This window comes from Streptomyces sp. SPB074 (genome assembly GCF_000154905.1).
Classification (GTDB): domain Bacteria; phylum Actinomycetota; class Actinomycetes; order Streptomycetales; family Streptomycetaceae; genus Streptomyces.
Genome location: NZ_GG770539.1, coordinates 6,766,162 through 6,808,467, shown reverse-complemented (window position 1 = coordinate 6,808,467; position 42,306 = coordinate 6,766,162). Strand labels below are relative to the sequence as shown.

The window sequence follows — 42,306 nt, the reverse complement described above, 5'->3', positions numbered from 1 at the left end:
GCGGCGGAGGTCCTGCTCGGCTTCACCGTGCACGGCATGGACGTGGGGAAGTGGCTGTCCCGACAGAGGCGGCCCGAGGTGTGGGCGGCCCTGGCCGACGGGCAGCGCGAGCGACTGGAGGCCGTCGGCGTCACCCCTCTCACCGCTCCGGCCCCGGTGGAGCAGGCCGCGCCGACGGAGCCGTCCACGGCGCCCGTGAGCGCCTTCCAGCGGGGCGTCGCGGCCCTGGCGCAGTACAAGGCCCGCACAGGCTCTGTGACGGTACCCAGGGCACACGTAGAGGCGCTGCCGGACGGTACGGAGGTCAAGCTCGGGGTGTTCCTGTCCAACCACAAGAGCCGCCGGGCCAAGCTGACCGCCGACAAGCTCGCCGCGCTCGCCGGCCTCGGGCTGGAGTGGGCGGCCACGGAAGGAGCGGCGTGATGAGCGCGGCGGGCAAGCACGGCCGCTGGGGTCGGATCTGTGCCCTGCCCGAGGGGCACAAGACCTCGGTGGAGCAGCCGCACTGCGGCCACAACGGCGAGGGGCGGCCGATCGCGGGGCGGGGGGGGCAGCGCGCCTGACGACTGGTAAGCCGCGGCCAGAGCGGTGCAGAGTCCCGGGGCGAGGGGTGGCCCCGGGACTCTGCACGGTCCGGAGCCAGTGGCGCGGTCCTCGGGCCCTGCACCATCCGGGGTGCGATGCCCGGGGTTGAGCTGCGGTATCGCACAGGTGTGCGTGTAGGGCCTGAGGTTCGTGCCCGGTCCTCGGTCGCGATCGGGGCGAGCGTGGAGGGCGCGGGCGGGCGAGCTGGTCGGAGGACGCAGTCGGCAGCTGCGGCCTCTATCCGCCGAAGACCGTGCTGTACGCCTGCTGGCCTTGCTGGATGGTCGTGGTCAGGGCGGCCGATGCGGCGCCGATCTGGGTCAGTCGGCCCATGACGGTGTCGTACGCGGACCGGAGGCGTCCGGGCTGGACGGTCTCGCTGTCGGATTCCTCACCGAGAATTTCGGCGTCGTGGATGAGGTCGGCCTGCTGTGCGGGTTCGAGTCCGTAGGTCGGGGCGAGCTGCTGAACCAGGGCCGCGAACTCGCGCATGGCGCTGGGGTCGAAGGCGTTGTTGTGGTTGTGCTGCTCGACCTTGGCCTGGGAACCGGCGACCACGTTGGTGCCGGTGATGCTGTAGTAGTCACCAGGGCGGGTGCGGTTGAGGTAGTCGCTCACTGTTGCTCCAGAAAGTACGCAGTCGATGCCGTCGAGGGTGATGGCCACGGTCTTGGGCTGGGTGTCGGCGTCAGTGACGAGTCCGGAGTTGGTCAGGCGTGCCAGCGCGTAGTCGAGTTCGGTTTCCGACAGGGTGCTGCCGGCGAAGCACGCCGCGGTGGTGTCCAGGAAGACGGCCGGGTCGGTGGGGCGCTGGTCGTGCGCGGTGGCGTAGAGCCAGCGCAGGAAGCCGTCGGTGGCATAGCGGTGCCGGGCGGCGGGTGCGCTGCGCAGTTGGGAGAGCCGGCGCAGTTCTACGCGTCCGTCGTCGGTGATCCGGTGGGAGTCGGGTGAGCCGAAGGCTCCCATGGCGTCGATGAGGCCGTCCCGCTCCAGTTCGGCGGCGAGGACCGCAACGTCGTTCAGAGGTGTGTCGGAGTGCTCGGCGTAGTCGGCTTGTCTTCCGAACCGGCGTTCAGGCAGCTGGCCGAGCCAGATCAGGTAGCGGACCAGCTGTGGGTCCTGTTCGATGCCCACACCCAGGCCGGTGGCTCCGGCGGAGGCGGTGAAACTCCTGCCGCCCAGGGGCACGGTGATCGGGTACTTCTTGAAGGCCCGCTCGTAGGCCTTGTTGATCTCCTTCACGTGCTTCTCGATCGCGCGCTGATCAATCTTGGTGCCAGCCATTTCGTCCCCTTCACGACGTACTGGCACAAGCGTAAGGAGGGGTACCGACACCGGGCGGCTCGATCTGAGCACTGGCCCGGCCGCGTGAGGCAGGGGAAGCCGCTGCCGAATCCCCGCACGAGGGCGTAATTGGGGCATCGGGGCGTTCGGTCCGGGGCGGCTTCGGGGTCAATAGGTCCCCCGGCGAACTACGGGACGGCCGTGACGGGGTCGGTGAGCCAGGTATCGAACCTTGACCGTTTGCCAATGAACCTTGACGGACGCGATTTTGTGCCACCGAAGCGCACTTACCCGCGGTGAGGCGGACGGCGAAGGCGCAGGAGGGCGCGGAGGGACGACGCGCCGCTGCCGCGGCCCGATGAGCCGGCACCAGTCAGCTGGGCGGCGTCGAGTGCGCCAGCGAGCTGGCTGGGATGAGTGCCACTCCACAGGCTCAAGGCCTTCGCGAGGTGGTCCCGGTCCTCATCGAGGACTCGTGCGGCCTGATCGCGCTTCCGCTTCCGCTCCTCGACCTTCTCGTAGCAGGCCTGCCGCTGGCTCTTGGGGATCAGGAGCAGCTCGACATACGCCCGGGGAAAGAGGTCGGGGAAGAGGTGCTCGATGTCCTCGAACTGGTTCTTGACCTTTTCAGGGCCGGGGTCTTCCCCCCTGTCCTGACAGGCGTAGTAGTCGGTCAGCGCGCGATGTGCTTCGCCAAACACCGTCTCCGAGTACCCCCAGTTCTCCCCGCGCTCCTCGGCCTTGCACTGCTCCCCCTCCTCATGGCGCACGTGACGGGCCAGGGCATCGAAAGCCTGGAAGTACGGCACGTTCCTGCTGACCTTGAGGGCGGTGGCGGCAGAGCGGAAGGCGTCGGCGCTGGTGATGACGGCATCGACCGGAGCCCCGATCGGGAAGCCGCGGGTGGCGAGGCGGGCGTTGGTGACGGCTTCGTCGAGGGCTTCTGAGTGCGAGCCGGGGCCGGTTGCTTCGTGGAGAGCGGCGAGAGCGGCGAACGTGCGGTTGGCGTGAGTGGCAAGCCAGGTCGTGCCCGAGGTGCGCAGGGCAGCCCAGGAGGCGACAGAGGCAGTGACCAAAGCGGTCACGAAGGCCGTACCGACCGAGGCGACGATGGAAATGTCCATATCCGCACCCTGGCCGCCCGCGCCGACCACGGCCACCGGTTCGCGAAAGCGTTGAGGAAAAGCTGAGCCTGCGTGCGCGCCTCGCTGCCATCGAGGCCTCCCGCGACGGCCGTCGCGGTCCATGGTCCTGTGCCGGAGCGCCCGGGGCGGCTCGGCACTTCCGGTCCGCGCCGATGCAAGAGGGCATGGAAGGTTCCGGGTCTCGCACGTCCAAGTTGGGCGCCCCCGTGCCGGTGGCTTCATGCTCCCGGGCGGGCTTGTTTGCGCCGCTGTTGGCGCGCCGCGCGTAGTGCAGCGCGCTGTTCGGGCTGAACGTAGACGACGAATACGGCTTCCTGGATCAGCGAAGCCACGTCGTCCACCTCCGCGTAGGAGAAGGCCAGCCCGTCATAGAGGCTCCAGTTCCCCAGGGTGCGGGCTTCATCGAGGTCACGGACGACGTCGGCCGGTACGCCCCTGTCGGTCAGGTCAGCGATCTTTTCCTTGAGGTTCCGGCCGGTGGCGCCGCGATCTTTGCAGAGCTCTTCCACAGCCGCCCGGTACATCCCTGCTGCGGCCCGCAGCGCACCAGCCTCCTGGCATTTGGTGCCTTCGCCGAAGAGGTCGCGAACCTCCTGCGGAGCAGCTTCGTCGAGGGTCTGTGCCGAGCGTCGAGGATGCACCAGGACCAGGAGCCGCGGTTTGGCTGCCTTGTTCTTGAGAGCTGTCGCGAGAGCCTCTTCATCGTCGCCTTGGGGCAGGTCCGGCCCCCAGTGCTGATGTACCACGGCGGTCTTCTTACAGCTCTGGCAGGACAGGATGTGCTCGACAACGCGGAAGACATCGTCCTTGGGCTGCTGGGCTGAGCTGGGGACGCCGCTGAAGTCGCCGCCCGAGCGGGGGGCAGCGAACGGCCTGTCCTTCAGGACCGGCCAGACATCACGGCGGCTGACGTGCGTAAATGCCACGTTCAGTTCGCAGTTGGGACATTCGCCAGTCGGCATCGGTGTGTCGATGGCTCCGATCGTGATGTGGCTGCGCGTACTCATGCGACCAGAGTTTCATCCGGCTGACCTCCCGCGCTGGTGATTTGAACGGTGTGCGGGGGGCGACCTGTTGGCGGTCCGGGCTACCAGCGGCGCAGGCCTTCGGTGAGTTCGCGGTGCCACTCGGTACGGCGTTGGACGTACGTGCCGGGCTTCGCCCCGAGCGCGACGACCTGATCGGTGATCTCGTAGGTGACCCGGTAGGCCAGGACCTGGGCGGCGAGTTCCATCCACTCCTGGGTCTTGCGCGCTGGCGGTACGGGGCCGAGCGCGGTCACGAACCACATGGGCAGCACGGCGCGGTCGCGGATCGCGTCGGCCAGGCGGCCGCGCAGCAGCCAGTTCAGCTTCCGCTCCGCCTTCTCGCCCTGCTCGATCAGTGAAGTCTTCGTCTTCCTCAGGGCGTCGTCCTGGTCGAGTGCGGCCTGGGCGCTCTCAGCGGTGTCGGCCAGCTTCCGTGCCCGCTGGTCGTGTTTCTCGGCGAGGGGGCGGGAGACGGCGAAGTCCGTGGCGGCCTGCTTGAACTCGCGGGAGGAGCGCGGCGTGCTGGCCAGGATCCCGGCGGCCTGCATCACCTTGTCGCGGTGCTCGTCGCGCTCGGCGAGCGCTGCTTCGTACTGGCGGGCCTTGAGGCGGTGGGCGTCGCGCTGGTACTCGGTGAGCAGGCCGGAGCGTGCGTTCCAGCCGCGGGCGGCGCTCTGGGCGAGCTGTTTCCACTGCGGGTCGACGGTGTCGAGGTCGGCGAGCGGGGCGCCGCCCGCGGCGAGCAGGTGTGCTTCGAGGGCCTGGACGCGGCCGGTCAGCCGCTTGAGGGCCTGCTCGGTGTCCCGGATGTCGCTGCGTACGTCGTCGTCCAGCTCGCTGAGTTCGCCACGGACGGTGCCGAGGTCGTCCTCGAAGGAGCGGAGGTCGTCTCGGACACGGTGCAGTTCGTGCTCGAGGTCTTCGGCCTCTTCCAGCTTCGAGCGCAGCGCGCGCAGTTCGCTCTCCATCCCGCCGGCCTGCGTCTCCAGGCGGCGGACCTGGTAGCCGTAGTCCTCGTTCACCGCCGCGCCCCCTTCGGATCGGCGCCCGTACTGTCCATTGAGAGTCCAGCGATGAGCAGCCAGCCCGCGGCGGCGGCGAGGATGCACCATCGGGTGATCACGCTGAGGCTGATGAGGGCTATCAGGAGCGCGACCATGTGCAGGGTGAGGGCTGCGAAGCGGCGGTCCCGGTGCTGTTCGGTGTCGACCTTCTGGTAGCAGCCGGCAGCCGTGAGAGCGAAGTGCGGGACCAGCAGAACGAGCCACCAGGCAGAGTGGTCGAGGACGAAGACCAGCGCGATCAGCACGGCGCCGACGACGGCCTCGCCCCGCCAGGACCACGTCACGATGCGCTCACTGCGCCGGCGCTCCGGCTCGGCAAGCCGCGCAGGGATCGTTTCCTCGAACTCCACCAGCTCGCTGGTGGCCTCCACCAGGCGGGCGTACTCCACCGTGAACTCATCGGCGTCGACGTCGTACTCCAAGGCCTCGGCCCGGCGCACGCCGATCTCCCGCTGAAGTTTCGCCAGATGCTCCGTGATCTGCTGCTCGGTGCTGTCCACCGAACCACCCCCACCCGCCATGCGACGACACGCCGACCGGACACTTCCCCGGCTGGCAAACACCGAACCGGCCGACCGTATCCACCGCCGTCCAGGCCTCGCCGCCGAATGGAACACGGTGGCCGAAACCTTGCCGATCAAGGCCGTACGTCGCGTTTCGGCGGTCGCGGTCACGCCAGTTGCTCGCCCGGTTCGCCGACCGCCTGAGCGCGAGCGGCGTCCAGGCGGTCGAGGTACTCGTGGAGCGCGCGGATCAGGCGCGCTCGGGCCTGGACGCATCGCGCTGTGTCCACGATCGGGGCGGCACCTCCGCCCAGCTGACCAAGGGCACCCCGGGCGCCGGGGCCGGCGGCTGGGGTCAGGGCGTGTCGCCGGAGTAGTAGAAGCGGCAGCTGACGCTGGGGCCGGAAGTGCGGGGCTCGCCAGGCTGCGGGTCGTACAGCGCCCGGCCGCCTGGCCACCGGGACAGCTCGGTCATCAGGGCGACGCCGTCCTCGATGTCTTCCGGCCGCCAGCCGGTGATGTCGAGCAGCAGACCGTCCAGGGGACCGCCGACCAGCGCGGCGTACGTCTGGTGCGGCAGCGGGCCCGGGTTGGGGTCGTCGTGGTCGTGGCCGTACACCCGGCCACGCAGCAGCTGCTCGTCACCATCGTTCATCCGACCAGCCTCCCAGCCGCCACCGACAGCGCGGGCCGTGATGGCCGACGGGTCCGGCCTGGGTGGAGGCCGGGCCCGCCGCTGGGTGCGGTGCGGCTATCGGGTCTGGAAGGCGCCGCGGTCGATGAGGCCCTGGATGTAGGGCGGCCAGTCCCGTTCCAGGCTGGTGGTGATGGCGGCGTGGACGTCGGCGCGTACCTGCGGGGTGACGTGTTCGACGTCGCCGCCCGGGTAGTACAGGCGCACCCCCTCGCGGCTGGCGTCGCACAGGATGGCGTGGGCCTTCTGCACGAGCGTCATGTAGAGCTGCGGGACCGGTGCTTTGACGAGTTCGTCGATGACGGCTTCGTAGTCGGCGCCGAAGTCCGCCCAGTCCTTGCCCTGCTTGTCGAGCCAGAGGGTGACGTCGGAGAAGAAGACGGCTTTGCCCGGCCCGTCATTCGGGTCGCGGGCCAGGCCGGTCGCGAGATCGAGCGCGATGCCGGCGCTCTTGCTGACGAGGTCGCGCGGGATCATCGTCGGGGCGATGGCCACCGCGCACTCGCCCCAGCCGTCGCGGGTCTGCTCCGGCCAGGGCAGTCCCAGCACGAGCCATCCGTCCGGCTCCAGCAGCTTGTTGCTCACCGTGTACTTCCCCCTCGGTCATGACGTCCGTGTCATGTCGATCCTTTCGCCCGGCGGTGACCGTGGGCAAGACGCTCTCCGGCCGCGTGGGCCTGCCTGCGGCTACCGGCGGCGACCGAACAGGCCGCGGTTCTTCTTCGCCTCCGCTTCGGTCGCCTCCCGCGCCGCGGCTTCCTCCGCCTCGCGCTGCGCGACGCGTTCGGCTTCGATCCGGCCGAAGTGCTCCGCCGCGCACGGGCCGCACAAGCCGTCCGTCTCGCTGTGCCAGGAGGACTGCCGGGTCGACTGCCAGCGCTCATCGGTGAACTTGGTGCCGCACTGCGTGCACACCGGGCGCTGCGCCTCCCGCTCGGCGGCTTTGCGTTCTGCCTGCCGCCGACGGTTCTGCTCTTCCTCCATCCGGTAGAGCCGCTCGCCGTCCGGGTTGTCCAGGGCCTCGCTCAGCGTCTGCCACTCCTCGCGCCCGAGCCGCCGCCACACCGGGCCCGCTGCCCCGGCCGGGTCGGCGGTGATCCGCTCCAGCTCGGTGACGACCACGGGCACCGCCTGGTGGTAGTCGACGGCCGTGAACCCGGCCCACGGGTACGGGGTGCCGGCGAAGTAGCGGCGGGCGGCCTGCTCCAGGCGCCGCATTCGGCTCTCGCGCTGCGCGGCGGTCTTGCCCGTGAACACGAACGCCACTGGCACGTAGCCCTCCCGGCCGGTCGCCGGGTAGATCCGCGACCACAGCCGGAAGTCGTGCACCGCCGCACCTTGTCGCCGGGCGGCCTTCTCCCTGTCCTTGTCGGCCTTCGGCGCCAGGAGTTCGAACCAGTCGTTGTAGCGGCGCAGCTTCGCCGTCAGGTCGTCGACGGGCTCGTTGACGCGGTCGACCTCCAGGAGCATCGCGGGCACCCCGGCGTCCGGGGCGCGCATCGTCAGGTCGGCGTACTGGGTGTACCCGTACGGCAGGCGGTGGGCGATCTCGGTCTGCCAGGACAGCGGGGTGCCGTACCCGGCCCCGGTGAGCACGGCAGCGGTCGAGGTGACGGCGGCGGCGTGTTCGTCGTAGCCGTCGCCGTCGACCGGCTCTCCGTCGTCGTCGTACTGGAGCTTGCGCAGCACGGACATCCGCACGTTCTTCGGGAGCAGCTGCTTGGCTTCCTTGTGTCCTCGCTCGGTGAGCACCCACAGCTGGTGGTTCGACTCCAGTCGTGTCTCCACCCGGACCTTCCCCTCTTCCTTGAGGGCGTTGAGGGTGTCCCTCGTGCACCGGTCGTGCCGGTCGCCGGGCCGGAGCATCCGCCACAGGTGGTCAGCGGTAGCCCTCTGGAAGATCCCCAGAGCCTTCAGCACTTCCTTCTTCCTGGTGTGGGTTGGCTTCCATGTCTGCTTCAAAGGCTTAGAAGGGTTGTCGAACGTGCCGAAGTCCCCCGGTTTCCTGGGCTGACCTGCACCGATGCGGCCGTCGGCCGAAGGCGTCATGGAGGGGGCGGTGGAGGGGCCCATGGAGGGGGCCGGCGGGACCTGGTCGACGCCGTCAGCAGGGCTGCGGTCGGCCGGCTCGTGCGGCTCGAAGGCGAGGTCGGGAGTGAGGTCGGCGGGCACAGTGTCCTCGGATTCTCCGGCCTGCGGGCCGGGTCGGTGAGCGTCCGGCCCGTACGCGGAGGTGCGCGCGGGCCGGAGCCACCGTCGGAAGGACCCCCTTGACCGTCGTCTGACGCTCCCCGCCGACTGGTGTCCGTTTCCTCCTTGACTAGGCCCCTGGCCGTGCGGATTTGTCCGTGACCAGCGCCACAGACAGCGGCACCATCAGCGGACCCGACGCGCATCAAGGAGGGTGGGGCAGAGCCGGACATCATCGTCATCGACGGGCCGCCGAGCCTAGGGCTGAACATGGACACCGACCGCCCTGTACTACGTGCGGCGTCGTGAGGGACAACCCTGAGAACGCGCAGCGGCCTCCGCGATCCGGATCGCGGAGGCCGCTGCGCGTTCTCAGGGTTGTCCTTGCCCGTAGTACGGGGTGTAGCTGTAGCGTGCCGCGCAGACCTGCTACGGCAGTTAGCCGACTGGCCGTCCGCAGGTGTCGAGATCTTCCATCACCGCGGTGGAGAACAGATCCGCGCCGAAAGCCGCGTCGTCGAGGGGTCCGTCCTCGGTGATGATGTGGTTGCGGCGCTTATAGATTTCGGCTCCCCATCGCCGCACTACTTCACCGCGCAGTGCGACAGTGGCTTCCGCCCATACGCCTTGCTCGTCCTCGCCGATCTCGAAGCCGCGCAGTGTTCCGTAGCCGTCCCGGCTCACCTGGTGGGCGATCTGGGTTTCGGCGCTCTCGCTGAACTGGGTGAGATAGTCGGCGTAGTGGTCTCTCAGGCTCATGCTTCCCGCCTTCTTCGCTTGCTACTTCAGACAGCCACAGTCATGAAGGTAGAACGCAGTGATGATGCCCTTCGGGCGCCCGTCCGGGGTACCGCTGTCGCTGTGGGTGTAGACGACCTTCATGTTGCCGAACTGGCTGACCCCGCTGGAAAGCTTCGAGACGCATTCCCACTTGGTGCCGTTCTTACTGCACTTGGTGCTGGGACTGTCCAGAACCTGGTCGATGTCGTCCTTGAAGTCGCTCCAGCTGATGACGCCGAGCCGGTGGTTCCTGTCGTCGATGTGGTAGGCGCCGAAACCTGTCGTATGGCCGGCAGTGTTGTCGTGGCGACCGTACCGCAGCGGAAGGTCGTAGCCCTTGGGGGAGAAGTGGGTCGAATACACCTTCCAGTTCTCCCCGGCAGCCTGCGCAGGCGAGGCCCCCACCGATATCAGTGCTAGGGCCTGTCTTCAATTGATCTTGAGTGGTGGATCATGGTCGGATGATACGTCGTCATGAATTGTCCGATGCGGAGTGGGAGTTCCTCCGTCCGCTGTTGCCCGGGGCTTCTCGTGGGCGGAAGCGCTTGGACGACCGGACCGTGCTCAACGGGATCGTGTGGAAGTTCCGGACGGGCACGGCCTGGCGAGATGTGCCCGAGCGGTACGGCTCCTGGCACACCTTGCACACCCGTTTCCGCCGGTGGGCCCTGGACGGCACCTTCGAACGGATGCTCCAGGCCGCACAGGCCCGCTCGGACGCGGCAGGAGAGGTCGGCTGGCTGGTGTCGGTCGACTCCACCGTCGTACGCGCCCACCAGCATGCGGCCGGGGCCCGAAAAGGGGGCACCGCGACCGGGCACTCGGACGCTCCCGAGGTGGGCTGACCAGCAAGATCCACCTGGTCTGCGACGCCTTCGGACGCCCGCTCGCCTTTGTCCTCACGAGTGGCAACACCAACGACTGCACCCAGTTCGCCGCCGTGATGGAAGCGATCAGGGTGCCGCGCGTCGGCCCGGGCCGCCCCCGGACGAGGCCCGCGCACGTGCTGGGCGACAAGGGCTACAGCTCCCGCGCGATACGCGCCTGGCTGCGACACCGAGGCATCAGCCACACCATCCCCGAGCGTGCCGACCAGATACGCAACCGGCTCCGGCGCGGCAGCCGGGGCGGCCGCCCGCCGATCTTCGACAAGCAGCTCTACAAGCAGCGCAACGTGGTCGAACGGTGCTTCAACCGCTTGAAGCAGTGGCGCGGCATCGCAACCCGCTACGACAAGACCGCCGAGTCCTATCACGCAGCCGTCACCCTCGCCTCGCTCCTGATGTGGGCGTGACATTTGAAGACACCGCCTAGTACTCCAGCAGCGGTTCGTGTCCTGAGCTGGTCTTTGTCGTTCTCCTGGTATGAGGGAGCTGGGTGAAGTAGCTGTATGGTCCGCGCGGAGTTGGAGGCTGCGTTCGCTCGGGTCGCGGGTCGGTTTGCTCGGGCGGATCTGCGGTGGCGGATGCGGGATTACGTTCGGGGTCTGCTGGCTCGTGTGGCGCGTAAGAACGGCTGGCAGCTCGCGGAGTGGGCGGGGCACCGTAGTCCTGACGGGTTCCAGCGGCTGCTGAACTCCAGCGTCTGGGATGCGGACGCGGTGCGGGACGATGTCCGCGAGTATGTGGCCGAGGTGCTCGGTGATGACGGGGTCCTGATCATCGATGACACCGGTTTCATCAAGAAGGGGATCACGTCGGCGGGTGTGGGCAGGCAGTACACCGGCACCTCGGGCAAGATCGACAATTGTCAGGTCGGGGTCTTCGCCGCCTACGCCACGTCTCGCGGACGTGCCCTGGTCGACCGGGAGCTGTATCTCCCGAAGGCGTGGACAGGGGATCGGGAACGCTGCCGGGCGGCGAAGGTTCCCGACGAGCGGGAGTTCGCGACCAAGGGTGAACTCGCGAGGGCGATGGTTACCCGGACGCTGGCCGCCGGTCTGCCGGCGCGGTGGGTGACGGCGGACGAGGCCTATGGGCAGGACTGGAAGTTCCGCCGCCTGCTGGAGGAACTCGATGTCGGTTACGTCGTCGCTGTTCCGAAGTCTCAGCAGGTCAAGAGCTTGACGGGGTTCTGGCGGATCGACGAGCTCATCGCCCAGGCGCCCCAGGATGCCTGGCAGCGGCTGTCCTGCGGCAACGGGGCCAAGGGCCCCAGGGTCTACGACTGGGCGAGCGCGAGACTGCCGTCGATCGCCCTCTTCGACGGCGACGAGTCAGCCCACCACCGATGGGTGCTGGCCCGGCGCAGCGTGGCACGGCCCGAGGAGACCGCCTACTACTTCGCCTACGCGCCCACGAGCACCACTGTCGCCGACCTGGTGCGGGCGGCCGGCACACGCTGGGCGATCGAGGAATGCTTCCAGGCGGCGAAGAACGAGTGCGGCCTGGACGAGTACGAGGTCCGCCGCTACGTCGGCTGGTACCGGCACATCACCCTGGCCATGCTCGCCCACGCCGTCCTGACCTCACTCGCAGCCCAAGCCGCCGACGAGCCCGAAAAAGGGGGCTTTGGAAACGAACCTCTCTCGCCCCGCTCACCGTGGCAGAAATCAGACGCCTCCTGGACACTCTCCTTCCCCGCCCCCGACCCCACCCCGACCCAGTCACCCACGCACTGAAGTGGTCAGCCTGGAGAAGACACCACCAAGCCACCGCCCGCCGCTGCCACTACCAAAAACGCAGCTCAGGACACGAACCGCTGCTGGAGTACTAAGCCACGGAAAAGCCCTCCACCATGCCCTCACCGGCAGTGACGCCGTCGTGCGCGCGAAGATAACGACCGCCCACCCCCGTAGCGACAGAATTCAGCAACACAGTCCCCAACGAAGCACCCACCGGCTGCACCGAACTCACCACCGCAGAAACCACCCCTACATCCTGTGGGTGTTGTCGAGAATCAGCATCAACTGGGCCAGCGCGATAGCGGTCAGCACCCACCAGCGCCTCACATACGCCACCGCGGCCACGGCCGCGACCTCACCTTCAAAGGGCGGCCGGGGCGTCAACCGCGTCCGGGCCAGGCACACCACCGTCCACGCGATGCCGAACACCGGTCACAGCCGCCGCTCCATCGGCTGCCTGCTCCACACGGCCCGTCGCACCGGCAAAGGCCTCGCTGGTGCCGCCAGGTGCGACGATTCCCAAACCGACCGTGAACGCGACGCCGCCATAGCCGCACCAGCTTCGCTTTCCTGCGGGAAAGGATTCTCCTGGGCAGCTGACCGCACCCAGCCGTAGGGTGACGGGGACGAGAGAAGATGCATCATGGATGCCCGCATATCCCGTCTGCGTCGCAAGCTGGCAGCGGTCCCGTTTCAACCACTGCGTAGCCACTCCTTCGGTGAGGAGCAGCACCAGTTCTGCCTTGGTCCGAAGCTGGCGGAAACACGCGTCGCCGCGTTTGAGGCCGAGCATGGAATCCTCCTGCCCGGCGCCTATCGGCAGTTCCTCACGCACGTCGGCGGCTCTGGCGCGGGGCCGTTCTACGGGCTCATGCCGCTGGAGCGATGTTCCCTGATGGTCATGCATTCGGGCGGAGGGCCAGGAACGCCCCGTGGCTTCGACGTCGCCGGAACCGGGGATCACCAACGCGGTCTCTTCCTCCATATTATTGAGATGGGCTGCACCGACGTATGCCTCATCGCAGTGACTGGTCCCCTCACCGGTCGCATTCTGATTGGCAACAGCGATGGTTTTTGGGGCCCCGACGTCTCCTCCGCTACCGACTTCCTCGACTGGTACGAACGCTGGCTCAACCACATGATCGCCGGACGCGACGACCGGGCCCTCGAACTCACTTCACCTCAGCTCCGTGCCCGTCAGGACCGTCATCGCATGGCCCCTGAATTGTGACCCTCCGTACCACTCCGCGAAAAATTGGGGTGGGGCGTGGTCAATCGGGTGTGGGGAGGTCCTTCGGTCGTGTGGTCCGGGATGGGGGTGGCGTGGGGGTGGTCGGGTAGGGCAGGGATCGGCTGTTCGTATTCGATCCACAGAACCGGGAACGTTCATGGGATTCGCGCGTCTGCGCGGGACCGCTGTCGCTCTGGCCTTCGGGGTGGCCGCCTCCGGGGTTTTCGCGGCGCTGCCCGCGGCCGCCGCTTCGGGGGCCGGGCCGCGGCCCTCCGCGTGCCGGCCCGCCAATCACCTCGCGAAGATCACCCCCGCGCCGCACAGCGCGGGGCATCACCACTACCGGGTGACGCTGACCGCGCCGCGCGGTTACGCCCCCTGCACGCTCGCCGGGTCACCCGTCGACGTGCGGTTCTCGCACGGCGGGAAGGACAGCGGGCTCCGGGCCGGACGGTACGGGTCGCAGGGCGCGAGGTGGTGCTCCGGTACGGGCACCCGGTCCACTTCGACATCCAGGTGCCGAGCCAGGGCCGGCAGGTCGCCGCCGACGAGGTCGCGTACACCCTGCGGGCGCCCGGGGGACAGATCCCGGGGACCTCCTTCGCCGACGGGAGCCTGAAAGTGGCGCGCGGGCCGGTCGTCGGGCCCCTGCGGGCGGGGTGAGGCGAAGGCCCCGGGGGTGCTCCCCCGGGGCCTTCGTGGGTGGTGGGTCAGGCGACGTCGAAGCGGTCCAGGTCCATCACCTTCGACCACGCGGCGGCGAAGTCCGCCGTGAACTTCGCGGTCGCGTCGTCGCTCGCGTAGACCTCCGCCAAGGCGCGCAGCTCGGAGTTGGAGCCGAAGACGAGGTCGGCGCGGGTGCCGGTCCAGGCGACCTCGCCGTCCGCGCCCACGGCCTCGTAGGTGCCGCTGTCGTCGGCCGCGGGGCGCCAGGAGGCGTCCAGGAGGTTGACGAAGAAGTCGTTCGTCAGGACGCCGGGGCGGTCGGTGAGGACGCCCGCCGCCGAGCCGCCCGTGCCTGGATGCGGCTGAGGCCCGATCTCGTTGAGATCATTTACCAACTCCGTCAGGAGCACATGGGCGCCATAGACGATGGCACCTTCCCTCATGTCCTGGCAGAGGTGCGTGCCACGGTCCCCGAGGCAGGCCTCCCCGCTGTTCTAGGGAGCGTATTCGGTTGTGATCAAGAGGCTGCTCGTGTGAGGTCCTTGATCCAGATCATCGAGGCGCGTAGGTAGAGTCCGGCGAGGTAGCTGTCGGGGGTCTTGTCGTAGCGCGTGGCGATGCCTCGCCATGCCTTGAGCTTGTTGATCAGACGCTCGACGGTGTTCCGCTCCTTGTAGAGGTCTGCGTTGTGGCTGACGGGCCGGCCGCCGTGGGAGCCCTTCTTGTTCCGGTTGGCGGCCTGGTCCTTCTTCTCCGGGATGACCGCTTTGATACGGCGTTTGCGCAGGTGGGCACGGTTGCCGCGGGACGAGTACGCCTTGTCTGCGGCGACCGCGTCCGGCCGGGTGCGGGGACGGCCGACGAGCCCGCGGACCCGTACCTTCCCCAGCACTGGGATGAACTGCGGACTGTCGGCGGCCTGCCCCTCGGTCAGGATGAACGCCAGCGGGCGGCACCTCCGGTCGCCGGCGACATGGATCTTGCTGGTCTGCCCGCCCCTGGAGCGTCCGAGCAGGGCGGCCTTCAGCCGGAGTTTGCGTCGGCGCCGGACGCGCCGTCGTTCTTCCCGCCCGGGATCGCTCCCGGCCTCCTGCCCGGTTTGTTCGTCGCAGCCGCCCCCTTTGACCTGGCCTTCTCCGCCTCGGCGGCAGCCTTCTCCAGAGCGGTGAGGACCTCCTCGTCCAGGTGCATGCCGGCCGCGTCGTGGTGGGCACGGGCGGTGGTGGAGTCGATGCTGACCAGGGACAGGTCCACCTCACCGCGCTTCGCGGCTTCCGCGATCAGGCCCTCCAGCAGGGCCTCGAAGACCCCGGCGTCACGCCACTGCCGGAAGCGGTTGTGGACGGTCGACCAGGCGCCGAACTCTGCCGGCATCTCCCGCCACTGCCCGCCCGTCTTGAACCGCCAGATCACGCCCTCGAACTGCTGCCGCAGCCGCTCGGGGTACGGGCCGTACTCGCCGATCGGCAGGTACGGCTCAATGAAATCCCACTCCGGGTCGGTCAGTTGCACTCGCGTCACGTACGACGGTCTACCGGACCAGACCGTGCCACGAAGGCACATCCCGCAGATTGATCACGACTCGATACGCTCCCTAGAGGCCACCTTCGGGCGGAATCCTGACGGCACCACCATGGACCATCCGCAAGCGCCCAGGCCGGCAGATAGTCAAGGAGACGGAGCCTAGGGCCGGGATGCTCTTGGCGGGCACGTCCAAAACCAGGCCACCGGTGCAGTACGCCAGCACCTGCTCGTCCTCGACATCGACTACCGCCAGCGGACAGCTATCGAACTGCGGAGCGGTGTCGCCCCCTCCAGGGTTCCGGCCGGAGCTGCCTTTCATGCGCCGGGACAGCGTGACGTTGGCGTGCTCTTGGTGGTGCTTGCCGGGCGCCGCGACGCCCCGGCGGGCCATACAGGGAACATCTGGTCAATGGCGTCCGGAAAGGCGGCAGTGTCCCTGCCGGAGCGAAAGTTGGCTTCGTAAGGCTTGCGCCCATTTCGTCGATCGCAGTGTCTGGGCACCGTCGGTATCTCACTGCCGGGCCTGGCGCGCTGGTGAACGTGGTGGGCACCGGCGCGGCGGGCTCTTGAGGCGTTGCGGGTGCGGCGCGATCCCACGCCTGCGGGCGCCCGACCCGAGGCCGGGGCCTCCGGCGCGGTCCCGGGGGGGCGCAGGCGCGGCCCCGGGGGTGAGGACCCGCAGGTGCGGTCTCCGGGTGGAACGCGACGGCGGCGGCGTGGTCGGGCAGCCGCGGCGAGATGGCGGCCGCGATGTCGGGCCAGAGGTCCATCACGGTGCCGTTGGCGGCCGGAAGGTCCCAGGTCCGCTCGGCCATCAGGCCCTGGAGCACGGCGGCGAACCCGCTCGACGCTCGTCCGCAGGCGCCGAAAGTCCATGTGGACGGTCTATGTACACACGACGGCGTCCTCGCTCGTTCCCTACCGGCCGCGTCCCGGCGACGGCTCCGTGAACTGATCTGAAGGAGGCGAACAGACTGAGCTGCTGATAGCCGCCTGTGACGCGGCGGCGAAGGGAAATCCCAGGCCAGGCGGCCTCGGCCTGGGTAATCGCGGCTGCACCGGGTAGGGGACCAGAGCGATGGCGCCGCCCTGGGGCCCCTCAGACCCTATGGACCGGCGAGGACGTCACCTCTGCGATGGCCTCGGCGATTCGCGAGGCGTCGCCGACCGCCACTGTCACCAGGCGGTCCGGTGCGAACGCCTCCCGCAGCGCCGCCGACGCCTCCTCGACGGTGACGGCCGCCGCCCGCCGGAACGCGCCCGGCAGCGTCGCGGGGGCGCGCCCGTCGAGCACCAGCACGGCGATCTCGTCCGCGACGGTGGCGGCCGTGAGGTAGCGCAGCGGCGCCGCGTCCACGATCTGCGCCACCGCCGCCGACCGCTCCCGCTCGTCGATCCCACGCTCGGCGACGTCTTGCAAGATGCGCCGGACGTCGCCGAGCGCGTCGCCCGTCACCGATGTTTCCACCGCGCCGGTCACCACTGCGAGCGAATGCTGCACCACCGCGAGCAGCCGGCTGTGGAAGCCGTAGGTGTAGCCCTTGGCCTCCCGCAGTTCCCGGTCGAGGCGGGCGTTGACGGAGCCGCCGAGACTGTGATTGCCGATGAGCAGCGCATCCCAGCCCGGCGCCGTGCGCGCGGTGGCGGCCCGGCCGAGGACCAGCCGCGTCTGCACGGCCCCGGGCCGGTCGACCACGATTACTGCCGGTTTGTCCCGCGCGGGTGGCGAGGGCGGCGCCTGCAGCGTGCCGCTTTCCCCTTCCCACGAAGACAGCACGCGGTGCAGCGCCGCCTCGACGCCGTTCCCCGACAGATCGCCCGCGACCACCACGGTGGTGACGGCGGGACGCAGGAAGCTCCGGTGGCAGGCGACGACCGCGTCCCGGTCGATGTTGCGGACTGTCTCCTGCGTGCCGCGCGCGGGACGACTGCGCCGGTCGGCGGAGTCGAACACAGCGGCGTGCAGTTCCAGCGCGGCCCGGCGCTCCGGCTCCGCCTCATGACGGACCAGGGCATGGATGCGCGCGCGGACCAGCCGGTCCACCGCAGTGGCCGACAGCAGTGGTTCACGCATGGCACGGACCAGCAGCGCCAGGGCGTGGACCAGATGGGTGCCCGGAACGTCCAAAGTGATGCGCAGCCCCGCGTGCTCTGCGCCCACTCCCAGGGTCGCACCGTAGTTCTCCAGCTCCCGGATGAAGTCGAGCGAACTCAGCCCCGGTACGCCTTCGACGAGGGCGCTGGTGGTGATGCCGAGGACACCCTCCACGTCACGGGGTTCCAGGACGAGCGGCGCGGCCACGACGATCTCGACGCTCAGCACCTCCTGACCGGGACGGTCGCAGGTCAGCAGGGTCACGCCGTTGGCCAGTACCTCTTCGCGCAGTGCGGGGAAGAGCCACGGCTTGACGGGAACCGGCACGGGCCGCTGCGGCCGCGGCCTGGCGGCCCGCCGGCCCACGGCGGCCGGGTGGAGAGAGGAAGCGGAGACGGGTGCAGTCATGCGGAAACCCTTCGCGAAAGACCGGCGGGCGGCACGATCGGTTACGACGTCGGGGAGAGGGCCGGGCGGGCCTGTGCCGGCGTGGCCTGCGCGAACGGGCTCCGCGCGGGCCCAGGCTCGTAGGTGAGGACCGCGCGGCGCGCCGGGGTGAGCAGTTCGTCGGCCGCCGCACTGACGTCCGACGCCTGGACGTCGAGGACGCTCGCCAGGTGCCGGTCGCAGCGGGTGGCGTCGCCGAAGTACGCCTCCTGCGCGCACAGTTCGTCGGCGCGGCTGGCCGGGTGGGCGAGCCGGTCATACCAGTCCCGGCGGATTTGCGCCCGGGCCCCCGCCAGGGCGGCCTCGGTGGCCCCGCCACCGGCGAGATACTCGATCTCCTCATCCACCGCACGCTCCACGTCGGCGAGCGCGACCCCGGCCGGGGCCCGCACATTGAGCTGGCCGAGAGACGGCGCCCGGCGCAGGGGCGTCAGCGACGCGCGAGCCGTGTGGGCGCGCCGGCCGCGGCGCACCAGCCGGTCGTGCAGCCCGCGGCTGCTCATGCCGCCAAGCAGCGTCACGGCCAGGTCGGCGGCCGCGCACCCGGGTTCGCCGTACGGGGGGAGCTGGTACGTGGCCATGAAAGCGGGACCCGGCACGGGTTCCACCACGTGCCGCCGCGACTCGTTCGGCCCCGTGGGCGTGAGCGGCGCGACGCAGCGCGCCGCTGGGCTGGCTGCCGCGCCGGACGGCGGGATGTGCCCGAAGTGCCGTTCGGCCACGTCGAAGACCGTTTCGGGCCGGACGTCGCCGACCACGGAGAGGATCGCTCCGTCCGGCGTGTAGTGGCGGCTGAAGAAGGAGCGGCAGTCGTCGAGAGTCACCGCCCGCAGGTCTTCGGGGCTGCCGGCTGGCATCGCGCGGAAGGGGTGTCCGGCCGGGAAGGACATGGCGACCAACTGTTCCCAGCCTGTGCCGTAGGGCACGTTGTCGTACCGTTCGCGGCGCTCGTTCAGCACCACATCCCGCTGGGTGGCCAGGCTCTCGGCGGTCAGCGCGTCCAGCAGGCCCCCCATGCGGTCGGCCTCCAGCCACAGGACGAGCTCGAGCTGACCGACCGGGACGATGCTGTGGAAGGTGGTGCGCTCGAAACCGGTGGCGGCGTTGGTGTACCCCCCGGCGTCCTCGATCGCCGCGGTGTGCCTGCCGGCGGGCACCTGCGTCGAGCCCTGGAACATTAGGTGTTCGACCAGGTGCGCAAGCCCGGTCCGGCTGTGCGGTTCGTCACAGGAACCCACCGTGTACCCGAGGCAGACCGCGGCCACCGGCACGGTGGGATCCTGGGAGACGACCACCCGCAGACCGTTGGAGAGGGTGTGACGGACGGGGCTGAGGACGGGCACGGTGCTCCTAGGGCTCGGTGGGCGGCTCGGTGGGCGGCGCGGACTGCGGCAGGGGTACGTCGCCGACGGGGAGCGCCGCGCCCGGCGAGACGTCCGTCTCGTTCCGGCTATCCACCTCGTCCTCGGGGCCCCGCAGGGCGCGGACCGGGCTGAGGAGCGGCCACAGCGCCGATGTGAGGAGACCGGCCGCCGACACGTACATGACCTCGGCCAACCCGAAGTGCCCGCCGAACCAGCCGCCGAGCAGCGCACCCACCGGCTGGCAGCCCCAGCTGACGAAGCGGGTGGTGGCGGTGACCCGGCCGAGCAGGTGGTTGGGGACCAGGCTCTGCTTCACGGTCTCGCTGATGACCAGGTTGACCACGACCGCGAACGTCCAAGTGAACGTGGACGCCGACACCAAGGCGATGGCCAGCGGGCGGTTGTCCCACTGCTGGGTGAGCGGGACCAGCACCGCCGAGAAGCCGGGGGCCGCGTAGGCCGCCACCAGGGCCCGGCCCTGGCCGAGCAGCCGGGTCAGGAAGGGGGTGCAGGACGCGCCGAGCAGACCGGCTACACCGCCCGCCATGCTGGTGGCGCCGAGCAGGCCCGGGCTGAAGCCGAGGACGCGGAGCACGAAGAGGGTGTGAACCGCGAAGAACATCGCGTGGAAGATGTTGAAGTGGGTGGCGGCGAGGATCATCGGACGCTGGATGCGGTCGTCGCGCAGCACCCGCAGACCCTTGAGCACGGCCTTGCGATGCGACTCTCGCTTCTTCCGCGCTCCGGCGCCTTCGTCTTCGGCTTTCCCCTCGCCGGGAGTGCCGCTGGTGTCCGCCCCGGATCCGCCGTCCGTCGTGGCCTCCTCGTTAGGGGGGCCGCCGGACGGCGCGGCCTTGGGCAGGCCGGCCAGTGTGAAGCAGCTGACCAGGTAGGAGAAGCAGTCCACGGCCAGGGCGACGGGTGCGCTCATGACCTGGATGAGCAGACCGGCCAGACCCGGCCCGGCGACGGTGCCGACGGAGGTGCTGGCCTCCATCCACGAGTTGGCGCGCTCCAGTTGCCCGCGCGGCAGCAGCCGGGGCAGGTAGGCCGACGTGGCGCTGTCGAAGAGCAGGGTGAAGGCGCCGACGAGGAACACGACCCCGTACAGGACCGGCATGGTGAGCGCGTCAAGCCAGAACAGCAGCGGGATCGTGAAGAGCAGCAGCCCCCGCGCCACGTTGGACACCAGCATGAGGGCACGCCGCTCGTACCGGTCCGCCCAGACACCCGCCGACAGCCCGAGCAGCAGGACTGCGGCGGATTCGGCGGCCTCCAGCACGCCCATCTGCCATGGAGTGGCCGCGAGAGTGGTCACGGCGGTGATGCCAATCGCCATGAAGGTGATCTCTGTGCCGGCGAGGGACAGGGTCTCGCCGGTCCACAACCGCAGGAAGCCGGTCCCGCGGAACGGGGCCTTCTTCGGCTTGCGCCCCGGGTCCTTCTCCTGGAGCTGCTTCCCCAACTCCGGTGGTGCGACCGTCTGCTGGTCTGATACCTGTTGTCGATCGCTCATGAGGTCGTCGGACACGTGCACGTGCTCTCTTCGCCGTGGGTGATCTGCTGTCGGGTGAAGTCCAAGGCCGCCCGCCGCCCCAGCGTCGGGCATGTTCCGCTGCACAGGTACTCGACGATGTCGTGCGCGAGCATGGCCGCGACCACTGTATTGGCGGGACCGAAGGAGAAGGGGGCGGGTTCGGCGGAGTGGTCCTCGATCTCCCGTTCGCGGTCGGTGAGCCGGGCGCGCCGGGCGCGTTCGAAACAGCTCCAGCAGCCGCCCCGGGCCGGGTCGACCACCGGGCCCCACAGGCCCACGCCAACGCCGACCGCGCCGAACGCTGTCGGGGTGCCGGTGAGGGCTGCCCAGTCCGCGACCACGGCGGGCAGCCCGGGCGGCGTGTCGGCCGCCGCCACCACCAGATCCAGGTCGTGGGGCAGGGACGCGGCGAGGTCGCCCACGGTCGTGACCCGCCTCCGCACGCCGACGCTCACTGCACCGGCCCGCACCGCCTGCAGGTAGCCGGCCAGCGCCTCGGTCTTGGGCCGCCCCAGGTCAGAACGGGTGTACGTGAACTGCCGGTTGAGGTTGTGCACGGCCACGCGGTCGTCGTCGACGAGCCAGAACAGACCCACGCCGGCCGCCGCGAGATGCTGGGCGACGATGCAACCGATGCCGCCGAGGCCGATCACCCCGATCCGGGCGGTGAGCAGCCGCTGCTGCGCCGTGCCGGTGTCCGGGGTGAACAGGCCGAGGTAGTCCACCTGCCGTTCGTACGACTCGCCGGTGAAGTCCTGTGCCGCTGCCGCCGGTTCGGCCGTGATCCAGCCCAGCTCGGTGAGTTCGGTGAGGAGCGCGGTCGCCGCGCCGGGGCGCCACAGTGTCCCGAGTGCCTCCCGCGTGGTGCCCTCCCGCAGCCGCGTCAGCGCCTCGCCGAGGCCCGGCCGGGCTCCGCCGATGCGCAGCAGCCGGTGGCCGAGGGTCAGCAGCGTCTCGTCCGCGCTCTCGTGGACGGCGACGGCGGGTAGCAGGCGGACGGTGTTCAGCTCCCCTCCAGGTGCTGGCCCATGGCGATGGTGTAGCGGCCGACGTCGTCCCGGGTGAACGGCTCGACCCAGTGCCAGCAGTCCTCCCGGATGGGCATCAGCGAGACGCTGTTGAAGAGGGGTTCGACGAAGAACTCCGTGTCCTCGCCGTTGCGGAAGGCGAGTCGTCCGCCGGCCTGCGGGGTGTACACCTCGTCGAGGTAGAAGTTGACCGCGAGGACCCGGCCAGGCACCAGGTCCTGGTGGGCTCCCAGAGCGTCGGAGCGGCGGTACGCGGCCAGCTCCATGGTGGTGTGCTTGCGCAGGACGAGGTCCGTGCCGGAGGAGATCCAGTCGCGCAGGGCGTCGGAGAGCACGGAGAAGACGAAGAACTCCTGAAGCGTGCGCTGATGCGCGGCGTCCATGGCGCCCTCGTCAAGCAGGGCGTGGATGTCCTTGACAACGAACTGGGCGATGGTGACCTCGTCCTGTTCGTCGACGGCATCGTCCCAGTACTCGGTCTTGCCCAGGCGCCCCTCGTACTTGGCGGCGTGCCGCGACCACGTGGGGATGGCGCGCATCGCGGCGGCCAGATCCGTGGCGAACTCGGGGCGCAGGAAATCCCGCAGCTGCAGCGGGCGGACCGGTCCCCCGTGGTACCAGTCGCGCAGCATCTCGACCGTGGACTCGGTCAGGTACTGCGGCGCGACGTAGGGAGCGGCGCCGGTCAGGGCCGGCGGAACTGGCGACGGCGGCGGTGTCGTGGTGCTGGACATGGTTCTCCTCACGAAGGGAGTGGACGGGGCGGGGGTCGGTGCGCGGCGCGGCGGCGAACGGCCGGCGGGGTGGGCCGGCGGGGTCAGGCCAGGGCCGGCTCCGGACGCCCGGCGGTGGCGGCGGTCAGCATCTGGGCCCCGACCAGCTGCCGCAGGACCGCAGCCCCGCCGGCCGGGCCGTAGACGTCCGTCAGCTCGCGGCGGGTCAGCGGCGTCCCGTCCAGCCAGGGGCCGAGGCCTCGGGCCACGACGGCGGGCAGGACCGTGCGCTCACGGCGCAGGATGTGTGTGACGACCAACTCGTCGCCGCGGGGGAGGACGTCCAGCGATGCAACGGCCAGCCGGAACGCCTCGTCTTCGCCGGGCAGCCGGTCGAGGAACTCGTCGCCGGTGCGGCGCATGTGCGCGGAGCCGTGACCGATCGCGAAGTCCTTGAAGGCGCGGTGGACACCGATGCGTTCCTCACGGGTCATCGCCGGGTCGATGTTGCCGAGGTGGTTGAGCGCGTACTGCGCCTGGTTGGCGAGCACGCTGCCGCCGTCCCGGACGACCAGGCCGAATCGCTCGGGGTGGCGGCCCACCTCGGAGGAGCGGGTCGCCTCGAACGGGAAGACTGTGAACGACTCGACGCAGTCGGCGAGTTCGGCCACGTCTCGAAGGGACTCCATGGCCTCCTCCAGCGTGGTGGAGGGCAGATCGGGGATCAGGTTGATCCGCAGCTTCATGCCGGCCCGGTGGGCCTCGCGGATGAATCGCAGGTTCTCCTGGCGGTCCGCGGACTTGTGCACCAGTTTCAGCACCCGGGAGTTCGTCGTCTCCATGCCGATGATCAGGTACTCGCAGCCGGCCCGGACCATTAGCTGAAGCAGCTCGGCGTCGAAACGTCGGTCCACCATGGCGAACGAGTTCCACGTGATGTCCATCCCGCGGTCGAGAACCGCCTGGGAGAACCGGCGGGCAAACGCGGGCGGGATCGACTCGGTGATCAGCTCGAAATGGCGCACATCGTGCGTCCTCACTTGGTGCTCCAGCTCGGCCATGAAGCTCTGCACGGAACGTCCCCTGTAGGGCGGGGACCCGTCGTACAGCTCGACGAAGTCGCAGTAGTCGCACTTGCCCCAGTAGCAGCCGCGCGCCTGCACGATGCCCATCTCGTGACCGACCAGCCGGGCCATCAGCGCGGGGTCGTACGCGGCAGGCGGCAGCGTATTGGGATGCAGCCCGGGTGCAGGCAAGGCGTGGACGGTCTCCCCGTCGGCCATGGCGGACACCCCCCTGACCTCGGTCGGCCGCCACTCGCCCGCGGCGGCCTGCTGGTACAGGGCGAGCAGGGGCGCCTCACCGTCGAAGCGCACGACCGCGTCGACCTGATGGTGGACCTCCAGCAGACGGGCCAGGTCGGACTCGTTCATCAGGGACAACGTCGGACCGCCGAGCACCGTCCGCACGTCAGGCCGGATGCGTTTGACGGCCTCGGCGAGCAGGAGCGCGGGCACGAGCTGCGGTCCCATAGGGACGGAGATCCCCAGCGGCCGGGCCTCCGCGGGAAGCCGAGAGGCCAGGTCGAGCGAGGCGTAGTACGCGCGATAGATCAGCGTCCGCTCCGAGCGCATCAGTGCCGCGTCGGTCAGCCACTCGGCCTCTGGGTCGATTAGGTACGGCTGCGCCAGCGCCGACAGCAGGAACGCCGGACCGGACTCGGCGGCGAAGGTATGCCGGCCGTCCTCGTCGAAGAGGGCGTCGCGACGGCGGGCGAGCCAACGGCCCGCCACGGCGCTCATCTCTTCGGGATGGCAGCCGTCCAGGCCGACGAGTCGGCCCGCGCCCGCCTCCGTCAGGTGGCCGGAGTCGAGCAGGTGCAGGGCGAACTCCTCGTTGAGGTCCCACTGGTGGGTGCGGACCCCCCGGCTGTGTAGAAAACCGGCGAGGACGGTCGTCGACGGGAAGTAGCGGCCAAAGCTGGACTCGACGAGCGGGGGGAAGGCGAGGACGACGCAGCCGTCGCCGCGGGCCGCCACGGGCTCTGCAGGGCCGCTCTCGTTGCTGCACGGCATGTCACTTCACCTCACCGGCGGACGCGGGAACGACGGCAATGCTGACCGTGTGGCGACCGGCGTGGTCGGCCCGCCAGGAGGTGACCCAGTGCACGCAGCCCGGCCGGATCGGCATCACGGAAACGCTGTTGAATCGGGGCGGCATCAGATGCTCACGGCCCTCCTCGTCCCGGAAGCCGAGGACACCACCGTCGCCCTCTCGGTAGCCCGGGTCCAGGTACAAGTTGAGGACGAACAAGGTGTCCGACTCGGCGTCGGAGTGCTCGCCGAGCGTGTCGCCGCGCCGGTAGCGCGCGAACTCGACGTTGGTGGTCAGCGGCCGCCCCGGGGCCGTCCACCTCTTCAGCAGATCGCGTAGGGCCGGGCCCATGCCGGCGAAGACGAAGAAGTCCGAGAGCCGGGCACGGTGCTTGGCCGGGTAGGCCGAGCCCTCGTCGAACAGTGCCGGGATGTCCCGCGCCACGTCACGGACGGCGGCCCGCTCCTGCGGGGCCGCGGCCTGCCACTCCTGCGGTGTCACCGGCCGGGTGGCGAGCCGGTCCGGGTTCCGACGCAAGCCTGGTACCACGAGAACGAACCGCGCCCCGGAGCCTCCGTCATCGGCGACCGGCTTCGCATCCGGCCGCGCTGAGCACACGGGGAGATTCTGATGGGCTCCGGCGCGAACAAAACCACGCCCGAGGTGCCCGCCCTGACCGGTCGCTCCCGTGACGTGCAGCGGGCCGTGCCCAAGGCTGTGTGACCGTCGTTTCGGACCCTCACACCGCCCACCTGGATCTCGCGGGCGCGCGGGACGCCGCGATGATCCGCTCCCTCGATGCTGAGGCGTTCCTACGACGGACGCGCGAGGAGGGATTATCATCAAGCGTAGACATCGCATGTAGACGTCGGGTGGTGATCCTTCGGGCCGCCAAGTGAGGAGCGAGATGGAGCCGGCACGGCTGCGGGCGCTGGTGCCCTGCTTGACATTCATCTGCCTGGTCACGGCGGTGATCGGCAGCCTCGGAGCCCCACTGATCCCCTCCATCGCGGCGATGGACCACGTGTCGGTGACCGACGCGCAGTGGTCACTGACGATCACACAACTGGTGGCGGCGGTGGCGACTCCGGTGATGGGGAGGTTCGGCGACGGACCGCACCGCAGGACCGTGATCGTCGGCGCACTCGCGCTGGTTGTCGTCGGCTGCGTCCTGGCCGCGCTACCGCTGGGCTTTGCGACGCTGCTGGTGGGCCGTGCGCTTCAGGGCGTCGGGCTGGGACTCACACCGCTGACCATCGCCGTGGCCCGGGACGTGCTGCCCATCGGGCGGGCCGTGCCGGTAATAGCGCTGCTTTCCATAACAGCGGTGACAGGTGTGGGCCTGGGCTATCCGCTCACCGGTCTGGTGGCCCAGTGGGGAGGCGTGCGGGCTGCCTACTGGCTCGGGGCGGTGGCCAGCGCACTGGGCCTGGCCGCCGCGGCGTGGGCCGTGCCGGCCCCACGGCACCGGGCCCCCGCTCCGCTGGACGTCCTCGGAGCGGTGCTGCTGACCGCTGGCACCGCGTCGCTGCTGGTGGCGATCAGCGAAGGCGAGAGCTGGGGCTGGATCTCCCCGCGTGTCGATGGCATGATCGTCGCGTCCCTGCTGCTGTTCACCGTGTGGGTGGTGTGGGAACTGCGAACCGCTCATCCGCTGGTCGCGCTGCGCTTGGTGCGTGACAGATCGGTGATGACCGCGAGCGCGGCGGCGGTCCTGGCAGGCGTGGGCATGTACCTGCTGCTGTCCACCGTGACCAGGCTGGTGCAGACGCCCTCCTCGACGGGCTACGGGCTGGGGCAGACGGTGGTCGTGGCCGGTTTGGCGCTGACCCCCTTCTCTGTGGGCAGCTTCCTGGCCAACCGGCTCACCCCGGTACTGGTGCGCCGGACCTCGCCGCGGACCGTGCTTCCGATGAGCTGCCTGATCCTGCTCGCCGCGATGGCGATGTTCACCTTGTGGCGGGAGAACATGACGCAGATCGTGGTGGTCATGTTCGTCGCCGGCCTGGGCGTCGGGATCATTTTCGCGGTGATTCCCGGTTTCCTCGTCCGCGCGGTTCCGTCCCACGAGACCGGCAGCGCGATGAGCTTCAACCAGGTGCTGCGGTACATCGGTTACGCGGTCGGCAGCGCGTTGAGCGCAGCCGTGCTGGAGGGGCACACCCACGCGGGGGCGGCGTACCCCACTTCCAGCGGCTACACCACCGTGGGACTGCTCAGCTGCGTCGTGTGGCTCGCCAGCGCTGTGGTGGCCGTGCTCGTGCCGCTGCGCCGCGGCGGCAAGCGGACAATAACGACCGTCCCGTCCCCGGAACACGTAGGGTCGGTGGCGGAGGCCACACCGCCGTCGTTGGAGCCGGGGCCGGTACTGAGCGGACTCGACGAAAGGCCTGCGGAATGAGCGCGACGAACCCGACTGAAGCGGGCCAGCCGAGACGGGACTCCGCAGGCAGCCGCGACAGGCTGCTGAAGGCCGCGAGCGAACTGTTCGCCGAGCACGGCTACGACCGCACCACCGCGCGGGCCATCGGCAGGCGCGCCGGTGTCGACCCGGCGATGATCGCCCGCTACTTCGGTGGCAAGGCGCAGCTCTACATCGCCACGCTACGTATGGGCGACGGCTCCCTCGAAATCGTCGATCTGCTCCACCCCGGCCGGATCGCGGTCATTCTCGACCTCACCCGGCGGCACGGTCCCAACCCCATCTACCAAGTCGCCGTCCGTCCCCACGAGGACCCGGCGGGCCAGCTGGCCACCCGCGCCGAGCTCCACCGCCGTGTGGTCGAACCGCTGCGCCGCCGCCTTTCGGCGGAAGGCGCGGACCAGCCGGAGCTGCGCGCCGAACTCATCTCCGCCGCCTTCATCGGCGTCGTCCTGGCCCGTGGTTCCGGTGCCTTCGACCACCTCCCCGACGTATCGGACGAGCGATTGAGCGCGCTGCTCCTGGAAATGCTGACTCCTGGACCCCCACAGCCGAAGCGGGCGGGCGGCCAGGAGCCCGATACCGCCGACTGAGTGGCCGCGGCGGTGGCCGTGCGTGTAGGGATCACGCCGGACCATGTCCGGTCCTGGACATTCCGTCAGCACAGGTGGCCATGTGTGCGCGCGGAGAGCCGGGCGGGGGCCGCCGTCGGCGAGCAGCCGAAGGGCGAGGCGGGCGCCGCTCGCACGGGGTGTTCCGAGGTCCGCACGCCGGCTTCCGCCGGCCGGGAGCGCAAGCCCCTTGCGTGGGTCGGCGCGGCTGCGGTCGGCTCGGCCCGGCGCGCGGTCAGGCGTTCAGGCCACCGGTCCGTAGAGCCAGTTGCCCGCCGCCTCGGACTCGGGGCTGACGTAGTACTGGCGGATGGCGACGAGAAGTTCGTCGGCGCTCAGCCGGCCGTCCCCGTCCCCGTCCAGTTTCCGGAACGCGGTGGCCCGGTCGGCGGGCGCGGTGCCGAACACCTCCTGCCATGCCTGGAACTCGCTTTCGTTGACCTCTCCGTCGCCGTCGGTGTCGAGCAGCGCGCAAATCGCCTTGGCCAGGGGGAGCAGTGAGGTGTCGAAGCCCCCGGCCGGGGTGACGAACGCGCCGGTCATACCGGCGCGGTACTCCTCGGGGGAGATCCGCTGGTTCCCGTCCACGTCGGCGGCGGCCACCAAGGCGTCCCAGAACCGGGCCAGCCCGTCCATCAGGGTGGTGCCCTTGGGGGAGGTGGCGGGCTCACCGAACTTCGCCAGGAGCTGCGAACCGAGGGTGAGCAGGTCCTCGCGGTCGATCGAGCCGCTGCCGTCCGTGTCGAAATGCCCGAAGCAGACGTCGATCTTGCGGTGCAGCAGTGGAGTGCCGGAGGTCGTGGTCATGAGGTGTGCCTGCTTTCCTTGTCGGGTTTCGTGGCGCCGGGCTTTCGTGTCCCGGGCAGGGGGGTGGCTTCTTCCGGGTGCGGGGAAGGCTGCTGGAGGCCGGCCGCTCCGAGGTGATCGAAGTGGTCCTCGGCGCCGGTGCCGATGCTGATGCCCTGGAGCCGGGTGGTGCGTAGCAGCGGGATGTTGGCCTCGCCGAACACTCCGCCGGACAGGCCGGTGCCGCCGATGATGGGAAGGACCGGCAGGGTGCCGATGTGGCTGTCGTTGACCTTCAGCACGCCTCCGTTGGTCACCTCACCGGTGAACCTGTGGATGACGGCCGGGTCCCGGGCCCACAAGGAGTTGCGCAGTCCGTACCGGTTGGCGTTGACGAACGCGAGGAAGGCGTCCAGTAGCGCGGCGTCCTCCCGATCCCCGGGGCCGGCAGGACCCCCGCCTGTTGTTCCGTGCCCGGGGTCTGCGGGCCGCGACGCGTCCAAAGCGCTCTCGGGCACGATGAGGCACATCAGCGGGTAAAACGTCTCCTCGGCCACCGCCCGCATCGTCGCGGCCTTCCGCAGCCCGCGTACCCGCAGCAGAATTGGTGTGATGAACGGTCCCCGAGAAGTCGGCCTGCCCTCCACATCGACGAGTTCGCCCCCGCAGAACAGTTCGGCGCCCTTGGACACGGCGTCGTCGAGCACGTCCTTGCACTCGGCGCGCTTGACCACGGGGGTGAGGACGACGTCGGGGTCCTCCGGCGGGCCCACACGCAACGCCGTCACCCGGCTCCGCAGCAGCGCGGTGAACTCGTCGGCCACCGCCGGGTGGACCAGGGCGAACTTTGGGGCGAGGCACAGCTGCCCGGATCCTTGGTACCGCTCCAGCGCGGCTTCGGCAGCCGACAGGAGATCGGCGTCCCGCCACACCACCAGGGCGTCGTTTCCGGCGAGCTCCATGATGGGCTTCTTGTCGTGCTCCAGACAGGACCTGGTCAGCTCGGCGCCCTGCCGGGAACCACCGAAGAAGAAGATGTCGTCACAGTCGGGCGAGTCGAGCCACGTGCGCAGCATGGGCCGGGCCGGCGCGCAGAGCACACTGAGCGTGCCGGGCGGCGCTCCGTACTCCGACAGCAGCGGATCGACCAGCTCGTGGAAGAGATAGGCGACGCTGAGCGGAACCGACGGCGGGGCGTTGACGATCAGCGCGTTGCCGCCCGCAAGGGTGGGAATCCCGGCGAGGGCAGTGGCCACCGGGGCGTTACGCGCCGGGTCGAGGCACACCACCCCGTCCGGCTTGCGCACCAGCCGTATCCGCCGGCCCGCCTGCGAGCCCTCCCACACCAGGGCGGACCGCGCATGGTCCAGCGAGTCCGGATGTGTCAGGTTCAGAACCGCCGACAGGGTCCAGTGGGCCACGCGCACAGGCTGCCCCTCGGACACCAGGACCCCGACGAACTCCTCAGCCCGCTCCCGGAGAAGCCGGTGAACCGCGTGGACGAATTCCAGCCGCCGACTCAGCGGGACCCGCGCCCAGACGGGCTGCGCCTGACGAGCCAGCGCCAGCGCCGCGAGCGCCTGCGCCCCGGTGGACCGCGCAACCCTCCCTGCGATCCGCGGGTCGGCCTGGTCCTCCGGGGTGGCGCGACCATGGTCGAGACGCGCCTTGAGCGCCAGCACGTCGTACGGCTCCCGCAGTATCGCGCTGCTCCTCGGCCAGTGCACCCAGCCCTCACCCAGCTCAGGCACACCACCGAGCAGGACCGGGTAAGTGGGCGGGAGCACACCGGCGGAACCGGAAGAACCGGCGGAACCTGAGGAAGGGGAAAGGGCCACGCCCCGAATTCTCGGCAGTCCTTCGCGGTGTCACCCCTGTACGCCCTGCGATTCATCTGATCGTGTGGCATTAACCCGTAGCAAGCTTAAATACCGTACCAAGGTGATTCAGACCCATCGGCATCCACATCTGATCACCATTCCCGCAGGTCACCCCCGTGATGTGTGAATGCGGTGCCGACGTCACCATCGCCCCAGCCGCATCCGCTCCGTCGCGCCGGCGGCGGCGGTCAGCATCGAAACAGCCCCCGAACCACGGCCCGTCCCGGAAGGTCCGCCCCCCCCACTCGCCACCCTGCGCCTGAGCCGATCCTGATACCGCCGAAAGACCTGTTGCGGGTACCGCCCACTGGGGCGCGGGCCGGCGTGCGTAGCCCGCAGGGCAGTCACGCGGGTCTGTCCAGTCAACGGCTGATGGGCCCTGACCCTGGAGTTTGGATGGTGGGGGTGAGGCGGCCTTCGAAGGCGATCTGGAAGGCGTTCAGCGGGGCCTTCCAGCGCATCGTCCAGCGGCGTCGGCCCGGTCGCGTTGTACCGGTCGCGTCCGGGAGCGACGATCAAGTCGGTCGCCGCCGATCTCGGAGTGAACACCGAGACGCTGCGGAACTGGATCCGGGCCGCCGACGGACGCCGCGCCGGTGCCCATTCCGCCCCCGCAACGGCACCGCAGCCTGCCGGTGACCCGGTTCAGGCGGAGCTGGCCGCCGCGCGCAAGAGGATCCGCGAGCTGGAGGAAGAACGCGACATCCTCCGCAAGGCGGCCCGGTATTTCGCGACGGAGACGCGCTGGTGAACCGCTGCCAGTTCGTTGAGGATCACCAGCGCCGATACGGCGTGAAGCGGCTCTGCGACATTCTCGGGATCGCCCGCTCGAGTTTCTATTACTGGCGTCGCACCGCCCCGGCTCGCATGGCCCGTCAGGCCGCTGACGACCGGCTCGCGGCCCGGATACGCAAGGCCCACAAGGAGTCCGACGGCACCTACGGAGTCCCGAGGATCACTGCCGAGCTCCGCGACGAGGGCGGCCAGGCGGTCAACCACAAGCGCGTTGCCAGGATCATGCGGACCATCGGCCTCGAAGGGGTCCGTCTGCGGCGCCGGCACCGCACCACCATCGCCGACCCGGCCACCGCGAAGGCCCCGGACCTGATCGGCCGCGACTTCACCGCGAAGGAGATCAACACCAAGTACGTCGGTGACATCACCTACTTGAGCGTCGGCGGCGGACGGTTCTGCTATCTCGCGACAGTGATCGACCTGTGCTCGCGCCGCCTGGCAGGCTGGGCGATCGCCGACCACATGCGCACCGAGCTCGTCATCGACGCCCTCGCCGCCGCGGAACGGACCCGCGGCAGTCTGAACGGGGCGATCATGCACACCGATCACGGAGCCCAGTACACCAGCGGGGCCTTCGCGGACGCCTGCCGCCGGGCCGGTGTCCTGCAGAGCATGAGCGCCGTCGGGTCCAGCGCGGACAACGCCGCCGCCGAATCGTTCAACGCCAGCTTTAAAAGGGAGACGTTGAAGGGCCGAAAGGGCTGGTCGAAACAGCCCCCGAACCACGGCCCGTCCCGGAAGGTCCGCCCCCCCCACTCGCCACCCTGCGCCTGAGCCGATCCTGATACCGCCGATCACCTACGAGATCACCGTCCACCCAACCTCAACTACCCTGGCCCGAGCCGCATAGACGTGTTCAAACTCCAGGGTCAAGGCCCGATCTTGGTTGTTGAGGTTCAGTGGGTGGTGGTGGGGGTGAGGCGGCCTTCGAAGGCGATCTGGAAGGCGTTCAGCGGGGCCTTCCAGCGCATCGTCCAGCGGCGTCGGCCCTTGCCTGTCGGGTCCAGGCTCATCAGCGCCATGTAGACGCACTTCAACGCGGCGGCCTCCGACGGGAAGTGACCGCGGGCCCGGACGGCCTCGCGGATGCGGGCGTTGACGCTCTCGATCGCATTCGTGCTGCAGATGACCTTGCGGATCTCGACGTCGAAGGACAAGAAGGGCACCATCTCGGCCCAGGCGTCCGACCACAGCTTGATCACAGCCGGATACTTGGAGCCCCACTTCTCGGAGAACTCCAGGAACCGCTCGGTCGCGGCGGCCTCGCTCGGCGCCGTGTAAACGGGCTTCAAGTCCTTGGCGACCCTGTCCCAGTCCTGCCGGGCGCGATAGCGGATGCTGTTGCGAATCAAGTGAACGATGCACGTCTGGACGACCGTGCGGGGCCAGACCGTCTCGACAGCGTCCGGCAGGCCTTTCAGTCCGTCGCAGACCAGCATGAGGACATCCTCAACTCCGCGATCCTTCAGCTCGGTGAAGACCTGGAGCCAGTGCTTGGCACCCTCGCCACCGTCACCGGCCCAGATGCCGAGAATGTCACGGGTACCCTCGACGGTGACGGCCATCGCCACGCAGATCGGCCGGTTAGCGACCTTGCCATCGCGAATCCTCACGTTGATGGCGTCTACGAAGACGACAGGGTAGACGCGATCGAGCGGACGCGACTGCCACTCGGCCATGCCCTCCATCACCGCGTCGGTGATCGTGGAGACAGTCTGCTTGGACACCTCCGCCCCGTACACCTCGGCCAGATGAGCCGATATCTCACCGTGGGTGAGGCCCTTCGCGGACAGCGACAGCACCATCTCATCCACACCGGTCAAACGGCGCTGCCGCTTCTTGACCAGCTGCGGCTCGAAGGTGCCGGCGGTGTCGCGGGGCACCTTCACCTCTACCGGCCCGACATCGGTCAACACGGTCTTGACCCGCGTGCCGTTACGGGAGTTGCCGCTGTTCCGGCCCGCCGCATCGTGCTTTTCACAGCCGACGTGGTCGGTGATCTCGCCCTCCAGGGCGGACTCCAGCACCCGCTCGGTCAGCCGCCGCAGCAGCCCGCCCTCCCCGGTCAGCTGAAGCCCATCGGAACGGGCACGGTCGACCAGCATGCCAATCAACTGCTCGTCCGACACCGCTTCCGCGGCCGACTCGACGACCGACTCCTCCACGGCCCCGTGCTCGGTGATGGTCTCACTCATCAGGCGACTCCTTGATCATCGGATCCGCCGTCTATTGGACACTCCCGCGACTACGAGCGGCTCATCCAGCACTCGGAAACGATCATCACCTGGGCCGCCATCACCCTTATGACCAGACGCCTGGCCATGAGCATGCGACGCCGTCACTCAGCAGGACCTGCGGCCGACGTCTGACGCGCCGGTGGGGCCGGCCACCGGCCGACCCCACCGGAACCAGCTGCCGGTCAGTCCTTCTCGTACTGCGCGAGTGCGAGTCCCAGGCCGAAGAACGTCGGCGCCCACTCACCCACGAAAATCCCCCACCGGTCAGCACGGTCCGTACCCGCTGCCTCTCCCTTGACCGACGCCGTCCACGACAGGAACGACAGCCCGATCGAGACCACAGCAGCCGTATAGGCGTGATCACTACGCAAACCCGCCTCGTGCAACTTCTTGATGATCATGACCAAACTCCTCTGACGGAGATCTGCAGACACTGCCACCGTCACCCCCGTCAGGCATATCCGCTCACTCCGCACCGCCAAACGGGTGACCCCAAAGACGGCGCTCACAGCCCTCGCCTTTGAAAACAGCTTCTCAGGCGGCAAGCACGCTGTGTGCGCGGTCGATGAAGTCGCGGGCGGCTGGCGTGGTGCGGTGCTGGCCGAGACGTTCCGCGAGGGAGGGACTGTAAAACGTTCGGTGTAACTCCCGATCATGGAAGATGCATCGATGACCAGCAACAACGTGACCAAGGCCGAGCCCGTCGAGCCGTCTGAGACGGTGCCGTCGAAGTCTGTGGACGACCGGCTGATCGACGAGTTGGTGGGCCGGGCTCAGGCGGAGGGCCTGCAGCTGACCGGCGAGGGCGGGCTGCTCCAGCAGCTGACCAAACGACTCCTGGAGTCGGCCCTCGAGGGCGAGATCACCGACCACCTCGGCTATGACAAGCACGACCCGGCGGGGAAGAACGGCGGCAACTCCCGCAACGGCACCCGCGCCAAGACCGTACTGACCGACGTGGGCCCGGTGGAGACAACCGTGCCCCGCGACCGCGAGGGCTCCTTCGAACCGAAGATCGTCAAGAAGCGCCAGAAGCGTTTGTCCGGCGTCGACGAGATGGTCATCTCACTCGCGGCGAAGGGCCTGACCACCGGCGAGGTCCAGGCCCACCTGGCCGAGGTCTATGGCGCCGACGTGTCGCGCCAGACGATCTCCACGATCACCGACAAGGTCCTCGAAGGCATGGCCGAATGGCAGAACCGGCCCCTGGACGCCGTCTACCCGGTCGTCTTCATCGACGCCATCCACGTAAAGATCCGCGACGGCGCGGTCGCCAACCGGCCCATCTACGTCGCCCTGGCCGTCACCGTCGAGGGCCGGCGGGACATTCTCGGGCTGTGGGCCGGCGACGGCGGCGAGGGCGCCAAGCACTGGATGCACATCCTCACCGAGATCAAGAACCGCGGCGTGAACGACGTCCTCATGCTCGTATGCGACGGGCTCAAGGGCCTGCCCGACGCGGTCGAGACCGTCTGGCCCCGCACCGTCGTGCAGACCTGCGTGGTCCATCTGCCGCGGAACTCCTTCCGCTATGCCGCCCGCCAGGACTGGGACAAGATCGCCAAGGTCCTCAAGCCCGTCTACACCGCGGCGACCGAGGACGCGGCCCTCGATCGGTTCGCGGAGTTCGCCGACGCATGGGGCAAGAAGTATCCGGCGACGTCAGGCTCTGGGAGAACGCGTGGGAAAAGTTCACCCCGTTCCTGCGCTTCGACATTGAGATCCGCCGCATCGTCTGCACCACCAACGCGATCGAGTCCGTCAACGCCAGGATCCGCCGGGCGGTGAAGCCCGGGGGCACTTCCCGAACGAACAGGCCGCCCTGAAGTGCGTCTACATGGCGATCATGTCGCTCGACCCGACCGGCAAGGGCCAGGCCCGCTGGACCATGCGCTGGAAAACCGCTCTCAACGCCTTCGACATCACCTTCGACGGCCGACTCTCCGCAGCCCGCCAGTAACCCTCAACAACCCTACTTACACCGCTCGTTTGACAGACCCCTGGTCACTCCTGCGACGTGGCTGGCTCTCCAACGTCGCCTTCAGCACCCCGCAACACCTCGTCCAGACCGTCCGGCGCGGCCTACGGCACATCCAGTACCGCAGCCACCTCATAGACGGCTGTCTCATCGAGACCGGCCTGACCATCCGACCCGCCTGACCAGCAACACGACATCCCGAGTTCAACCTCGGTAACGAACTGGTGCGTGATTGCGGTTGAGGCGTGTTTGCCTGATCAGGGGCGTGGTTACGCGTTGGCGGTTCGGTCGGAGACGAGGCCGGCGATGGCCCGGTAGGTGTCGGGCAGGGCCTCTCGCCGGTGCGTCCAGCGGGTCAGCTGTTTCCAGCGTTTGTGGTCGGCAAGCGCGTGCTCGACGGTGATGCGCTTCGATGAGTGTCGGTGCCGGGCCTCTTCTCTGGCGGCGTGCACGTGCGGCAAAGCGATCTTGTTTGGTTTTCTGGGCGGTGTGATCGCCTGGCCGGGGTGATCACGCCGGAGACCGAGGTAGCCGTCGTCCAGAAGCACTTCCACGTCCGGGAAGTGCTGGAAACAGGTTCCGATACCTTCGTTGCGTGTGGCGGTCGCATCGTGCATCCGGCCTGGCCGCAGGGCGTCGGTCCAGAGAGTGCGGCCCTGATGGTCGGCAACGACAGTGGCCTTCATCGTGTTCTGCTTCTTCTTGCCCGAGACGAACGCCCGGCGTCCGCCGCGGCCGGCTGCGGGCCGGCGGACCTGGATCTCGGTGGCATCCAGCCGCAGCTCGATGCCCTCGGCCTGGGCGTAGGCGAACACATCCGCCAGGGTCCGAAGCCGCAGGCCAGGACGGTCAGGGACCGCGCATCCGCGTTCGGCCAGGAGCCCGCGCATCTCTCCGACCGCGCGGGTAACGGTGGAACGGTCGACACCGGACAACAGGGCCAGGACGGAGTGCGGGAGATCGTGCCGCAGGTGAATCAGCGTGACGACCAGCCGGTCGACGAACACCAGCCGATGCCGGGCACCGGCCCCCGCCTCACGTTTCCTGGCCCCGCCGCGAGCCTCGTGACGACGCCCCTCAATCATGGCCTGCCACGGGCCAGCCAACTCCTCGACCAGGCAAGCCAGATGCTGCCGGGAGACACCGGTGAACAGCTGATGCGCGAGAACGTTCCGGTCGACCGTGATCACCACGGACTGGATCATCCCACCCTCGCGCGATCCCTCCCCAACCGCAATCACGCACCAGCTCGTAACGAACTGGTGGGGCCTTGACCCTGGAGTTTGAACACGTCTATGCGGCTCGGGCCAGGGTAGTTGAGGTTGGGTGGACGGTGATCTCGTAGGTGATCGGGGCTCGCTGGCCGAGCCGGGAATGACGGCGTCGGGTGTTGTAGCGGGACAGCCAGTGGAAGGCGTCGAGTCGTGCCTCGCGCTCGCTTGACCAGCCCTTTCGGCCCTTCAACGTCTCCCTTTTAAAGCTGGCGTTGAACGATTCGGCGGCGGCGTTGTCCGCGCTGGACCCGACGGCGCTCATGCTCTGCAGGACACCGGCCCGGCGGCAGGCGTCCGCGAAGGCCCCGCTGGTGTACTGGGCTCCGTGATCGGTGTGCATGATCGCCCCGTTCAGACTGCCGCGGGTCCGTTCCGCGGCGGCGAGGGCGTCGATGACGAGCTCGGTGCGCATGTGGTCGGCGATCGCCCAGCCTGCCAGGCGGCGCGAGCACAGGTCGATCACTGTCGCGAGATAGCAGAACCGTCCGCCGCCGACGCTCAAGTAGGTGATGTCACCGACGTACTTGGTGTTGATCTCCTTCGCGGTGAAGTCGCGGCCGATCAGGTCCGGGGCCTTCGCGGTGGCCGGGTCGGCGATGGTGGTGCGGTGCCGGCGCCGCAGACGGACCCCTTCGAGGCCGATGGTCCGCATGATCCTGGCAACGCGCTTGTGGTTGACCGCCTGGCCGCCCTCGTCGCGGAGCTCGGCAGTGATCCTCGGGACTCCGTAGGTGCCGTCGGACTCCTTGTGGGCCTTGCGTATCCGGGCCGCGAGCCGGTCGTCAGCGGCCTGACGGGCCATGCGAGCCGGGGCGGTGCGACGCCAGTAATAGAAACTCGAGCGGGCGATCCCGAGAATGTCGCAGAGCCGCTTCACGCCGTATCGGCGCTGGTGATCCTCAACGAACTGGCAGCGGTTCACCAGCGCGTCTCCGTCGCGAAATACCGGGCCGCCTTGCGGAGGATGTCGCGTTCTTCCTCCAGCTCGCGGATCCTCTTGCGCGCGGCGGCCAGCTCCGCCTGAACCGGGTCACCGGCAGGCTGCGGTGCCGTTGCGGGGGCGGAATGGGCACCGGCGCGGCGTCCGTCGGCGGCCCGGATCCAGTTCCGCAGCGTCTCGGTGTTCACTCCGAGATCGGCGGCGACCGACTTGATCGTCGCTCCCGGACGCGACCGGTACAACGCGACCGCGTCCGCCTTGAACTCGGCGGGGTAATGCTTCATCCCCACAGGGACTCCGTTCTCCTGGACCATCAAGATCCAAGTCTCTCCGGTGTCCAAACTCCAGGGTCAGGGCCCGTGCGTGATAGGGGGTGAGGTGTGTTTGCCTGATCAGGGCCGTTTTCAGATGCTGGTGTTGCGGTCGGAGACGAGGCCGGCGATGGCGCGGTAGGTGTCGGGCAGGCGGTCGCGGCGATGTGTCCAGCGGGTCAGTTGCTTCCAGCGTTTGTGATCAGCGAGGGCGTGTTCGACGGTGATGCGGTCGGACGAGTGGCCGTGGCGGTCGCGTCCCCGTTGTTCGACTCTGTCGGGCAGTGCTCCCGGCCGGGGTTTTCTCGGCGGCGTGATCGCCTGCCCGCGATGGTCGCGGCTCAGCCCCAGGTAGCCGTCGTCCAACAGGACCTCGACGTCGGGGAAGTGCTGGAAGCAGATGGCGATGCCTTCGTCGCGGGCGGCGGTGGCGTCGTGCATACGCCCAGGTCGTAGGGCATCGGTCCATAACGTGCGGCCCCGCCAGCCGGCGATCACGGTGGCCTTCATCGTGTTCTGCTTCTTCTTGCCCGAGACGAATGCGCGCCGGCCGCCGCGGCCGGCCGGTGGCCGGCGGACCTGGATCTCGGTGGCGTCCAGACGCAGCTCGACACCTTCGGCCTGGGCGTAGGCAAACACATCCGCCAGAGTCCGAAGCCGCAGGCCGGGACGGTCGGGAACCGCGCACCCCCGCTCCGCCAAGAGCGTGCGCACCTCTCCGATCGCCCGGGTGACCGTGGATCGGTCGACACCTGACAGCAGCCCCAGCACCGAGTGCGGCAGGTCGTGCCGCAGGTGGATGAGTGTGGCCACCAACCGGTCGACGAACACCAGCTGATGGCGGGCGCCGGCGCCTTCGGCCCGCTTGCGGGCCCCGCCTCGCACAGCATGGCGGCGACCCTCGACCCCGGCCTGCCACGGCTCGGCCAACTCTTCGACCAAGCACGCAAGATGACGCCGGGAGAGCCCCGTGAACAGTCGATGCGCCAGCACCGCCCGATTGACCATGATCGCCACAGCGGGATCATGCCATCCACGTGGCACGACACCTCACCCGCTATCACGCACCAACTCGTAAAGCACCACGCACCCCGACGAAACCCTCATCACCGACAGCGCCCACACACCGCGAAGGCACAGCCGCCCGGAAGTGAACGCCAGGGCAGCGCGGAGCCCGTGCCAGCCCGCGCCACTGCGAACCGCTCCGGCGCCCCCAATGAGCGGGCCATCGGCGGCAAGTCGTCGCTGCCCAGAGCTTGTTCGGGGATAGACGTCGCGGCACAGGCTTTTCCAGCCAACTCGCGGAGGGGGCTCGCGGCGCGAAACCCCCCGCTACGTCCCGGGGCAGACCCGTTGACTCCCGCCAGGAGGCGTGTCAAGAATGCGCCTTGACAACGTTGTCCAAACGGAAGGCCCCCGCCGTGTCGCCCGACCCCACCCACGTCCGCCGCCGACGCTTCCTCCAACTCCTCGCCGCCGGAGGCGCGCTGAGCGCTCTGCCCGTCGGCGCCGGAGCCGCGCAGGCGTCGGCCGCCGGGACCCGCGCCGGGACGGCCGCGACCCCCGACGACATCGCCGCCACCTACCTCCGTGTCCTCGCCCAGCACACCCGCTGGTCGGAGACGCAGTGGGACGCGGCCCGCGGCTATTACACGGACAAGGACTTCGGGTTCGCCGTCGTCCTGGGCAACGCCGTGCTCCTCACCCACGGCCGCTACGACAGCGGGCTGACCGGCGTGGACCGGGACACTCTGCGCAGCCGCACCCTCGCCACCCTGCGCCACTTCGCCGCGTCCAACCGTCTCAACGGCGGCGACCAGTGGGGCCGCACGCTCTTCTTCGACACCACCTTCCAGTCGTACTTCGTCATGGCGGCGAAGCTCCTGTGGTCCGAGCTGGACGAGACCACCCGCGGCCATGTCGACGGGCTCCTGCGCGGTCAGGCCGCCTACACGGAAGCTCTCGGCACCGGGGACGATCCGGCCTCGGGCTCCTGGACGCCGCACGGCCTCACCGGCGGCTTCGTGGGGGACACAAAGCTGGAGGAGATGGGCGTCTACACGCAGTCCCTCGCCCCTGCGCTGGCCTGGGCCGGTGACGACGCCCGCCACGCCGCGTGGAGTGAGCGCTTCGGCACCTGGTCGCGCAACGAGGCCGGGCTGCCGCCCGCCGACCTCGCCAACCCGGCGCTGGTGGACGGCGTGCCGGTCTCGGCCAACACCGCGCGCAACCTCTACGACACGTTCATCGTCGAGAACCACGGCTCCTTCGGCCCGCACTACCAGGAGGAGCTGTGGCGCACCTCGGGCCGCAACTCCTCGCACTTCCTCGCCGCGGGCAAGCCGCTGCCGGAGGTGCTGACGAAGCAGCCCAACGGCGACCCGCTGTGGCAGACCCTGCTCGGTGTCATGAGCGACGCGGGCGAGCCGCTGATGCCGATGGTCAACGACCGCGAGCATCTCTACGGGCGCGACGTCATCCCGCTCGCCTTCCTCGCGCGGGTCAAGGGAGACCGTGCCGCGGCCCGCGCTGAGGCCGAACTCGCGGCCCGTCTTGAGGCGTACCAGCAGTACGCGCCGCGCTACCGGCTCGCGAAGTTCTCCGGCGAGCCGAAGTACGAGCCCGAGGCGCGCGCCGAGATCGCCCTGAGCTACCTGCTGCACGTGTGGACGGCGCACACGACGGTGAGGCCGCTCTCCCGCGAGGAGTTCTTCGCGCGGGCGTCCGGGGTGCGGGACTTCGGCACCGGCCCCGGGCTCGTCTCGCACCAGTCCCCCGCGGCGTGGGCGGCGGCGGTGAGCAAGCCGGGGTTCGTGAAGTTCGCCTGGCAGCCGGCGCACGACGACTGGCTCTTCAAGCTGAGTGGCGGCACGCCGATGTTCCTGCCCTCGACGGCTGGCACGGTCTCGGGCCGGTCGGTGGAGACCTGGACGAAGGTGCGCGACGGTTTCGACGGCAGCGCGACGCTGTTCCGCCTCGACACCGGCTGGGCCGGGTTCACGACGCTGGGCTCGGGCGCGGTGGTCTACGCGAGCAGCGGCACGGCGGCGGCCGAGGGGCGTCTGGAGGTGTACAACCTGACCATGCCGGGGATGGCCGGGCTCGGCGGCTCCCGTACCTTCCGCTTCGCGGAGGGCTCGGTGAAGGTGGCGGCGCGGGACGGGGAGAGCGCGCCCGCGGCCGGCGGGCGTGTCGACACGCTCGACGTGCCGCGTACCGCGGTGCGGCACCTGCGGATGCAGGGGGTGCGGCCCGATCCGGCGTACGGCTACTCGCTGTTCGCCTTCGAGGCGCGCGCGGCGGCCGGTGGCGAGGACCTCGCGCGCGGGGGTACGGCGACGGCGTCGTCGTCGGCTCCGGGCATGGGGGCGGAGCGGGCGGTCGACGGTGACGGGGCGACGCGCTGGGCTGTGTCCGTCGCGGACCGCGAGCGGGCGGACAGCTGGCTCGCTGTCGACCTCGGTGCCGCGCGGGAGATCGCGGAGGTGACGCTGCGCTGGGAGGCGGCGGCCGGGCGCGGCTACCGCGTGCAGGGTTCGGCGGACGGGGAGCGGTGGGAGGACCTGGCCGTCTATCCCGAGGCGCGGGCCCGCAGTCATGGCGGCTGGCTCGACGTGGACGGCCGCGCCGGTCTCGTGGTGCGCGGCGCGGACCGCGAGCACCCCCTGTCCGTGTACGACGACGCGATCGTCCTGAGCGACGGTCCCGCCGCTCCCGTGGTGGTCGAGGGGTACCCGGCCGCCACGCCCGCCCGGCTGCGGGCGCTGGCGGCGCGGAAGGCGCCGTCGGCGGAGGACCCGCGGGTGCGGGCGGCGTACGTGGAGGAGCACCTGAGCCTCTTCAACTTCTCGGCCGAGGACGTGCGCACCCGGGTTTCGGTGCCGCAGGACGGTGCCGAGCGGTTGGTCTTCGCGGGAACGCAGACGGTGACGCGGGAGGGGGTCGTCCACGAGAGCGAGCTGCGCGGCGCGCGGGCGGTGCTGCTGGCGCCCCGGTTCACGCTGGCGCCGGTCTCGGGCCGGGCGCTGCCCGCCGGGCTGCGGGTGAGTGTCGAGGACGGGGCCACGGTGCGGCTCTCGGGGGCCTCCTGCCGGGTGCGGGTGCGCGCGCAGGGCAGGACCGCGGTGGTCTCGGTGCGTTCCGGCGGCCGGCCGGTCGTGGTGCGGCTGCGCGGGGCGGCCGCCCATCCGGCGGACGATCTGGCGCTGGGCCGGACGGTGTTCCCCACGAGTCCGCTGCCGGCGGGCATGTCGGACCCGGCCGCGGCCGTCGACGGGGACGCGGACAGCGCGTGGCGGCCGGGGAAGGACGGCCGTCTGGTCGTGGACCTCGGCGCGGCGCTCGCGGTGCGGGAGGTCGAGGCCGAGTGGACCGGTGGCGACATCCCGGGCCTGCGGGTGGAGGGCAGTGCCGACGGCATCACGTACCGGGACTGGGGGCGCCTCGCGGGGCGTGGCCGTACGCGGGCGTTGCGCGT

At 69.6% G+C, this 42,306-nt stretch carries 35 protein-coding genes and 6 pseudogenes; 13 read left to right on the top strand and 28 right to left on the bottom strand.

What is annotated here, in order from left to right:
• A partial coding sequence (locus tag SSBG_RS29195; protein ID WP_037870883.1) for a helicase associated domain-containing protein occupies positions 1-423 on the top strand: 423 nt, incomplete at its 5' end.
• 399 nt (positions 424-822) lie between these two features.
• Here SSBG_RS29195 and SSBG_RS29190 read toward each other — a convergent pair.
• From SSBG_RS29190 to SSBG_RS29140, 11 genes are all read right to left on the bottom strand, one after another.
• Positions 823-1,869 carry a hypothetical protein gene (locus SSBG_RS29190; RefSeq protein WP_037870881.1) on the bottom strand — a complete coding sequence of 349 codons (1,047 nt, stop codon included), beginning with the start codon at positions 1,867-1,869 and terminating at the stop codon, positions 823-825.
• Between the two features lie 287 nt (positions 1,870-2,156).
• On the bottom strand, positions 2,157-2,993 hold the full coding sequence (locus tag SSBG_RS29185; protein ID WP_158677830.1) for a hypothetical protein: 837 nt from the start codon (positions 2,991-2,993) through the stop codon (positions 2,157-2,159).
• 239 nt (positions 2,994-3,232) lie between these two features.
• Complete coding sequence (locus tag SSBG_RS29180; protein ID WP_008749613.1) at positions 3,233-4,021, bottom strand: DUF4145 domain-containing protein; 789 nt, start codon at positions 4,019-4,021, stop codon at positions 3,233-3,235.
• 80 nt (positions 4,022-4,101) lie between these two features.
• A complete protein-coding gene (locus SSBG_RS33895) occupies positions 4,102-5,064 on the bottom strand; it encodes a hypothetical protein (protein WP_199781419.1) in 963 nt (320 codons plus the stop codon).
• The gene (locus tag SSBG_RS32970; protein ID WP_158677829.1) at positions 5,061-5,606 is read right to left on the bottom strand and encodes a hypothetical protein; all 546 of its coding nucleotides are present in this window, start codon (positions 5,604-5,606) and stop codon (positions 5,061-5,063) included. The genes SSBG_RS33895 and SSBG_RS32970 overlap by 4 nt, the downstream gene beginning before the upstream one ends.
• Before the next feature lie 170 nt (positions 5,607-5,776).
• Positions 5,777-5,899, bottom strand: a complete 123-nt coding sequence (locus SSBG_RS35535) for a hypothetical protein (RefSeq protein ID WP_267880276.1) — start codon at positions 5,897-5,899, stop codon at positions 5,777-5,779.
• 65 nt (positions 5,900-5,964) lie between these two features.
• A complete protein-coding gene (locus tag SSBG_RS29160) occupies positions 5,965-6,264 on the bottom strand; it encodes a hypothetical protein (protein WP_008749609.1) in 300 nt (99 codons plus the stop codon).
• A 96-nt stretch (positions 6,265-6,360) separates the two neighbouring features.
• On the bottom strand, positions 6,361-6,888 hold the full coding sequence (locus tag SSBG_RS29155) for a hypothetical protein (protein ID WP_008749608.1): 528 nt from the start codon (positions 6,886-6,888) through the stop codon (positions 6,361-6,363).
• 102 nt (positions 6,889-6,990) lie between these two features.
• Positions 6,991-8,475, bottom strand: a complete 1,485-nt coding sequence (locus tag SSBG_RS35250) for a replication-relaxation family protein (RefSeq protein WP_234010696.1) — start codon at positions 8,473-8,475, stop codon at positions 6,991-6,993.
• Between the two features lie 456 nt (positions 8,476-8,931).
• A complete protein-coding gene (locus tag SSBG_RS29145; RefSeq protein WP_008749606.1) occupies positions 8,932-9,252 on the bottom strand; it encodes a hypothetical protein in 321 nt (106 codons plus the stop codon).
• A 21-nt stretch (positions 9,253-9,273) separates the two neighbouring features.
• Positions 9,274-9,636 carry a hypothetical protein gene (locus SSBG_RS29140; RefSeq protein WP_106429289.1) on the bottom strand — a complete coding sequence of 121 codons (363 nt, stop codon included), beginning with the start codon at positions 9,634-9,636 and terminating at the stop codon, positions 9,274-9,276.
• Between the two features lie 98 nt (positions 9,637-9,734).
• Here SSBG_RS29140 and SSBG_RS31875 point away from each other — a divergent pair.
• Both SSBG_RS31875 and SSBG_RS29125 read left to right on the top strand, forming a co-directional pair.
• Positions 9,735-10,567: pseudogene (locus tag SSBG_RS31875) on the top strand (IS5 family transposase).
• A gap of 96 nt (positions 10,568-10,663) precedes the next feature.
• Positions 10,664-11,893, top strand: coding sequence for an IS701 family transposase (locus tag SSBG_RS29125; protein ID WP_008744193.1), 1,230 nt, complete (start codon positions 10,664-10,666; stop codon positions 11,891-11,893).
• Positions 11,894-12,145: 252 nt separating this feature from the next.
• Here the strand turns inward: SSBG_RS29125 and SSBG_RS29120 are convergent, their stop codons facing one another.
• A complete protein-coding gene (locus tag SSBG_RS29120; protein ID WP_008744194.1) occupies positions 12,146-12,325 on the bottom strand; it encodes a hypothetical protein in 180 nt (59 codons plus the stop codon).
• A gap of 214 nt (positions 12,326-12,539) precedes the next feature.
• Between SSBG_RS29120 and SSBG_RS29115 the strand changes: the two genes are divergently transcribed.
• Together SSBG_RS29115 and SSBG_RS35245 are read left to right on the top strand one after the other, a co-directional pair.
• Positions 12,540-13,127 (top strand): SMI1/KNR4 family protein, encoded by a 588-nt coding sequence (locus tag SSBG_RS29115; RefSeq protein WP_008744195.1) that lies wholly within the window; start codon positions 12,540-12,542, stop codon positions 13,125-13,127.
• A gap of 474 nt (positions 13,128-13,601) precedes the next feature.
• Positions 13,602-13,790 carry a hypothetical protein gene (locus SSBG_RS35245; RefSeq protein WP_008744196.1) on the top strand — a complete coding sequence of 63 codons (189 nt, stop codon included), beginning with the start codon at positions 13,602-13,604 and terminating at the stop codon, positions 13,788-13,790.
• Between the two features lie 47 nt (positions 13,791-13,837).
• Here SSBG_RS35245 and SSBG_RS29105 read toward each other — a convergent pair.
• From SSBG_RS29105 to SSBG_RS29055, 9 genes and pseudogenes are all read right to left on the bottom strand, one after another.
• Positions 13,838-14,194: pseudogene (locus SSBG_RS29105) on the bottom strand (catalase-peroxidase); the annotation flags it as partial.
• Between the two features lie 116 nt (positions 14,195-14,310).
• A pseudogene (locus SSBG_RS31870) lies at positions 14,311-15,314 on the bottom strand (IS5 family transposase).
• 1,102 nt (positions 15,315-16,416) lie between these two features.
• Positions 16,417-17,820, bottom strand: a complete 1,404-nt coding sequence (locus SSBG_RS29085; RefSeq protein WP_008749602.1) for a M16 family metallopeptidase — start codon at positions 17,818-17,820, stop codon at positions 16,417-16,419.
• Between the two features lie 41 nt (positions 17,821-17,861).
• Positions 17,862-19,202: a M16 family metallopeptidase gene (locus tag SSBG_RS29080; RefSeq protein ID WP_050776841.1), complete on the bottom strand. Its 1,341-nt coding sequence runs from the start codon at positions 19,200-19,202 to the stop codon at positions 17,862-17,864.
• A 7-nt stretch (positions 19,203-19,209) separates the two neighbouring features.
• Entirely contained in the window at positions 19,210-20,739 is a 1,530-nt protein-coding gene (locus SSBG_RS29075; protein ID WP_158677827.1) for an MFS transporter, read from the bottom strand.
• Positions 20,736-21,485 (bottom strand): HesA/MoeB/ThiF family protein, encoded by a 750-nt coding sequence (locus SSBG_RS29070; RefSeq protein ID WP_008749600.1) that lies wholly within the window; start codon positions 21,483-21,485, stop codon positions 20,736-20,738. The genes SSBG_RS29075 and SSBG_RS29070 overlap by 4 nt, the downstream gene beginning before the upstream one ends.
• 278 nt (positions 21,486-21,763) lie before the next feature.
• The gene (locus tag SSBG_RS29065) at positions 21,764-22,522 is read right to left on the bottom strand and encodes a 2OG-Fe(II) oxygenase (protein ID WP_037870875.1); all 759 of its coding nucleotides are present in this window, start codon (positions 22,520-22,522) and stop codon (positions 21,764-21,766) included.
• Between the two features lie 83 nt (positions 22,523-22,605).
• Entirely contained in the window at positions 22,606-24,576 is a 1,971-nt protein-coding gene (locus tag SSBG_RS29060; protein ID WP_008749597.1) for a B12-binding domain-containing radical SAM protein, read from the bottom strand.
• A 1-nt stretch (position 24,577) separates the two neighbouring features.
• Positions 24,578-25,132, bottom strand: a complete 555-nt coding sequence (locus SSBG_RS29055; protein WP_158677826.1) for a 2OG-Fe(II) oxygenase family protein — start codon at positions 25,130-25,132, stop codon at positions 24,578-24,580.
• 370 nt (positions 25,133-25,502) lie between these two features.
• On the opposite strand from SSBG_RS29055, the gene SSBG_RS29050 reads away from it, so the two are divergent.
• Positions 25,503-26,996 (top strand): MFS transporter, encoded by a 1,494-nt coding sequence (locus SSBG_RS29050; RefSeq protein WP_008749594.1) that lies wholly within the window; start codon positions 25,503-25,505, stop codon positions 26,994-26,996.
• On the top strand, positions 26,993-27,610 hold the full coding sequence (locus tag SSBG_RS29045; RefSeq protein WP_037870870.1) for a TetR/AcrR family transcriptional regulator: 618 nt from the start codon (positions 26,993-26,995) through the stop codon (positions 27,608-27,610). The genes SSBG_RS29050 and SSBG_RS29045 overlap by 4 nt, the downstream gene beginning before the upstream one ends.
• A 261-nt stretch (positions 27,611-27,871) precedes the next feature.
• Here the strand turns inward: SSBG_RS29045 and SSBG_RS29040 are convergent, their stop codons facing one another.
• Together SSBG_RS29040 and SSBG_RS29035 are read right to left on the bottom strand one after the other, a co-directional pair.
• On the bottom strand, positions 27,872-28,435 hold the full coding sequence (locus tag SSBG_RS29040) for an EF-hand domain-containing protein (protein WP_008749592.1): 564 nt from the start codon (positions 28,433-28,435) through the stop codon (positions 27,872-27,874).
• A complete protein-coding gene (locus SSBG_RS29035; RefSeq protein WP_234010694.1) occupies positions 28,432-30,096 on the bottom strand; it encodes an aldehyde dehydrogenase family protein in 1,665 nt (554 codons plus the stop codon). The genes SSBG_RS29040 and SSBG_RS29035 overlap by 4 nt, the downstream gene beginning before the upstream one ends.
• A 739-nt stretch (positions 30,097-30,835) precedes the next feature.
• Between SSBG_RS29035 and SSBG_RS29030 the strand changes: the two genes are divergently transcribed.
• Both SSBG_RS29030 and SSBG_RS29025 read left to right on the top strand, forming a co-directional pair.
• Entirely contained in the window at positions 30,836-31,045 is a 210-nt protein-coding gene (locus SSBG_RS29030; RefSeq protein WP_234010693.1) for a hypothetical protein, read from the top strand.
• Positions 31,042-31,863, top strand: a complete 822-nt coding sequence (locus SSBG_RS29025) for an IS3 family transposase (RefSeq protein WP_078491436.1) — start codon at positions 31,042-31,044, stop codon at positions 31,861-31,863. Before SSBG_RS29030 ends, SSBG_RS29025 begins: the two co-directional genes overlap by 4 nt.
• Positions 31,864-31,985: 122 nt before the next feature.
• Here the strand turns inward: SSBG_RS29025 and SSBG_RS29020 are convergent, their stop codons facing one another.
• Positions 31,986-33,284, bottom strand: a complete 1,299-nt coding sequence (locus SSBG_RS29020) for an IS256 family transposase (protein WP_037870866.1) — start codon at positions 33,282-33,284, stop codon at positions 31,986-31,988.
• A gap of 39 nt (positions 33,285-33,323) precedes the next feature.
• Between SSBG_RS29020 and SSBG_RS36270 the strand changes: the two are divergent.
• Positions 33,324-33,449, top strand: a pseudogene (locus SSBG_RS36270) (IS5/IS1182 family transposase); the annotation flags it as partial.
• Positions 33,450-33,508: 59 nt separating this feature from the next.
• On the opposite strand, the gene SSBG_RS29015 reads toward SSBG_RS36270, so the two are convergent.
• A complete protein-coding gene (locus tag SSBG_RS29015; RefSeq protein ID WP_031031882.1) occupies positions 33,509-33,727 on the bottom strand; it encodes a hypothetical protein in 219 nt (72 codons plus the stop codon).
• A gap of 268 nt (positions 33,728-33,995) precedes the next feature.
• Between SSBG_RS29015 and SSBG_RS29010 the strand changes: the two are divergent.
• Positions 33,996-35,286 (top strand): annotated as a pseudogene (locus SSBG_RS29010) (IS256 family transposase).
• Between the two features lie 41 nt (positions 35,287-35,327).
• Positions 35,328-35,486, top strand: a pseudogene (locus SSBG_RS31855) (transposase); the annotation flags it as partial.
• Between the two features lie 87 nt (positions 35,487-35,573).
• Here the strand turns inward: SSBG_RS31855 and SSBG_RS29005 are convergent.
• From SSBG_RS29005 to SSBG_RS28990, 3 genes are all read right to left on the bottom strand, one after another.
• Positions 35,574-36,509, bottom strand: coding sequence for a transposase family protein (locus SSBG_RS29005; protein ID WP_008744639.1), 936 nt, complete (start codon positions 36,507-36,509; stop codon positions 35,574-35,576).
• A gap of 88 nt (positions 36,510-36,597) precedes the next feature.
• Positions 36,598-37,808, bottom strand: a protein-coding gene (locus SSBG_RS29000) for an IS3 family transposase (protein ID WP_086023026.1) whose coding sequence is annotated in 2 segments (ribosomal slippage) — positions 36,598-37,517 and positions 37,517-37,808 — 1,212 coding nt in all. Because the reading frame shifts where the segments join, the coding sequence is not laid out codon by codon here.
• Positions 37,809-37,922: 114 nt separating this feature from the next.
• A complete protein-coding gene (locus SSBG_RS28990) occupies positions 37,923-38,837 on the bottom strand; it encodes a transposase family protein (protein WP_008749587.1) in 915 nt (304 codons plus the stop codon).
• A 413-nt stretch (positions 38,838-39,250) separates the two neighbouring features.
• Here SSBG_RS28990 and SSBG_RS28985 point away from each other — a divergent pair.
• Positions 39,251-42,306, top strand: a 3,056-nt coding sequence (locus SSBG_RS28985) for a discoidin domain-containing protein (protein WP_037870863.1), incomplete at its 3' end; no start/stop codon positions are given.

Excerpts from the sequence above, each read along its gene's own strand:
- SSBG_RS29190 (WP_037870881.1), bottom strand. The coding sequence starts at position 1,869 with ATGGCTGGCACCAAGATTGATCAGCGCGCGATCGAGAAGCACGTGAAG.
- SSBG_RS29185 (WP_158677830.1), bottom strand. The coding sequence starts at position 2,993 with ATGGACATTTCCATCGTCGCCTCGGTCGGTACGGCCTTCGTGACCGCT.
- SSBG_RS29180 (WP_008749613.1), bottom strand. The coding sequence starts at position 4,021 with ATGAGTACGCGCAGCCACATCACGATCGGAGCCATCGACACACCGATG.
- SSBG_RS29160 (WP_008749609.1), bottom strand. The coding sequence starts at position 6,264 with ATGAACGATGGTGACGAGCAGCTGCTGCGTGGCCGGGTGTACGGCCAC.
- SSBG_RS29145 (WP_008749606.1), bottom strand. The coding sequence starts at position 9,252 with ATGAGCCTGAGAGACCACTACGCCGACTATCTCACCCAGTTCAGCGAG.
- SSBG_RS29125 (WP_008744193.1), top strand. The coding sequence starts at position 10,664 with ATGGTCCGCGCGGAGTTGGAGGCTGCGTTCGCTCGGGTCGCGGGTCGG.
- SSBG_RS29115 (WP_008744195.1), top strand. The coding sequence starts at position 12,540 with ATGGATGCCCGCATATCCCGTCTGCGTCGCAAGCTGGCAGCGGTCCCG.
- SSBG_RS29085 (WP_008749602.1), bottom strand. The coding sequence starts at position 17,820 with ATGACTGCACCCGTCTCCGCTTCCTCTCTCCACCCGGCCGCCGTGGGC.
- SSBG_RS29075 (WP_158677827.1), bottom strand. The coding sequence starts at position 20,739 with ATGAGCGATCGACAACAGGTATCAGACCAGCAGACGGTCGCACCACCG.
- SSBG_RS29065 (WP_037870875.1), bottom strand. The coding sequence starts at position 22,522 with ATGTCCAGCACCACGACACCGCCGCCGTCGCCAGTTCCGCCGGCCCTG.
- SSBG_RS29060 (WP_008749597.1), bottom strand. The coding sequence starts at position 24,576 with ATGCCGTGCAGCAACGAGAGCGGCCCTGCAGAGCCCGTGGCGGCCCGC.
- SSBG_RS29050 (WP_008749594.1), top strand. The coding sequence starts at position 25,503 with ATGGAGCCGGCACGGCTGCGGGCGCTGGTGCCCTGCTTGACATTCATC.
- SSBG_RS29045 (WP_037870870.1), top strand. The coding sequence starts at position 26,993 with ATGAGCGCGACGAACCCGACTGAAGCGGGCCAGCCGAGACGGGACTCC.
- SSBG_RS29040 (WP_008749592.1), bottom strand. The coding sequence starts at position 28,435 with ATGACCACGACCTCCGGCACTCCACTGCTGCACCGCAAGATCGACGTC.
- SSBG_RS29020 (WP_037870866.1), bottom strand. The coding sequence starts at position 33,284 with ATGAGTGAGACCATCACCGAGCACGGGGCCGTGGAGGAGTCGGTCGTC.
- SSBG_RS29015 (WP_031031882.1), bottom strand. The coding sequence starts at position 33,727 with ATGATCATCAAGAAGTTGCACGAGGCGGGTTTGCGTAGTGATCACGCC.
- SSBG_RS29005 (WP_008744639.1), bottom strand. The coding sequence starts at position 36,509 with ATGATCCAGTCCGTGGTGATCACGGTCGACCGGAACGTTCTCGCGCAT.
- SSBG_RS28990 (WP_008749587.1), bottom strand. The coding sequence starts at position 38,837 with ATGGTCAATCGGGCGGTGCTGGCGCATCGACTGTTCACGGGGCTCTCC.